The sequence below is a fragment of the Rickettsia sibirica 246 genome, assembly GCF_000166935.1.
Taxonomy (GTDB): domain Bacteria; phylum Pseudomonadota; class Alphaproteobacteria; order Rickettsiales; family Rickettsiaceae; genus Rickettsia; species Rickettsia rickettsii.
In genome coordinates, this window is the sequence record NZ_AABW01000001.1 from 1162843 (window position 1) to 1220179 (window position 57337).

Sequence of the window (57337 nt, forward strand, 5' to 3'; positions counted from 1 at the left end):
TTACGTGCTTCTTCCAAATTTCTTATTTCATAAACTATACTCATTTAATTATCTCTTTTAGGTCCTTTAAATGTGAGACGGAAGATATGAAGTCATACGTTAAATTTTCAAATTTAGAGCAGATAATCTTATTAAATCCAAGTTTTACGGCTTCTTTTATTCTTGTTTCTGCTTTTGCGGTTTTTCTTATTTCACCCGATAAGCTTATTTCGCCGAAAAAGACGCTATGTTCGGGTACAGGGTTGCCGGTTGCAGCAGATATTAAGCTCGCTGTTACTGCTAAATCAGAAGCAGGATCGGCAATTTTAAGTCCCCCCGCAATGCTTAAATATACCTCATAATTAGCAAGATTCAGTCCTATCCTACTACTAAGCACGGCAAGTATCATTGATAACCTATTAGCATCCCAGCCCACCGCAGAGCGTCTAGGAGTTACCATATTTGAGGGTACTATAAGGGCTTGTACTTCCATAAGTAACGGTCTTGAACCTTCGATTCCTGCAAAAATAGACGTACCTATAACGTTCTGTTCTCGCTGCATTAAAAATAGTTCAGACGGGTTTGTTACTTCAATAAGCCCGCTGCCGCTCATCTCAAATACTCCTATTTCACCCACACCGCCAAAACGATTTTTATATGAGCGTAAAATACGGAAATGATTATTATGATCTCCCTCAAAATATAGCACGGTATCAACTAAATGTTCAAGTATCTTAGGACCTGCTAGTTGTCCGTCTTTAGTGACGTGACAGCTTAATAAAATAATTATATTGTTTTGCTTAGCATAATTGACAAGCTCATTTGCACATGTACGAATTTGCGAAACAGTGCCTGGAGGCGATGATAATTCTTTTGTGGTAATTGTTTGAATAGAATCAATCACTATTAAATCAATATTATTTTTATTAGCTTCTATACTCGCAATAATATCTTCCAAATTAGTAGCTGCTAAAATATCAGTATTATAGTTAGTGAGGTTTAGCCTTATGGCCCTTAATTTTATTTGGTCTAACGATTCTTCGCCTGTTATATATAAGCAATTCATCTTTGGTGCAAAGTTACTTGCTGCTAGCTGTAGTAACAAAGTAGATTTGCCTATACCAGGGTCTCCTCCTATTAATATAGCAGAACCAAGCACTAAACCGCCGCCTAGTACTCTATTGAATTCACCTATAGGGGTAGGGATGCGTAACTGCTCGGTTACATGCCCTGAAAGCTTATCGAAGTCTTGCTTACTACCGACTTTAACAATTGCTTGATTTGTACTTATTATCTCTTCGACAATACTACCCCATACACCGCAATCAAAGCACTGCCCTGACCATTTAGGACTAATATTTCCACAGTTAGAACATATGTAATGTTTTTTGGTCATGTTTGTTTTTTAATGTCTTGTTACGCGGTTCTATGTCATTCCCACGAAAGCGGGAATCCAGAAAAAATAACCTTAATACAGGTACAAAATTACATACTATTAATAAAATAAAAATATAAAAACAAGTTTTTATATTTTATATGTGTTACTGGATTCCCGCATTCGCGGGAATGACGGTAAAGCTCAAAACCAACAGCTTACTCTTACCATATAGTTTTTCACATATAATTTCAATATTTTCATCTAAAATATAATCATCTGTTTTAGCCATCTCAATAACTATAATAGCACCGTCTTTGAGCCAATTATTTTTTATCAGCAGTTTCATTACTTTAGGCACTATATTTTTATGATAAGGGGGGTCTATAAAGACAAGATCAAATGATTTATTAGACATCTTCCCAAACTTCGCTTCTAGAGGTAATTTAGACGTCGATCCGGTACTCGCATCCTCACGTACTAGTGTGTACGCTGCGGTGCTGTGTTCCGTGTCTCCTTTAGATCCCTCTCTATAAGCTGGTTTAAAAAGATGTCTAGTAGCTTTCGGTAGATTTAAAGCATTAATATTAACGAAATTAACATTATTTTCAATGTTTAGAGATTTAGCAAACCCTTCTGCTATTTTTAATGAGGATGTATCAATATCAATTAAGGTAGCAAAACCTGCTCCTCTTGATAGGCTCTCAAAAGCAAGGCTACCGCTACCGGCAAATAAATCGAGAATGTGAGTATTTTCGTTAAATAATTTATTACCGATAAACTCACCGGAGGTTAATATACTAAATATTGCCTCTTTGAGCTTACCGGTGGAAGGTCGATATTTGATATTTTTAGCGGTAGGTATAATTTGGTTTCTATATTTACCGGATATTATTTTTAACACTTATTTAGTTATATACTTCTTTTATTGAGCGTGATTTTTTTTCGTCTTTTATTTTTTTGGCAAATCCTTTGCCTTTAGTGTTAGGCTTAAATTTTGCTGCGAATGTATTAGATTTTGCTTGTTGTTGTTCTACAGTTTTATCTTTCTTTTCTTTGATTTCTACTTTTGGCGTTGCCTGGTTTAAATTATTTTGTGTTTGTTTTAAAAGATCTTGTTCTTTCGCTTTATCAATATTATTATTTACATTATTTAAATTTTCTTCCCTTTCTTTAGATTTTTCTGTCTCAGCTTTTTGTCTTGCTTGTTGTTTTGCTGTTACTAATTCATCAATATTTTTAGGAGGCGGTGAGATATATTTATCTATACTACTAGTTAAGTTTTCAAATGACTTCTGAAGATTGCGTAAAGGTTTTTGAGTGAGTTTATAAGTTCCGGTAGCGACTAGCCCTCCGGCCAAAATACCTGCTCCTAGAATGACAGCTTTAGTAGTAAGGGCCATGCCGGTGACCAATAACACAGGCATTGCTACGAAAGGTGCAGCTGCTACTGTAAGACCGGCTACTACGGCAAATCCTACTAAAAATTTTTTACTTGCTAAAAAATTTGTTACGCGGCTAATTCCTGATGTAGTACTTTTAGCAAGTTTTGTACAAAGCTGTCCTACTCCGGTTTTCAGAAACCAACCGCTTTTCTCTCTTGCATGAATTTTATCTTGTAATTTAGCATGTTCGTTAACATTGACAGATGTTGTTTTACCGTCTTTATCTTGATGATCTAAATTCCCTTTAGCCTCACCTTTAGTATCATGCATCTTTGTAGCATCGTTGATTTTTGCTTTATCAAAATCTGCTCCTTCTTTATTAATTCCAGCTAGATTTGCTGCTTTTAGATTTGCTTGTTTTAGATTTGCTTCTTTAAATATAGCCTCGGCTGCTTCCACTGCTTGCATATCGGCATTTTCCAACACTGCTTTAGTGAAATTGGCTTTAGTAAGATCGGCACGCTGCATAATTGCATTTTTAAAGTTAGCTTCCTTAGCATTAATATTTTTAGCAATAGCATCCGAAATATTTAATCCCTCGGCTTCTGCTTTTTCTAAAGTAGCATTACTTAACTTAGCAAATTGTGCAGTTGCATTAGTAAGCGTAGCGTTTGTAAGATCGGCATATTCAAGATTTGCTTTATCAAGCTGTGCTTTTGTTAAATCAGCGTTCTTCAGTTTAACACGCTGCATTATAGCTTCTCTTAAGTCAGCTTCTTTTAAAGATAGTATATTTTCAAATTCAGCATCGCTAAAATAGGCATTTCTTGCAGTTAGGCCTTGCATGTTACATTGCTCTTTAAATTTTGCTTCTAATGCATGTGTTTTATTCATAAAAACATTTTCAAGATTAGTAGAAACGATATTTGCTTGATCTAGAAGTGCATTATTTAAAACTACCCCCTGCATTTGAACTCTTTGCATATCTGCATAGGCAAGCGATATACCGGTAAGATTAGAATTTGTCCATTCTGAATCTTTAATAATTAACTTTTCGGCATCGGCATTAACCATCATAACCGCATTAAATTTGCTATTTGTTACCTCTACTTCAGATAAATCTACTTTAGGCATGTAAGCTCTCGACATATCACTATTTTCAATTTTGCTCTTTTTAAGATCAGCAAAAAGAAATCCTGCGTTACGAGCCGTAACATTTTGAAAAACGGCATTTTGTAAATTAGCTCCTTCAAAATTAGTAAAATCTAAATTACAATTTGAGATTTTGACATTCTCTAAGTTGGCTGAAGCAAATAATGTATTCTTCAGGTTAAGATTAGTAAGAGTTTTACCTGATAAATTAATCGCTGAAAGATCAGGCACTATATTTAAATCTTCTGAAAGATTTTTTTGCTTTCTAACAAATTCGGTAAGAGATAATTTTGTATTGGATTGTTTTGCTGCTTCAGCTAAATATAGATCAAATTCGACAGAAGTTAATTTTATATATTCTTTCGGTATATCTCGTTCTGTGGCAGTCGAACCTATAATATATGATGGGTCTAGTGTTATTTGTATTTCTTCGTCTTTTAACTGCTCAAAAATACCATCTAAACCCTTACCGCAGAACATTCTAAGATTATCTAAAGCATATACTTCAGTTTCTAATTTGTTTACTTCATGCTGTAACTTGTTGATTTTTTCTAGTGCGTTTTGTCGGTTTCTAGCAATAGTTTCTGCACTATTCCAAAAAGCATTTAAAAAATTGTTAGCAATCCCAGGATTATCTAAATTTTGCTTTAGAGTTTCTAATTCTTCTTGCTTAGTTTTTAGTTCTTTTGATTTGATGTCCCATAAAGTTTTTTCGTCTTCTCCAGCCAAAATATATTTCTTTGTTTTTGTAGCTTCATCTATAACTATTTCTTTGATATGTTCTTTTTCTAAATCTTTATCTATATATTGATTTAATCTTTCAAGATCTGAAAAAGATAGTTTTATATCTCGTATTTTATCTTTGAGATTGGGGATTTTATAGTTATCATAATCTTTATAATTAAAATCTGTATAATGAAGATTTGCTCCTCTAAAGTCGGTACCGATAAATGTACAATCATTAAATTTTACATTTGTTAAATCTGAATCACATAATATGGTATTTGTTAAGTCACAATTATTAAATACGGCATCTGTTAGTATTGTACCTTGGAAATTAGCATTGGTTAAATCTGCGTTAATTTCCATATTTGCTAAACTAGTAATGATAATGTTATCATTATCTTCAGCGAAATATTTATTTTTGATAAAATCATTTAGCGAGACACTAGGGGTATCTTTTATATAACCAAGGTAATCGTTTAGGTCTTTTTCTGCACATTTATATATATTAAGATTTGTCATATGTATTCTATATGATTAGTTAAAATGTATTAATAATAATACATTACTAATTATTTTCCAGTATTTTATTATTTATTTCTTTATAATCTCCGGGTTTTAGATTATCTATTGTAAAACTACCATATTGAATCCTAATTAATTTGTTAACTTTTAGTCCACAATACTCGAATATTCTTCTAATTTCACGATTTTTTCCTTCAAATAAAACTACTTCAAACCAACAATTAGTTTTATTTTGCTTAAGTAATTTTATCGAATGAGGGTTATAAAATATCCCGTCAATTTCTAAATTTTTATAATTGCTTTTTAGTAGAATATCAGACTTCCCATACGCCCTAACATGATATACTCGCTTTAACCTACTTGAGGGGAGCTCAAACTGACGAGCTAAATCACCGCTATTAGTTAGTAATAATAAACCTTCGCTATTTAAATCCAGCCTACCTATTGAAATAACACGAGGTAAACCGGTTAGCTGTTCAAACACTGTTTTACGAGATAAAGGATCTTTATGAGTGGTAATTAAACCAACAGGTTTGTAATAAATCCAAAGCCTTGGTTTATGTATATTATTGATTAATGTGCCTGATACTTCAATTTGATTACTAATATCAACATTTGTAGTTGGTGATAAAATTGTAATGCCGTCTACTTTTACCTGTCCTTCAACTATCAGCTTTTCAGCATCACGCCTAGAACAAACTCCTGCATTACTAATTATTTTAGCTAATCTATGCATTTTTAAATATAGTAATTTTCAATAGACCTCTTCCCAAGCGTCGTTTCTAGAGATAATTTATACGTCGATTCGGTACTCGCATCTTCACGTATTTCTATATATGCTGTGGTGCTGTGTCCCGTGTCTCCGTTAAATTCCTCTCTATAAGTTGGTTTGGGAAGAGGTCTAATAAGAATATATAAAAATACCCTTAAAAAGCAATATTAATAATTTTACATAAATTATTAATATAATTATACTATACCGCTACATATGTTTTAACAAAATTATACGAATGTTAATTTTACTTATCAAAACTTTTTATTCTTTAAAATTCTTATCGTCTTTTTTTAGCTGATTTTCTTTTTAACAAAAATTAAGTCCTTTGCTTTAATCTAAACTTCATTAAATTATGCAAAAACTTATTGGTTCAATCCTGTTAATTTCAGGTACTTGTATAGGTAGCGGTATGATAGCACTACCCATGGTATTAGCAAAATTAGGTTATAATACCTAGTATAATATTGATGTTTGTAATTTGGTTTATAATGTATTATACTTCTTTAATTAACCTAGAGCTTAATCTTCAAGTGGGTAAAGGCTTAACACTTGGGCATTGGGAAAATATTTTTCAGGACATACTGCTCAAATCATCGGTACTGTAAGCCTTAAGCTCCTTTCATATGCTTTACTTGCAGTATTTATATACGGAGGCTCTTCAATATTACAGAAGTTATTAGCTTTAAATATAAGTATAACTTATATAGGAGCATGGTGTATTATTACCTCTAAAAGAAATATCTATATGGGGTATATAGTCACTCCGGTAGTTTTTACTTCATTTAGTTTCCAAGTAATCTTCCATACCTTAACTAATTATTGTAACAAAAATGCTAAAGACGGCATTTTTATTTGGAAGCTTAATTCCTGCAATAGTATATATAATTTGGACTTGTAGTATTCTTATTGTAGTACATCATAATAATCCAACATTTTATCAACAAATGATTACCAGTAATGTAGAAGTCGGAGATTTAAGGAATTAAGTAATATAGCAAAATGGCCGTTCGTACAATTATTAGTTTGGATAATTTCAACTCTATCGTTACATCAATACTCGGAGTAGGAGTAGGGTTATGTGATTCCCTTAAAACTATGTTTATGAATCCGATACCGAATGTAGTAATGCGTAATATGACCGCTTCTATCGTTACTATATTACCAGTTTATATTGTAGCAGTAGTACCTAATGCTTTTATTATAATTTTAGGATTTGCTGGTATGATTCTCGTAATTATTGCAATTTTATTACCGGTTTATCTGTTATATAAAGTAAAGATAAATAATTTATTATCTTGAATTACAAAAACAATATCTAATTATTATATGTGTAATTGTTGAAATGCTTATAATGGGCTATGAACTTGTTAATATAGTAACTAAATAATAAGGTTATTTATTATTAAATATACTAATAATATTGAAAAATAGGAATTTTGTAAATATAAATATTATGATAATAGGAAATAATATAGAAACAATCAAACATGTAAGAAATAATGGGCAAATATCCGTGGGGAAGAAATATGTAGGAAAACAGATACAAGTTTTAACATCAAGTGACGGTACTATAATAATAAAGCCCGGTAAGTTCATTCCTTATAATGAGATGTGGCTTTATAGGAACAATAATAATGAGGTGTTTGATAAAGCAATAGGATAGACAGAAAAAAATAAAAGATAAACATCATCATTGCGAGGAAGGTACGAAGTAACTGACGACAATGACGATTTGGTATCCACGCAATAATGACGTAAAACAATTCTGATTTAATTAGAGTTAAAAGTTCTTGTCTCCAAATTACCAAATTTAGAAAATTGACTATCATAATAAAGCGGAACATTTCCAACTGGTCCGTTACGATGTTTTGCAACAATTATATCGGCAATATTATATACTTTGTTGAGTTTATCTAACCATGCGGCATGTTTAGCATCGCCTGCTGCCGGTTCTTTTCTAGTTAAATAATATTCTTCACGATAAATAAACATTACTATATCAGCATCCTGTTCTATAGTTCCCGATTCTCGAAGATCGGATAGCATAGGTTTTTTGTCCTCACGTAGTTCTACCGCTCTTGAAAGCTGAGATAACGCAATAACCGGAATATTTAACTCTTTTGCTATTGCTTTTAAACCTTGGGTTATTTCTGAAATCTCGCTAACTCTATTTTCGGATTTACTTACTCCTCTAATTAATTGTAAATAATCAATAAATAATATACCGAGATTATGCTTGCGTTTCATTCTTCTAGCTCTTGTTCTTATAGCGGAAATAGATAGAGCAGGGGTATCATCGATAAAAAATTGTAATTCCGATAAAGTATTTGCTTCCTTGCGAAGACGGTTATATTTTTCTTCACCTAGAATCCCCGTACGAAGAGAAGTAGAATCAATTTCTGCACACATTGAAAGTAGACGTGTGGTTAGCTGTTCTGAGGACATTTCTAAAGAGAAAAAACCTACTGACTGAATTTCTTGATTATCTCTAATATTTTTAAGACGCATATTATTACAGGCATTAAGTGCAAGATTTATAGCAAATGCCGTTTTACCCATAGACGGACGTCCTGCAAGAATTATAAGATCGGAATTATGAAAGCCGCATAATTTATTATCTAGATCAATCAAACCGGTAGATATACCGATTATATGATCATTATTTTTCATAGCCCTATTAATACTAGCTAGTGATTCTGAAATAGATATACCGATTTTGGTAAAACTTTTTTCATTCAAGCCTTCGCTAGCTAAATCGTAAAGTTTAGCTTCGGCATGTTCAATCTGTTCCTTTGCTTCAACTTCTAATGAAGAATTATAGGCATTATTTACTACTTCTTCACCGATATTTATTAAATTACGCTTTATTGCTAAATCATATATTATTTTACCATAATCAAGCGGATTTATTACCATCATTGACATAGTTATCAATTTTGCTAAATACTCCGCTCCTTCTACTTCTTGAAATAGTTCATCTTGAGTTAACATACTACGTAAAGTAATAGGTGTAGCTGTCAGCCCTTTTTCAGTAATTTTCTCAATTGCCTTATAGATTTTTTGATGAATAGGTTCAAAAAAATGTTCATCACGTAAAAATTCCGATACGTAATTTAGTAATTCGTTATTGGTTAAAATTGCCCCAAGTAGCATTTGCTCTGCTTGAACATTTGAAGGTAAAACCCTTGGTATAGGTAAATTATCTTCGTTATCAGCTAATATATTTGTTTCGTTATTTATTTTATTACGTGCCATTGTTGTTTGTTAAATTATTATATGGTTTGAAAAAAGAAGCCCTTTATGTCATTCCCACGAGGTATTGTTGCGTGGATACCGAGTCGTCATTGCAAGCAGCCGTAGGCTGCGTGGTGATAAAAAAATTCTGTAAATCAGAATTTTTACTGGATTGCTTCGTCAATTACTTATGTAATTTCCTCGGAATGACGTTAAAACCGATCCACACAACAAAGCCCAAAACAGAACATTTTACATTATTCATTCTTTGCTTCATTTCTACGTTCAGCGATTAATTTATCTACTAAACTTTCTTCCGGTGAAAAATATTTATTAATGATATTACAGGCTTTTTTAAATGCAAGTTTTAATAGTAAAGTTGATACTTTATTGCTCATAACTATCCCAGCGTTTAATTAAATTAGTTTCGATATCGAAAAAATCTAAAACTCTAGTAATAGAATGATTCACTATATCATCTATACTTACAGGGTTATTATAAAAAGCCGGCACGGGCGGCGATATAATGCCGCCGTAACTCGCTACTTTTAACATATTTTCTAAATGTCCGATATGCAAAGGAGTTTCACGGGTCATTACAATAAGTTTCCTTCTGTCTTTAAGTACAACACCTGCCGCTCTACTAATTAAATTATCTTCCATTGAGTGAGCAAGACTTGCTAAGGTCTTCATACTACAAGGGGCTATTATCATGCCTGAAGTTTTAAAAGAACCGCTTGAAATAGTAGCACCTAAATCTTTATCGTCATAATAATAATTAGCCAGTAGTTTAACTTTCTCTATAGAATATTTAGTTTCGAGCTTTATAGTAAGAGCTGCTCCCTCTGAAATAACCAAATGAGTTTCGATATTTTGTTGCTTTAGTACTTCAAGCAAACGAATACCGTATATTGCTCCTGAAGCTCCAGAAATTGCTATAACAATTTTTGTTTCTGTATTCATCTAGGTTTCTATAATTTATCAGTTTAGTATATAATAAAAAAAAAATTATAAAATACATTATATATGCGAATAGCAAAAATATTATTACCGGTAGCAAAATTATTTCCGCTAGATTATTTAATACCTGAAGATTTAGAGCTAAACATAGGTGATCTTGTTGTAGTGCCTTTTAGAAATAAGGAATTAACCGGCATAGTATGGGAGCTTGTTTCAAATTCCGAGGCAAAAAAAATAAAAACTATTAGAGTGAAAGTACCGTTAAACTTAAATATTACTTCAGAAGTTTTAGAATTAATTAAATGGATGAGTAGCTACTATATGTCAGAGCTTGGGAGCATAGCCAAGTTAGTATTACCTATGGATATTGCTGAAAAACCGATTAAAGTTAAGGAGCAGAAAGTCAATAATAACTTTGTGCTACCTGATTTGTCGGAAGAGCAGAAACAAGCAGTAACAATTTTAAATGAAAGTAATAAGCCAACACTTGTTAAAGGTGTTACGGGATCAGGTAAAACAGAAATATATTTTCATCTAATAGCAGATTACTTAGCAAAAGGCAAACAAGTGCTTGTTATGTTGCCTGAAATTGCTTTAAGTACACAAATTATTAATCGTTTTATAGAGCGATTCGGTTTTGAGCCTATCATATGGAACTCAAGCGTTACCAAAGCTCACAAGAAAATGATTTTAAGAGGTATATTAAGCGATAAAGTTAAAGTAGTAATTGGGGCTAGAAGTAGTTTGTTTTTACCTTTTAAAAATCTCGGTTTAATAGTTATAGATGAGGAACATGACGATTCCTATAAACAAGATGACGGTATATTATATAATGCTAGGGATACGGCTATCGTAAGAGGTACATTTGATAAAGCACAAATTGTTTTGTGTTCGGCAACACCGTCTATTGAAACGATACATAATATAGAAATTGGTAAATATCAATTGGTTACATTGGTTAATAGATACAAAAATGTCGATTTGCCAAATATAGAAATAATCGACATGACTAAAGAAAAGCTATCTAAGAATTCCTATTTATCCAAGCTTCTTATAGAAGCTATCAAAGGTAATTTAGATAATAAAAAGCAAGTCTTATTATTTCTTAATAGGCGTGGTTATGCTCCGCTCATGTTATGCAAAGCTTGCGGTCACAGATTGACCTGTAAATTCTGCTCTGCTTGGATGGTAGTACATAAAGCGACTAAAAAACTTGAATGTCACCATTGCGGTTATCAAAGTAAAATTTTTAGTTCTTGTCCTGAATGTCTAGAGGATGAAACATTAACTATCTGTGGTCCAGGTATAGAGAGAATAGAGGAAGAAGCAAAAGCACTTTTTCCTGAGAGTAAAATTGCGGTGATAAGTAAAGATCATGCTAAAAGTCCGGAAAAAATAGCACAGCTTCTACATCAAATGGAAAATTTAGAAATTGATATTTTAATAGGCACACAAATAATAACAAAAGGTTATCACTTTCCGAATCTTACTTTAGTTGGAGTAATAGATGCCGATCTTGGAAGCAATAATGCCGATCTTAGAGCATCTGAGCGAACTTTTCAGCTACTACATCAGGTAGGTGGTAGAGCGGGTAGAGGAGATAGTAAAGGTGTAGTATATTTACAAAGCTATTATCCTGATAATACAATTTTTAGTTATGTTAAAGCCGGTGATGAAGATAGTTTTTTTGCAAATGAACTTGAAATAAGAAAATCAGCAGATATGCCGCCATTTTCCAAAACAGCATCGATAATTTTGTCAGGTTCCAGTGAGGCTAAAATTCTAGAAATTGCTAGGGATATGGTCGGAATTGCACCAAAAGCAAACGTGAAAATTTTAGGACCGGCAAGCTCATTAATGTCAAAGCTCGCTGGTAAATATCGTTACCGAATACTTATTATAGCCGATAAGAAATTTAATTTGCAGAAATATTTAAAATTTTGGCTAAGCCTTATAAAAATTCCTTCTTTTTGTCATCTAAAAATAGATATCGATCCTAAAAGTTTTGATTAGCTTCTATATCTTTCTCCTTGATTCTTCGACGGTGGAACATTAGATGAATGAGGAGAAGGATTGGTAAGAGATTTTTGTATTTCTGCTATAGCTTTTTTAGTATTTTGAGTAGAATTTGTATAGCATCTTTATAAAAAGCAGCTTTAGCTTTATCTCCAGTAAAAGAATATTTTATAAAATTACCAATATTTTTCCCAATAGGATTATTATCCATTTTTGTAGTTTCTTCACACCATTTACCTACCTCTTACAGTTTTGCTTCAACTTTAGCTATAGCAGCTGGATTATGTTTATTATCATCATAAATCTGAATAATATTATTTACTTTTTCTTTAAATTCAATGTGTTTTCTACTTTGTTTCAAATGAGCTATTATATCATCATTGTTTACTAATTCTCTCAGATTATCAATTATATCAGATAGTGTAGGTGGTTCAGGTAATTTATAATGTTGATTGATTAATTTATCTTTGTGTGGATGATTCTTGATTAGATCATCTTCTATAAAAGAAACAAACTCTTTTTGAGGTACTCCTACTTAGTTTTATTAGCTGTCCTAATGATTGTTCATAAGCTTTAATAGTAACATCAAGACGCTTCCCTGCCATAGAACCGCTTAATGCTATATAGTGGCTAAATTCCGGAATCAAAGCATCTTTAGTATCAATATTATGATCTTTAAAAAATTGCTTTATTTTCTCTTTTACGGTTAAATTGGATTGTTTTTTAGGTGTTGTTTCCGGTACTTTTGTTTGTTCCGGAGCCGGTTTTGAAAAAATAATAGGCTTTTGGGTTTCAACTTGCGGAGATGGGGCGTCAACAAATATATCAAGTGCTTGGGAATGTGTAGTTAAGTCAGTCTGTTTTTTATGTGCTTCGTTCCATGCCTTTATTTGCTCAGAAGTGGGTTTTGGAGGAACAGCCGGTTTTGTATTTTTTGGTGGGTTATTTGACATATTTTTTGATTTTTTGCCCACTCTTGTATTCTATCTTTGACTGATTTTGGAATATTATCTTGTGCCATATTAAGCTCCTATGTTTATTTACATAATTAAACAGCTTGCTTAAATTTTTTATAAATTGCAAGTAAAATTTCTTTTTGTAATGCAATATTTTTACTATAAGATAGTTAGGTTATATATTTTATATATTAGAATCCAAGTTATTAACTAAAATGAGATATGAATTTTATGTACCCCCATATTAGACTTAGAAGAAATAGAAAAGCTTTTTGGCTTAGAGAGTTAATATCCGAAAGTAATTTATCGGTTAGTGATTTAGTGTTGCCTTTATTTGTTGTTGAAGGACATAATGAAAGGCAAGAAATTAAAACTATGCCTGGTATATATCGTTTATCGATTGATCAAATAGTAGAAACGGCAAAAGAAGCAGCAGAGCTGGGTATTAATGTTATTGCATTATTTCCGAGTATTGATCAAAGTCTAAAAAGTGAAAATGCCGATGAGGCTTATAATTTAGATAATTTAATATGTAGAACTATTAGAAGCATCAAAAACGCTAATATCGATATTGGTATAATATGCGATGTAGCACTTGATCCTTATACTACACATGGTCATGATGGTATTGTGCATCATGGGGACGTTGATAATGATAGATCAGTAAGAGCTTTGTGTAATCAGGCATTAGTGCTAGCAAAAGCTGGAGTAGATATTGTTGCACCTTCCGATATGATGGATGGAAGAATCAGGGCTATAAGGGAATATCTTGACAAAGAGGGATTTATAAATGTTGGAATTCTTGCTTATGCCGCTAAATATGCTTCAAGTTTTTACGGTCCGTTTCGCGATGCTGTTAAGAGTAATAAAAAGAATTATTTAGATAAATCAAGCTATCAAATGGATGTACGTAATATTAAGGAAGCAATGCTTGAGATTGAGCATGATATAGCAGAGGGAGCCGATATGGTAATGGTGAAGCCTGGTATGCCGTTTTTGGATGTTATTCGTGAAGCGGCAAATAATTTAAATGCTAAAATTTTTGCATATCAGGTTAGTGGAGAATATGCAATGTTAAAATTTGCAGCAGAAGCAGGGGCAATGGATTGGGAGAGAGCTTTGATGGAGTCATTAATTAGTTTTAAACGTGCCGGTGCCACAGGTATATTTACCTATGCAGCTCTTGAAGTAGCTGAAATATTAAAGAACAATAAAATTAAGTAGAAGTGTAAATCATTATAAAGAGGCGAAGATGACGCAAAATAAGCAATCAGTATTTAAAGGTTGGAATTTTTTAAAGCCTAAAGAAGGCGGAGCTAATGAGGTAGGAGAGTATGGCGGAGTATATCAAAGCTTAGACGGTAAAATTACGGCGATGATAAAAAAAGAGGCTTCAAGCTCAAAAAATATAGCCGAGTTTTTAGGATCTCAAATTTTTGAAGCTATAAGTCCTGGAAATGGAGCAAAGGTTAATTTAATTGCTCCTGATGATTTTAATAAATCTAAAGCCGTTGATTTGCAAATATATGTCAAATCTGAATTTTTTGAGAATTATAGTAGTGATATGTATGTGGACATGGATAAACATATGTCTGCTAAAACTAAACCGAGTTCTTGGTTTAGAAAGGATGGCGGTAGACCACTTTTTATGGGGACTAGAAATAAAGTATTTAGAACCTTAGAAAATGCTTTTAAGGAAATTAAGTATCAGAACTTTGAAAACATTATGCCGGCAAGTTTATTGATCGGCGATTTTGATATACATGTTGGAAATATAGGAGTTATCAGAGATCAAAAAAATCCAAAAACTTTACCTAAATTAGTAAGAATTGATTTTGCTGGTAGTTTTGATAATTTAACAAATAATATATATCCGCATTCAAGAGCCAAACATTTGCCTGGATTCGGTCCCACTAACCATTTTAGAGAATTTCCTTCTAATTTAAGAACAAAAAATCCTAATTTTGCCGATAGCTTACTTGCAGTTTCTAAAATTGATTTAAGCAAAACTATTGATAAAAGTTTTGATGCATTAACTAAATATTATAGTAATGAAGCAATTGCAGAATTTGCAAAACAAGCGATGCCAAAGCAATTTAATAATAAACAATCTAAAGAAATAACGCCTGAAGAAATTAAGGCTAGTTTAATAGATATAATGAAAAAAAGGCAAGAATCCTTAAAGGAATACGGCTTAGAAATTAAAGTAAATAGTTTAATTTCTAAAAAATATAGTTTTCCTTATTACGAAGTGAAAGAGCAAGGATTAAAAACATTAATGAAAGAGTATCCTGATTATTTTGCGAAAATTCTTAATTATGAAGAAAGAAAAAAAGGAGGACAAAAACTTAAATTAAGAAATAAAATTACTACTAATGTTGCAAGAATTTTAGAAATACTTAGTATTAGAGATAGTGCGAAAAAACATTTAATAAAGACAATAAAAAGTTTAAATGAAGATATTAAAGATGAAAGAAATTTAGCTGGTTCTTCTTCTTCTGATAAAATAAAGAAAGAACCAAAACAAAAATTGGTAAAGACAAATATATATGCAAACAGAGAATATGTAGATGCTCTAGAAAAATTTAAGAAAGAAGTTGGAACGGATGATATTGTTAGTGTTACTCCAAGTCAATTAGGTCTAGCTAAAAAAGCTAAACAAAAAGACCAAGATTTACTAAAATTAGATGAAGAAAATCTAAAACATATAAAGAATCTAAAAGAAAAGATTATGAAGCCTACTCAAACTACTGTAGTTAGTGTTGTTAATAAAAAGTCTACACCGGCTAAAACGAGATAATAAATGAACCAAGCAACAAGAAGCCTACAACTAAGTAATTAATCAGTAAAAGCCCATATTGCATCGGCAGCTTAATTATCTTAATCTTTTTAGAAAAATACATGGCTTTTACTACTTTAAGATAATAAAACGCAGCAACTACGCTGGTAAAAATACCACAATAAGCTAATGCGAATTCTTCTTGATTAATTGCTTGGTAAAAAAGGTAATATTTACCGAAAAATCCTGTAAGAGGAGGGATTCCAATCATTGAAAACATAACTATGCTAATTACGGCAGCTATAGTTTTATGATACTCTGCAATTCCTTGTATAGTTTTAAAACTAGCTTTATCGACGTCTTTACCGAGCAGTATAATTAAGCAAGTAAAAAATCCTATACTCCCTACCGCATATATTAGAATATATAGCAGAGCTCCTTTATATCCTTCTTGATTATGCAGAAGAACGCCGATTAATACATAACCGATATTTAAAATAGTACTATAAGCCATTAATCTTTTTAGAGAAGTTTGACGAATGGCTCCAAAAGCTCCAAACAGCATAGATAATATAGCAATTATCTTTATTAAATTATAATTAATAGGATAGTAATTACCTATAATTAATTTGCTGATATTTAATAAAACAATAACCATACCTATTTTTGAGGCAGCGTTGAAATAAGTAACCGAAGTAATCGGTGATCCTTCATATACGTCAGGGACCCAAAAATGGAGTGGAACACTTGAGAGTTTAAAGAAAATACTACTTAAAAATAGTATAATACCGATTATTAAACCAAGATTCATTCCGGAATTATCATTGAGTTTATATAAGATATCCTCAAATTGTAGGCTTCCGCCGAATCCGTATATAAAAGAAATACCGAATAATGATAAACAACTAACTAAACTACCTAAGATAAAATATTTTAAAGCACCTTCCGATGATTTCATATCATTTAATTTGAATCCTGCAAGTGCGTATGAAGTTAAAGCGGTAAGCTCCATACCGCAGAATAATAATAGAAAATTCCGTGATGAAATTGCAACAAAAATACCTACAACCGATAATAACATTAAAGTAATAAATTCAAACTTTAATTCATCAGCAACAAGAATAGAGTAATCACGGTATATAATCATGGAGATAATAGTGAATAGTAGCACTATGCTTTTACTAATACCGATATTTATTCCGGTAGCAAATGAGTACCATACTCCTTCATAACTTGAGTACTTAAAGGTAAGAAAAATTGATAATATGCATAGTAAAATAATGATATTAGAAATAATTCTATTTTTATTTGGGATCATTACGGCAAAAAACTGCCCTAAAAGTGTTATTAAAGTTAAAGTTATTTCAGGAAGTAGCAGTAGCATATAAAACTAACATTATTTATGGAAATATAAATATTAGTAAATAAATCATTTTTTATCAACAAACTTATATATAATATTGCACTTTAATACTACCTCTAATTAAAATTATTTTCTTCGTAAAATTATATTATACAAAAAAAAGCCTAAACATGATGAGATTGTACGTAGTGCATTTGAAAACCCTATAGTTGCTAAAGCCCTTTACAGCTTAGTTCTAATAATCCTTCTTTGTTCTTATTCTTTAGCAGGCTTCGTATACTGTGCAAATATATTATTACCGGCTATTAAAATTCCTATGGCTAATATTTCATAACTATAAGTGCTAATTTTGTTGAGTGTATAATGTCTTATACATTAATAATTAATAGTTGCAATAAATAAAAAAATAAATTATTTTGGTTAATCAATTTTAAATTGCTTAAATAAAATTAAATTCTTAAACTCACACCTATAATTGTTTTAATCTAATTAGGTTTTCTAATAAAAATATACTTTCTACCATTAAGTAAAAATATGAAGCCTTCTACTTCAAAATCATTAACTGACAAGTTAAGAACCTTATATAGTTCTCACGATACTTTACCAAAGCTAATAGAAGATACGAAAAAAAAGCTCAGTCTTTAGATGAATATTAAGTAAAATTACAGTTAAAGCCATAGATACGGAAAAATAAGAGAGCTGTTTAATAAAAATTATCAAGTTCAAGAAGAAAAAATTGATAATATAGTTAAGTCATAAATGAAGAACATAAGTTTGAGATACTTCGCAGAAATCTACCTAATAAAAGTGAATCAGCAATAAAAAATATAATTGAGCACGTAAACAGAATAAAAGCAGATGTCGGTAAAGTACTGTTACTCGGTAGTGCAGGAATAGGTAAAACCACGTTAATGCATTATATATCTTATAAATGGGGAAAAGGGGAGTTATGGAGTGATAAGTTTGATTATGTTTTTAGAGTTAAAAGAATTATTAAATGAAAGTTAGAAAGACGGTTATAGTGGGTATTTTGATATTAATAATTTATCTCAAAGTAAGCTTAATTGTTTTATCCATTATTGTTTAGGCAGTAGTGAAAGTACCTTAAGTGTTAAGGAAATAATGGATATCCAAAATAAAGATAAGATGTTGTTATTACTTGACGGGTATGATGAGGTAGCACATCTAAATACTCAAGATGTAAAAAGTTAATAGATAAAATATTAGAATATCAAAACGTAATAATGAGTTCTAGACCTAATGTGGTTGTAGAAGCAATGCGTAAAACAGGTTTGCGCGGAAAGTAGACAATACAGGACAGGCTGGGATAGTGAGGGAATAGAGCAATATGTACATAAAAATTTTGAGTATGATAAAGAGCTAGGAGTGCAATTAAAAAGCTTTTTGGATACTCATAGCCAAATAAAAGAAATATGTGAAGTTCCTATCAATACTGCATTAATATGTTTGGTTTGGAGTGATCAAGATATAAGGGATCAGTTTCACAAAAACAGCGATGAAGATTTGAATATAAGTCGTTTATATAGTGAAGTAATAAACTGGCTTAATAAGAGGCATATAGAAAAAAACAAAATATAAAAATAAAACTGAAGCTAATGATATAGATGAAGTTATAGAACAAGGATGATTAAAAAGCAAAGGAAGTAATTATCAATTTATTCACTTAACTATTCAAGAATTTTTAGCCGCATGTTATTTAAAAAATCAGTTAACAGATAATAAGATGCAAAAATAAGGTTGAAAACCAGTAATTTTAAATTACTAGATGCCGGGGCAAATAAAAGATTAGATGCCTATGAAATTAAGATAGATAGCCACAATAAAACACTATAGTGGAACAATGCAAAAAGCAGAAATTTTTAGAGAAATTGAAAGTTTAGTACAAGAAAGCCCATTATTATACGATTACTGTAATGCATTTTATTGGAATATAAAAATATCATAAATGTTTGCTGTATTGCTGAAACTAAAATATTTTAAAATAATATTAATGAGCAAGAGGGTATAATAAAAATATTAGTAAAAGGTATAGATTTAATAACGCAAAGTTTCTTAATAGATATATTAACAGATGTGGCTTGCAGTATAGTAGCAGCAAGGCATGAGAGAAAGCATGGAAATAAAGTAATTAGTATAAACGATATTATTCGCAATAAAATTGGAATGGAAGATTTAGACTATAACTTAAAGAAAATAGTTATTATTAAAACACAAGAACGTAGAAACGAAATAATAAATCTCTCAAAAACACCTATATCAAATTCTGATTCTACTAGATTTCAAGCTAATATAAAAGAATTAGGTAATGTAGTTAAAGAATTTAGGCTTTCTAAAACTATAGAAAGACATGATCAGGATAATATAGCTGTGCAACTAGCTTTAAAGGATTCTATTTTATTTATTGAATCTTTATATACAAACCGTGATGATATATTGAATGAAAAAAACGATTTTTACGTGCAGGATGAAAAGGGTGAAAATAGTAATATTGTCTAATGTTAATCTCTTCTGACACCTAATAAATGTAAAATCAGATAAGCAGCAATTGCCACTCTCCTAAGAATGTATCTATTAAAATACGTCTTTTTGCTTCTTTTTCAGTTTGTTTTTGCTGTTTTATAGATTTCTTACAATTATCACATGAACAACTAGAGTTATTGTTATGATTACATATAGGACCCAATAGAGCAAAACTCGTTTCTCCATAAACATAGCTATAATAATTTCTACTCTTTAGCTTAATAACTCAATTTGTATCTCGGTAGTATTTACAGAATAATTTATGATGCGTAACAAGCGGAAATAAACTAACTAAACTATTGGGAGATACATTAACATTAAATTCTTCTAATAAATTAGCTATTTTCTCATGGTTATAATAACGTTTTATTAAATCTTTGATTTGTTCTTCTGTTAAATGTGATAAATCTTTATGCGCCATAATAATATAAATTAATTGATTCTTAGGTATATACTTGTAACTTATAAAATTACAGCTGTAATAAAAAAACAATATAAATATACAACTATTTTTATTATAAAAGTAAAAATAGAAATTAAAAGACTATCAATATGAGGTAATTAGTAAACGATAAGCTTTGTAAAAAGCTTTTAGACTTTATAAATGTAATAACAAATGCATATGAAACTTTTAAATACTCGACAGTGGAAACCTTGATTACTATTTGGCTTTCCGGTTCGATAAACTACAAAAATTGGCTAACTGTCCAGACTAGAGCGTGGTAAGTTAGTATTACAGAAACAAGATATTTTTGTTTAGGTAAAGTTGATGGTAATATTTTAACAGTCCGTTTTACATTCCGAGATAATCATATAAGAATTTTTAGAGCAGGATACTGGTGCAAAGGTAAGAGAATTTATGAGCAAGAGAATAAAATACACTGATGGGGAAATAGGGGAAGTAAAAATAGTAAAAGATTTCTTGCCGCACCCTAGAGAACTTTTATTAAAAGATGATTCAGTAAAAGTAACCATTTCTTTAAGTAAAGAGAGCGTAGAACTTTTTAAATCAGAAGCAGCAACTGCACATGTTCCTTTACTAGATAAATATACTAAGTATTATAAAGAAAATAAACGAGCATAACATACTCTTCTGCTTTTAAGAATTGCTCTTTGTTATCTGCATGAATTCACGTACTCACTTATTAAGTATAAACTGTACACACTCACCATTTGATAACAAATTCAATTCTTGAAATCATACGAGTATACCATAAACTGAGCTGGCGGAGAGAGGGGGATTCGAACCCCCGACACGTTGCCGTGAACACGCTTTCCAGGCGTGCGCCTTAAACCACTCGGCCATCTCTCCCAAATTTTTAGCATTGCCTGTATGGCTTCCTATGTCATTCTCACAAGGTATTGATGTTGTTGCATAGAGTAAAAAGCCTACTCGATATCATCCCGGCGGAAGCGAGGATCCCAAAAAATAAACCTATAAAAACAAGTTTTTTATAGGTTTTACTGGATTCCCGGTTTCTCGCCGGAATGACATAAAACAATCTATGCCACAAAACCCTTAGTCGCTTGCAATGACGACTCGGGTATCCATACGACAAAGCTAAGACTTATTCTGAGAAAAAATATTATTAGCTTCTTCTAGCTCATTTTTAGTATTAACACCAACAATTAAATCATGATCAGTAGATAATAAATATGAAACTTTTTCACCGTGATTTTTACATATTTTTACTATTTCAGTTAAATAAACTTCCTTATGACCGTTAGTATTAGTAGCAAATAAAGGTAAGTATTTATTTAAAATTTCGCTACTGAAAGCCATAATACCTGAATTACAAAGCTTTATGTTTTTCTCTTCTGCGCTTGCATTTTTATGTTCGATTATCTCTAAAAATTCACCATTTTTATCAGTAGCTATTCTCCCATATTGAACCGGATTTGCTCTCTCAAAGCTTAAAGTCACTAATGCAGAATTAGTAAGGCTTAAATAAGCTATTAATTCATGCATAAGTTTTGGAGTAATAAGAGGATGATCAGCGTATAAAACTAATATTGTTTTATTTTTATTAATTAAATCTATTGCTGCATAAGTAGCATGAGCTGTGCCTTTAGGTTCTTCTTGCAGTACAAAGCGACACATATTTGCATAGGGCGTTAAATGTTTTTTAAGTTCTTCTGAATAAACTATAATTACATCATTTGTAACGTTAAGCGAATTCTTTAATACCGTTTCAAGCATTGGAACTCCACCGACTTTATGCATTACTTTCGGTAAATCGGACTCCATTCTAGTACCTTTACCGGCTGCTAAAATAATTATTTGATAATTTGCATCGTTATAAGTCATGGTTCTCCTTGTATTATTTCGTAAACATCATCAGATAACTCATAATTCCCAAAAACTCTTTGCACATCATCGCTTTCTTCTAAAACTTCCAAAAGCTTTAGTAATTTTTCGGCTTTTTCCTTATCATCTATAATTATTGTATTTAATGGGATCCAGCCTATATACGAATCTTCAGGTATGCCGTATTTGCCAGTTAAAAATTCTAGAACTTTAGAGAAATTTTCAATATCCGTATAGATTGTATGGGTGGTATCATCGGATATAATATCATGCCCTCCGGCTTCTATGACTGCCTCTAAAACATCTTCATTAGATGCTATATTTATTGGATACTGAATAACTCCGCAATGGTTGAATAAATAATTGACACTACCGGTTTCGCCTAAACTCCCACCATATTTAGTAAAACTAGAGCGTATTTCTGCAGCAGTGCGGTTTTTATTATCGGTTAAAGCTTCAACTATTATAGCAATACCATTCGGTGCATAACCTTCATATCTAATTTCCGTATAATTTTCGTTATTAGAAGAATCATTAGCACTATTAATAGCTTTATCTATTCTTTCTTTAGGGAGATTTTGACTACGTGCAGCGGTTAAAGCATTTCTAAGACGTGGATTATTTTCAGGGTTATTAGAAGAACCGGTTTTAGCTGCAGTAACTATTTCACGAATTAATTTAGTGAAAACTTTTGCTCTTTTTTTATCTTGAGCCCCTTTACGATGCTGAATATTTTTGAACTTTGAATGACCGGCCATATTTATTTTTTTTCTTTCAAAAGTAGTATTATATACTCTGAAGTAAAATGAAAAGTAATATACGAAGATCAACTGGAAAAAGAGCAAGGAGTCTGCAAACCGAGGAGCGGAGCATATAATAAACACTCAGCATCCGAGGACTTACAAAGACGACGTAGCTAATTTTTCAAGTTCATCGAGTATATTTTTTTTCTCCAAAAACGATTAATTAACCTTGTTTTGCTTTAAATCTTTTATTCTTTTTATTTATTACAAAAATTTTGCCTCTTCTTTTAACGATCTGACAATCTTTATCACGTTTTTTTAACGATTTTAATGAGCTAACAACTTTCATAAAATATACTTTTACATTTAATTTGGATTGATAATAAACATTTTTATTTAATCAGTCAATTAGGTTCTGTATTCTTGTAATAGAATAATCATAATTATGGCCATTTTTAGTTGCAAATTATAAGATTTTTTTGAAATATGAATAACTATTTCTGCAAAAATCTTATTAATTTTTGCTAAAAAATATCTCAAAATTATAATCATTAATCAAAAGTGTACAGGACCTAACAATTTAAAGTATTTAAAAAATACCATACTCAAGAAACTATAAATGAAATCAAGCAAAATGGAAGAGAATGGAGTTTAAACAAACCATATTATGATGAATTTCTTGTTGAATTACCGAAATTAGTTCAAAAATTTGATCTATCTGAAATAATTACAAAAGTAGATTATAGATTATCCAGGTAAACATGTATACATATTTAATGCAGTAGGGGAGCCAGCATCATATGCTCAATTTGCTAAATGGGCTGAGAATGCTATTAAAGATGAGCAGCAAGGTGAAAATGAAAAAGCTAATAATCAATGGAAAGCTATAAAAGCAGTATTAGAGCATGCTAAAACATCAGGTATAGATTATTGTAGTTTAATAAGAGGCTGGGAAAATAATAAAGGGGCAGCACAAGGCGCTCAGATACTGAAACTTCTTTTAAACAAAGTGAAACAAAATATTGACTTAAGTATAGATGAACTGAAGATAGCTAAAATCATAATAGACGAAGCAGATAAAGGAGAATACGGCTTATACGCTATTCCAAATAATTATAAAAATAATGAAAATGCAAAACATGCAGCTAACGAACATAAAAAATGGTATGAAAGCGTAATTAAAGATGATGATTTTTCAATGTTAAGCTTTAAGCTATAGTGTGGATACAAGCTCTATATTGCAAGAAAAAGATCTAATTGATCTATCTGAGGATGATTCTACTATATCTCCAGAAATGTCAAAGGAACAAAATAATCTTAACGATCAACAACTTGCAGCTTTGGTTCATCAAGCAACTGCTCACGCTAACAGAGAGGAAATACCACATATACAACCTTCTACTAGTTCTAATAGAGGAGAGAGCGGTACAGAAGATACTATTTTAGGTATGCTAAGGATTTAGTAACATTAATTAATGCCGGAGTTCAAGTTTTAGATGGGACTACTAATCCTCAAGATGCTCAAGGTAGCACTGCTGAAGACTTTGTAACACAAGTAAGTCATCTTTTACAAGCGACAGGAGGCGATATTAATAATTTGTTGGATATGGTACCCGATATATTAGGTAATCCTCAAAACACTAATGATGCTGTTTGGGATTTATATTAAATCCTTACCTCTTAAATTCTATAACTTCCCTTGCTTCATAAGATAAGTTATGGTAGGTTAGTTTATCTTATTATAACTCAAGTTATTTTAGCGTTGTCGGTATGGTTTGGGAATTATGCCAAAATTGTTATTGCGAGCGACTGAAAGGAGCGTGGCAATCCAGCAAAACAATAAAAAAATTCTGTAAATCAGAATTTTTTACTGGACTGCTTCGTCAATTACTCCGTAATTTTCCTCTCAATGACGTTAAAACCATACTACTCCTATTATTATCCTTTATCCTCTTCTCTAAGCCGGCTATTGCCGATCCTGAAATAGCTGAATCCTTTAAATGTTCAAAACTTTTTCCTTACTTTGAAAAAAAATTTAATATCCCATCTAATACGTTACATTCAATAGCTTTAAAAGAATCGGGAAAAAAACATACAACCCGTAAAATTAGAGTAGTATGGCCTTGGACAGTAAATGTTGAAGGAAAAGGCTATTATTTTAACACAAAAAGAGAAGCCGTAAGTTTTGTTAGAGTAGAGCTTATAAAAGGGCGAGAGAGTATTGATGTCGGATGCATGCAGATTAACTTAAGGCATCATTTAGGGGCTTTTAATTCCCTTGAACAGGCATTTGATCCAAATAATAACATTCGTTACGGTGCAGAATTTTTGCGTTCAAAATATGATCAGCTAGGGAGCTGGCACAAGGCGATAGCTCATTATCATTCGGCTACACATTCTTTAGGGTTTAAATATAAACAAGATGTAGTTAAAATAGCAAGTAATATGGCTCTTTATAAAGCATCCTTACATAGTTATCTAAATAATAATGAAGGGGCTTTAGAAGATACAATTCCAGTAAATAATAACAAAGTTCAAAAAAAATCACTTTTTAGTGGTAATAAAAGATACAGAAGTAGTATTATGATACAGGTTCCTGCTAAAATTAATTAATTCTATGAATATTAAATTAATTACATGTTTTTTAATATTAGTAAGTGCGGTAAAAGTAAATGCCGATTTTAACAATATTCAAGGTAATTTTGAATATCAGGAAGAGCAATTAATAATAGAATTACCTTGGAGCGATTGTACCGAAATTCATAAATTATTAGAGGAAAAATTATCTTTTTCAGAACAACAAATAAAAAAAGAAAATAAAATTCGTGAGAAATATAAACAATTTTATTTAAAACATAATAATCCTACTAATTTTTCTATGCAATTTCTTGAGAAAAAATCTGAGACTAATGGAGTAGAAACTTTAATATCAGGTTTTTTAAAATTTTGTGAAGATAATTTTCAAACTAGTAAAAGTAAATCTAATTCCCTAAATTATTATATTAAAAAACAACAAGACCAATGGTTTAATGGTATAAGAAATGAGAATTACAAAATATATTATAGAAAAAAATACGAAGATAATATCTTTAGAAATAATTAATTAAGGCAACTATATATCTTGTATAACCTAAATTGTTTCGATAATTTTATATAAAATTGTGTTAGTATAGTTAAGTATTAGATTTTAAAAGTGTTGTTGATTTATTCGCAACATTACCTACTGAACAAAAGTGCATAATTATTTTACTGATATACGTTGGGCTAACGGAGCTTATTGTCTGTATTGCGGCAACCAAAAGATTTTTCATTATGCGGATGGAACGAATCACAAATGTTAGGCATGTAAAAAGCGTTTTAGTATCAAAGTTGGCACAATTTTTGAAAATAGTCAGATTTCTTTAAAGAAATGGTTTACAGCAGTTTTGCAAGTTACTACGCAAAAAAAAGTTTATCATCGTTACAGCTTTCAAGAGATATTAATGTTACCCAAACAACTGCATGGTTTATGCTTCATAGTATTAGAGAAGTGACGAAACTAGAAAGTTTTAGTATTTCTTTAAAAAGCACTGTAGAAATAGATGAGACGTATATTGGTGGTAAAGAAAAGAACAAACATCAAAATAAAAAAACTAAAAGTACACAAGGTTGCAGCACAAAGACAAAAACCGTTGTAATCGGCATGATAGAGAGAAACGGTAACGCTAAGGCTCAAGTTATAACAAAGGTTAATTCAAAGACCATAGAAAAAATTGCAATAAATAATATTCTAATAGGGTCAACTATTTTATCTGATGAATGGGGAGCTTGCAAGGTATTAGAAAAGTTATATAATCATGAATATATAAATCACGACTTAGGTAAATATATAAGAGAGTCTGTGTCCACAAACACGATAGAAAGCTTTTGGGCGTTGTTTAAGCGTGGTATAATCGGACTCTCTTATTCTATTAGAAAAAAACACATAGAGAGATATTTAAACGAGTTTGTATTTAGGTGCAACCATAAAAACTATAATGTAAGCAATATGTTTAATGCCATACTTTTAAATACAGGTAATTATTTATTTTATAAAGCCTTGGTAGGTCGGTATGAAACTCAAAGTAGTTAAAAACGGAGAATTATCTTTTAACGAGGTTTTAGCAATGATAGGTCAAGCTCCGTTAAAAATTAATTCTCCAGAGATTGCAGAAGACAAAATCCCTAAACCATTTATAAAATGGGTAGGGGAAAAAGAAGCCTTATCAAAGAGTGGTGCTGACGCTTACCTGCTAGTACAATAATCATTATGAGCCTTTAGGAGGAGCACTTTTTTTTGCACTCGTTCCAGACAAAGCTATTATATCAGATATAAACTTAGATTTCATACAAGGCAGTTAAGGATGAAGCTCGAGCATTAATTGAGCTGTTAGCTAAGCATAAAGCTAATCACTCTCAAGATTATTACTATGCTGTTAGAAAGAACGCAAATAGTGATAACCCTATTGAGATAGCAACACGTTTCATATACCTTAACAAGACTTGTTATAATGGTCTTTATAGAGTAAATAGCAAAGGAGAGTGCAACGTCCCGATGGGAGCTTATATGAATCCTAATATTCTTGATAAGGATAACATACTTGTGTGTAGTAAAGCTTTACAAAATGCTGAAATAATATATCAGGATTTCAGCAATATTTCGCCTAAGCCTAAAGATTTCGTTTATATAGACCCGCCATATCAACCTATTAATAATACTTCATTTACAAAATATACAAAGCTTGGCTTTACAGAGGTAGATCAGGTTAAGCTTTATGAAAAATGCATAGCATTAAATAAGAAAGGTGTATATTTTATTTCAAATTCAGATAGCGATTTTATATTATATCATCCAGAACGTCACCCTAATTGCCTAGTTATAGAATCTAAGTGGCAACAATCAGGAGGATCGGTTGATGCAAAATATACTTATCTTGTGCTAAACATAAAAACACAAGGAATTTATGATACTATAATAATAATTGATGGTGATGGATATAAAAAAGAAGCCTTGAAATGTTTCAAGGATCAAGTTGGCAGTAATTTAATAGAAGTGTTTAGTATGTCTGAATTTACATCTTGGGTAAATAAAAAGAAAATATAGATTATACAAGTATATAATTCCCTTAATTTATTTCAGTACTTGATGCATATATTATTTAATTTATATTAACTGTTAATATACAGGGTTATTTATGTTAAAGAAATTTATATTAGTATTGTTGTGTATAAGTAGTTATAAATCTCTAGGAGAATCTAATAAGACCGAGAACAATGTTTCAGCGATAGAAAGAAAAAAAGTTTCTAGTAATGATAAACAACTAAAACCTGTCTACTTAGAGCATTTTGATCTAACTTCGGATTTAAATCCTACAGAAAAAAGCCTGTTGAGTTTAGAACCTTTATCACCTAATAATAACAATACGAAACCTATAATTGTAGATATTCAGGAGAATTTTGAAGGGCTAGATAGAGTTAAAGGGGATGATATTCGCACTGCAAGACAGAGAGAACTTGTTCAAAATAGTTTGCTAGGAGATTTTTTAGGGGGTTTTATTTCTCGACCGCCACCAACAATTTTAGGAGAGAAAATTCAAGATAGGAGAGGATTATATATTCAACAGACTAAAGCTAAAAAATCACCGAAATAATGCAGTAGAGGCGATAAGTAACAGCTTATTTATCAAGCATGCAGCTAATGATATAATAAGTCGATTAGGGATGATTGATAAGGATTTTTCGGATATTCTAGAAATATCGGCTAAATGCGGTTATCTTACGAGCTTACTAACAAATGCTTATCGAAGTGCCGATATTACCGTAACAGATATGTCGCCTTTATTGCTTGATTCTTTTGAGCATAATCATAAATTATTGATCGATGATGAAGATTTAGCATTGCCAAAAGACTCTTTTGATTTAATTATTTATTCATTAGGGTTACACTGGATAAATGATGTACAACGCTTTTTATCTAATATAAGAATATTTTTAAAGTCTGACGGTATTTTTATCGGTAATTTTGTCGGAGGAAATAGCTTAAAGAATTTACGTAAATCCTTAATAGATGCCGAAATAGCAAGTGATTTTAAACACTCTCCTCATATTGCTCCTTTTATTCATTTTGATCATGTTCCGATTTTATTTTCGCAAGCAAGATTTGCCGAAGTAATTGTTGACTATGAAAATATAGAGCTAAAATTTGATAATCCTTTAGCTTTAATGAGAGAAATAAAAAATATAGGTGAGGCAAATTCACTAAATGCTAGTCATAATTATGCTATTTCTAAAAAGATGTTTTCTTTACTACAAAATTATACAAACGGCTTTGAAGATAATATTAATTTAATTAGTTTTATTGCTTCACCACATAAGAATAGTATAAGATTAAAGTTGTTATAAAGGTGATAGTGGTGTATTTTAGTAGTATTACATCATTGCGAGGAAATTATGTAAGTAATTGACAAAGCAATCTCAGGATATTTGACAAGATTGCCACGCAGCCTATGGCTGCTTGCAATGACGATCCAACAATTTATTAAGGTCAAACAAATATGCAAGAATTTGATTTAGTGGTAATAGGTAGCGGTCCAGCCGGTTATACAGGCAGTATTAGGGCTGCTCAACTTGGTATGAAAGTAGCGTGTATTGAGAAAAGCGATACTCTTGGCGGCACTTGTTTAAATATAGGATGCATACCATCGAAAGTTTTACTGAATTCTTCCGAAAAATATGAAGCAGCTCTAAAACATTTTGAGAATATAGGTATTATTGCGGATGTAAAACTAGACTTACAAAAAATGCTAGCTAATAAAGATAAAGTAGTTCTTGATCTCACACAAGGTATAGAAAGTCTCTTTGCCAAAAACAAAGTTACTAGGATAAAAGGTGAAGCTAAAATTAGCTCTAGTAATATCGTTGAAGTAAATAAAGAGCAAATTAAAGCCAAAAATATCCTAATTACTACAGGTTCCAGCGTCATAGAAATACCGAATATCAAAATAGACGAAGAATTTATTGTTTCATCTACCGGTGCTTTGAAACTTTCTAAAGTACCTGAGAACTTAATAGTAGTTGGCGGAGGGTATATAGGCTTAGAACTTGGTTCAGTTTGGCGTCGTTTGGGAGCTAAAGTAACGGTTATTGAGTATGCACCGAGCATTGTACCTATGCTTGATAAAGAAATTGCTACACAATTTATGAAACTACAGCAAAAACAAGGTATAGAGTTTAAACTGAATACTAAAGTGCTATCTGCTGAAGTAAAGTCAGGAAAAGTAAATCTGACAATAGAGGAGGACGGTAAGAGTTCAGTAGTAACAAGCAATGTTGTGTTGATGGCGGTAGGCAGAAAAGCCTATACGCAAAATCTAGGGCTTGAGTCTGTCGGTATTATTACGGATAAGCAAGGTAGCATTGAGATTAATGACCGGTTCCAAACAGCAATTTCAAATATTTATGCAGTCGGTGATGTGGTAAAAGGAGCTATGCTTGCTCATAAAGCCGAGGAAGAGGCTGTAGCTGCCGTAGAAATTATGGCAGGGCAGGCAGGACATGTTAACTATAACTTAATTCCAAGCGTAATATATACTTATCCTGAAGTAGCAAGCGTCGGTGAAACGGAAGAACAGCTAAAAGAAAAAGGCATTAATTATAAAGTCGGTAAGTTTCCGTTTTTAGCAAATAGTAGAGCAAGAGCAATCGGTAGTACGGAAGGTATGGTTAAGATCCTTGCCGATAGTAAAACCGATAGGGTTTTAGGAGCTCATATTATAGGAGCTGATGCAGGTACATTAATTGCCGCGCTTACGGCTTATATGGAATTCGGAGCAGCTTCAGAAGATATAGCAAGAACCTGCCACGCTCACCCAACTTTAAGCGAGGCTATAAAAGAGGCAGCACTTAGTGTAGATAAGAGGACTATTAATATGTGATATATTTCTACGTCATTGCAAGGAAAAACTGTAAGTTTTGACGAAGCAATCTCAAGCGTCCTGCTTTATGAGATTGCCATGCTCCTTGCAGTCGCGGCGTTGTTGCATGGCTTGAAAAACCAGTTCGGTGTTATACCGTGGCTTGACCACGGTATCCAGTAAAACCACTCAAAATACTAATAATATTAGTATTTTTAACTAGATCCCACGAACAAGTCGTGAGATGACAGAGATGAAGCGAGCCATACCACAAGGCCTTCAGTCGCTCGCAATGACGAATTTAAGGGTATTTATGACCAAACAAGAGCTGCGTCTTTATTTCAAAGAATTTTTAATACAAAACCAAGATAAGATTAATTCCGATTTAGTCAAAAACTCTCTAATCAATAAAATTAGCCGGTTATTACAGGAGTTAAAAGTAAAGACAGTAGGACTTTACTTTCCTCTAAAATACGAAATTAACTTACTTGAAATAACAAACTTACATCCTGAAATAAGATTCTTCCTACCGAAAATCATAAAAAATGAGATAAAATATTGTTCTTATCATTATAACGATCAATTGGTTTTAGGGGCTTTTAAAACCTATGAACCTATAAATAATGATTTTTTTATTCCTGAGTTAGTTATTATCCCAGGACTTGCGTTTAGTAAGGAGGGTTATAGACTTGGATACGGCCAAGGACATTTTGACCGATATCTTAATAATAACCGAAATATATTAACCGCCGGAGTTTGTTTAAAAGAACAATTAATAGATAATTTTTTGATTGAATCTCATGATCGTAAGCTTAAATTTATGATTTCGGTATAATAACCTTAACTTTTTATTGTATAAAATATTAATTTATATATTATTATAAAAATCAACTTAGGGTAAAATGGTTGATATAATAAAAAAATTGTCGTATTGATCGGTGTACCTTTTGCTTTTTTTGCACAAGCAGTTGGAGATTGGCTAGAAACAGGACAAATATCCGGCGATACTCAGACTGGAGATATTTGCTTTCAATTAGCATTAGTAGGAGTAGGGACACTTATCATAGCCCAGGCATTTAGTAACTTGCCTGATTATGTATACAACGAATATGTCAAAGTAGTACAAGATAGTGAGATACAAGTTACATTAGTTGGCTAATTTTTTTCTATTCATAATAGGCTACAAGTTATTTGATTTATAGCTTTTTTCTTATAAGTTATTACACAAACTTATTATTTCATCTTTATATTTTTGTTTATGTAAATATTTGCTTTTTAAATTTAGATTTTTAAAATCCTTGTGATTCAATGGCGGGTATTTACTAAGCTTTATTAAATCTTCATCTAAAATAAAATGCTTACGAGGAATATTTATAGTTTGTGCATTCTCTTCACGATAAGCTGCAAGCATTTGAATTTTGTGATTAAAACTCTTATCATCACTTCCATATTTTATTTTTTTCCAAGCATCTTTCGGCTCAACCTTATAATTTCTAACATCTAATAAAGCACTAAGAGTAGTTTGATATTTATTAGTTAAATTATTTCTAACAATTATATTATTTATTTCTTTATATATCTTATACAAATACTCCACGTCTAACATTGCATAATTTAACATATCACTAGTAATAGGGCGTTTTAGCCAGTTAGATTTTTGGTGGGTTTTATCGATAGTAATACCGATTAGCTTATAGCAAAGGTCATCATAGCTTAGCTGTTTACCGAATCCGCAAATATTTGCTGCAATTTGTATATCAAAAACATTAGCAGGTAGTGTTTTAAATAAATTATAGAAAATCTCTAAATCTTCACGAGGAGCATGAAATATTTTAGTAATATTATTATCTGCAAGCAGCTTATTAAAAATATTCAGATCTAAATTGCTTAATGCATCAATTATTCCGCAATATTCTTCTGCTTTAACTTGAATTATACTAAGCTGAGCATAATAAGTATAGCGACGCTCAAATTCCGTATCTATGCTTAAGCATGCCTTATTTGCTAACCGGTTACAAAATTCTTCTAATGTTTTTTGATTATCGATAATTTGCATAGAAGCTATTTATAAAGCTCCGATAATTTTTAAGAAAAGATTAGTATGAGATAACGACAGAACCACTTCAAGACCGATTAAAATAATAATAATCCACTCAAGTTTGGTGGAATGTTTATAATTAAGATCGTTTGAAAGAATGTTTAAAAGCTCGTGAATCATATTAAGACGATGATTCATTATATTTTGCCGTATTTCTATGTCTTGAAACTCTGCTGTCATGAGATATAGAGGCTCATAACTCGGACGACGCCAAAAAAATTCTGGAGTATCGAATATATCGCTATGCAAACTGATTGAATAACGCTCGTTAAATAATATACCTATTTGCTGTAATATCTCCTTTTTAGAAAGCGATACGCTACCGGTTCTAGCTAGTTCCTGTTGTATAGGGGTTGTCTGAACAATCAAGTTACTAACAGATTGCTCAAGAACGCTAAGTTTAACCGATTGTGCAAGAGCATGGGAAATAGAAAGTTTAACAAAAACTGATTTATCTGCTAAGATTATTTTATTTTTTTCTTCATCAATAAATGTTTTCTTGACTTCCGTATTATATTCAAAATAAATATAATCGGATACCGGCTCTTTAAGCTTATTTACTGCTACTAAATCAGTATCGCTTAAAACTATTTTTTCTTGAATTTCATCGCCGCCCCAAATAGTTACACAACCAAACGGAAAGAAAAATATTTCTATAAAATCAGAATCTTTATTTATCTCTTTCCGAATATATAAAACATCATCAAAATGTTGAGGTTCAAGACCAATCTTTTTTAAATTAGTAACTAGATCACTCATCTTATATTCGGAAGAAGTACAGTAAGATGAACATCTCATGATTATTACGTTTAATTTATATAAATTTAGAGTATAGTAGTTAGGAACCTATAAAGTCAATAATATTATAATTATGTATGAAATATTAAGTAATAGAGACGTTATCAAAATAATAGGTTTCGATTCCGTAAAGTTCCTACAAAATCTCATTACTAACGATATTTGTAAGAGTATAGTCAATTCAGTTGAATTCGGATACAAGGAGCGAGGAGCGAAGCCTATAATAATAGGCGAGACGACGAGTAACGCAGTAGGCGAGTCCAAATCAATTGACTATAATTATTGCTATACTTATTTGCTTAATAATCAAGGAAGATATTTATTTGATTTTTTCGTGTATGTTCATAACCCTGAGGAAATTTACCTTGATATTGATAAAAGTAATAAAGCTGCTTTGATAGAGTATTTAAACTTCTATAAATTTCGCTCAAAAATACAAGTAATAGATTGTAGTAACGAATATAAAGTTATCTACTCACTTCAAAAATTAGATATAGACTCGCTAATTACGGTTCGTGATCCTCGTTATGCTAAGCTTGGTTTCCGTTCAATAAATAAGCTCGATGTCATACCGCTGTGCGGTATCCAGACAATAATTAAAAAAGACTGGACCCCGTGGTCAAGCCACAGGGTGACAGAGGGGGAATCGCCCCCCTCAACAACATCTCCCTGCGAAAACGGGAATCCAATATATCTAGAAGATAAATATAATTTTGCAATAATAGATGGTGTGGAAGATTTAATCACAGATAAATCTATTCCAAATATGTATGGTGCTGAGGAGTTAAATGCAATTAGTTTTGATAAAGGTTGTTATGTCGGGCAGGAAGTGATTTCAAGGGCTAAATATCAAGGAGTTATAAGAAGAAAGATATATAAAATTACAGCAGATGAAGATTTATCTTCATTAGTTAAAGATGAAGAAATACTCGCAGATAACAATAAAATCGGCGTAATATGCTCAAGTTATCACAATAAAGCAATTGCCTTAATCAGAGAAGAAAAATATCTTGCCGATAAAGAAGCTGATGTTACCGTTAAAGGGATTAAAATCAACTTATCTCTCGCACCTTGGTATTAAATAATAGTTAATTTTTTAATAATTACTTGACATTTATCAAGTTTTCATGTATTATTATAATTATAAATAGACACAAAAGACACAAACCATATTTCATGGTATTTTTTATAAAAAATTAATATAAATTGGAGACTTTTATGTATACACCTTTTCAATTATTAACTTCAGGAAACATACAATTAATACCGGCTATATTAAACAGAACTAATGTTAACAACAAACTTAATATTTTTGAAGCTCTTTGTAGTTTAATACCTCAACAATAAGATCAGAATGTTAAAAATGTTTTAGAAAATATTGCTGTACAGATATTAAACAAAATGATCCTTATCCCTGACAATAATTGGGATAAGAAAGATACAAACGGTAATGCTATACTTGAATGGGGTATTTGGAGTAATAGCTCCAATGTTATTGATGTATTTCATCATAACCCTGCACTTATGGCAAAATTTGTTTCAACTGAGAAAGCACAAATTCATAATTTTTTCTGTGTTGCTATGGAGTCGCATATTTCTGATGATTTCCGTAAGACACAAATTGAAAAATTTACACAATTAGGTTTAGATATTAATGATCTTGGTCAAGATAATCATATTGTTTTATATTCTACAATAAATATCAGCTTATTACTAATAATCCGAGTAATCAAAATATAAGTTTATTTCAAACTCAAATGGATAAATATTATAAAATAATTGAGAATCTAGTTAAATTTGGTGTTAATCCTTCGCTTGAAGCAAATAATATATTAAATTTATTAGCTACCGGTACTTTTACAAATACAAAATACAATATCTAAAATGTCTGATAACGGTCATAAATATTTAGCTCAAGCAGGTTTTAAAACTTTAATAATGAATGTAAAGGAATTAGTAGAAAAAACATTAGGAAATTGTAACCTTGAAAATTCTACCGACGGTAATAATATGATTGCTACGCTTGGTAATATAATATGGTCTATTAAACAAGATATTGCAAAAGCACCCGGTCAAGAAAAAACATTGTTAATCAACAATTTTAAAGAACTGAAATCTTTAGCTGAGCCTATAATAGAAAAAATAGTAAAACAGCAAGGATTTAATCCTAACATTATGAATCAATTGAATTCTAATGCAATAGCATGGTTCGGTGAATTTGGAGCCGAATTCTTAGAAACATGCATAAAAATACGCATACAAAACCTGATGTAAATTTCTATGATAAGAGTGGTAAAACACCACTTGATTGGTATAGCGATTATAACGCTACTAAAATCGTAGAAACTTTAATAAAAAATGGCGGTAATGTATCTTCAGTGTACTTAAGATGCAGCTACTCCTAGCCATAGATTTTTTTTAAACAATTCAAAAGTATAATGCTAGCAACTCAAAACTGTCAACTCTAAAAGCATTATTAAATAAAGAAAACAAGCCACCGTTTGATCCAAGTATCAAGATGGTAGGTAATAAACACTGCAGCAGATGTATGAGAAGAGAAAAAAACAGCTATAGTTGATGACAATGATTGTCATAATGTACTTGATGAGTACACAACTTGGTATAATAACGATTATACTGTAGCATCATTAGGTTAGGGCAGTAGAAAGTTTAATCTTTATGAATAAAAATGAGTCTTGTATGTCATTCCTAGCTAAAAGCGGCCTTATTGCATGGCTCGTTTATGTTCATGCCCGCAGAAGCAGGAATTTCAGCATAAAGCGAGCTTTAAAAAAATCTTTTAAAAAGTTTTGAAGTACTGGATTCCCGCCTACGCGGGAATGACATCGAGTCTTATGACACCCATGTGTATTCGTAGGAATGACATACTTTTTTAACTCCACAAAAATATTGTTTGTTTCTTTTTTTATCTTTATTATTATTTGCATAGAAAATCCCTATAACTTAACTCTATGCCAAATATAGATCTCCTTATTTTTACTAGCTTTTTAGCGATTAATTTGCTAGTTGGACTTCTAAATATCACAAATATAAAAAATATTTGCGAATATGCGATAGGAACAAGGAATTTTTCTACAGGTACAATAGTCGCAACTCTTATTGCTACTTGGATCGGTACTAGTACTTTTTTAATCGATAATTCAAGAATATATACGGACGGATTATTGTACTTATTACCTAGTATATTCGGTAGCGTTGTTAGTTGGTTATTAATTGGTGACTTTATAGCTCCTCGTTTTGAGAATTTTTTGGGTAGCTTATCGGCAGCAGAAATAATAGGGGAGGCGTATGGTAACAAAGTTCGTATTCTTACGTCGATAGTTAGTATATTAATGTCTATAGGTAGGATTGCCATGCAATTCCACGTAGCAAGTTTAATATTACAGCTATTCTTTAACATTTCAAATTTTTACATAGATTTATGTATTGCCACTGTAATAATAAGTTATTCTGCTTTTGGCGGTGTAAAATCGGTTACTTTTACCGAAGCCGTACAGTTTTTTACTTATAGTGCAATTATTCCAGTAATAGGAATTGTCGTATGGAATGTTTTTAGCGATCCGCATATAGTTATAGACTCAAATGTACAAACTCGTTTTACTGATTTACAAGGATTGTTTCACTATACTAGTCCTAAATTTTGGATTTCTTTAAATATTTTTATATATTTTGTGATTCCGTCACTTGGTCCTTCAATTTTTCAAAGAATATTGATGGCAGAAGACACAAGGCAAATATCACGAACATTTTTTATTTCGGCAGTTATTTGTCTTTTTTTATCCGTTTTATTCATTTGGATTGCAATATTATTATTGTCTCAAGATCCGGTAGTTAACACCAATGAATTGTTTTTACGGGTCATTAAAAGTTATATAGGATTTAAGGGGTTAATAGTCGGCGTTATTATGGCAATGATAATCGCAAGTACACACTCTTATATTAACGTTGCAGTGGTAACTTTTACTAATGACATAATTAAAAAAGCTTCATTAAATTATAATTATATAACCGCAATTACTATAGGATTAATAGGTTTTATTATATCGCTCTACATTAAAGATTTAATAAATCTATTTTTATTATTGACTAGCATCTATTTACCGCTAATCACTTTGCCGTTAATTTTGTTAATATACGGTTTTAAATCAAGTGCCAAAAGTGTTGTTATCGGTATGATTACTGCAATATTAACTATTATATTGTGGCAAATATTTTCTTCAAGAGCAGTTCTAGGTATTTATCCGATACTACCCGCAACTATTGTAAATTTACTCTTTTTCCTTGGAAGCCATGATATTTTAAAGCAACCCGGAGGGTTTAGTTCTTTAAAAGAGCCGCTAACCGTTAAAATAATCAGGCAAGAGAGAGAAAAAAAAGGTTTGACTTTATTTCGTGATCTTAAGAATTTTAACATCTTTAAATATTGGGAAAGTACCCTACCAAATCAAGAAATTACTTATAGTTATGTCGGTATATTTATTTTAATATCGATGTTCTCATCTTTATATATCACATTAGGTAGCAGAATAATGAACCATTTGGAGATATATAATATTATTTACCATACCACACTTATAACTGCTGCAATATTAATTACTTATCCTTTATGGTCTTTAAAGTTTCAAAAGAATTATATTATATCTTTATCTAGGTTTGTGGCTACTTTCGTTATATTAATATTTTTCGGTAGTTTACTTGTTATATCAAGTAGTTTTGATCAACTGCAATTAATGTGATAATTAACTTACTTATAAATTTAATGAAGATCAGCGTCGCAATGCAGTAGAGATTATAGCTAAAAGCTCTATTAAATTAAATAGCTTGATAAATAATATTCTAGATTTTTCAAAATTATCCAGTCTTAATTATGCACTCAATAAAAAAGATATAAACTTAAGCGAATTGCTACATGAAAGGATTAAAATATGTAAGAAATTATATCTAAACGGCAAAATCTTAAATTTTGTATCTGATATTGAAAAGAATATAATTATTATATTCTTTTCAATTTTAACTGTGATCCTCATTATATTAAACACACATTCGATAATCTAATAATAAATGCTATCAGCTATTGTAGTGAGGGAATAATAAAAATTGATCTACACATGCAAGAAAATAATATCTTGTTTTATAGTATAAAAGACGATGGAATAGGAGTACTGAAAGAGGAATTGCAGAGTATATTCGGTGTATTTGTCGTAAGTTCTAAAACACGTACGGTAGGAGGTAGAGGAGTAGGACTTGCATTATGTAAGAAAGTAATAGAACTGCACGCCGGAAAAATTTGGGCAGAAAACGATAAACAGGGAAAGACTACTTTTATTTTTACGATGCCTTTGTAATTGAAAATGTCATTCCGTTGATCACAGGAATACAGTACTGTTTGCTGTTATACCGTGTTCCGCCACGGTATCCAAAAAACAACTTATAACACGCATTTTTTAACATTTTTACCGGATACCGTGGCAGGGCCACGGTATGACATTATTATGAAAAAAATTATTTTTAATAAACAACGAGATTTTATATCAATTATAGCACCGGCGTCAAGCTGTCTAGATGCACAAGATAAATTAAAGGAAGCTATTAAAATACTAGCGTTGCGTGGTTTTAAAACTTTAGTAGATGATAAGATTTTTTCAGGTGATGCATTGCCTTTTTTCGCTGCTTCTAAAGAGGAAAGGTTGAGAATGTTTAAAGCAGCTATGGAAAATGAACAGGTTAAAATAATTTGGGCTTTTCGTGGCGGATATGGATGCAGTGAATTTGTAGAAGATTGTTTTAATATAGAACAAAAAGGGGATAAAGTCCTGATAGGCTATAGCGATATTACCGTTTTGCATTTATTACTAAATAACCATTATAATATCCCAACTATTCACGGTTCAGTGTTAACTTCGTTACTACCGCCTACTAATCAGGATATTATGCCTATAATAAATGTTCTTAAAGGAGAAAAGAGTGAAATACAACTTATACCTATAAAGAAAATTAGTGAGGAAAATATAACAGGTACAATAACAGTCGGGAATTTAACGGTTTTAACTAAATTGATTAGTACTGGTTTGCAAATTCATTCTCATTCCTATGCTTCTTTATGTCATTCCCGCAGAAGTGGGAATCCAGAAAAAATAATACTGGATCCCCGTTTTCACGGGGATGACAATAAAATTCTATTGCTTGAAGACGTTAATGAAAAAGCCTATGCCGTACATCGTAATCTAGTTCAATTAAAAAATACCGGTATATTTGAATGCATAAAGGCAATAATCTTTGGTGATTTTACTAAAGGGGATGAGTTTGTAGAACAAGCTATAAAAAGTTTTTGTTTAAATCATATTCAAAATATTGGAACTTATAAAGCAGCAGGCATAGGGCATGGAGAAGTAAATCATCCAGTTATTATGAATCATGAAGTAATTATAAACAGTAATGTTTTAAGTTTTACTAGCCCTTTTGAAATAATAGAAAACAAATGACAAATTCTATCAGAATAGGTACAAGAAAAAGTCCACTTGCTTTAATACACACTAATTTAGTTATTCAGCAAATCAAACAATTTTTTCCTGATATCAATTGTGAAATAGTGCCGATTATTACTAGCGGGGATTTAATCCAAAATAAACCATTATACGATATAGGCGGTAAAGCTTTATTTTTAAAGGAAATAGAGCAAGCCTTGCTTGATAAAAAAATTGACTTAGCTGTTCATTCTTTAAAAGATGTACCGGGTAGAATACCTGAACCGCTAGTAATAGCTGCTGTTTTAGAGCGTGAAGACCCCAGAGATGTTTTTGTTTGTCTAAAATATAAATCTATAGAAGAGCTGCCGCAAAATGCCGTAATAGGTAGCTCAGCAGTACGAAGAAAAGCATTTATCCAAAAAATAAGACCGGATTTAAAGGTAACGGTTTTTAGAGGGAATGTTGATTCAAGAATAAAAAAGCTAATGACCGGCGAAGTTGACGCAACAATTTTAGCATATACAGGTCTTAAAAGGTTAGAGGTGTTTAATCCGGAGTATTGCCATTTGATAGAGTATTCACAGATGTTACCGTGTATAGGGCAGGGAGTCATTGCAGTTGAGATTAGAAAAGATGATAATGCTATGCTTGAGATATGCAACCAAATTAATCATCTTCCCACTTTTGAACTCATAAAACCCGAAAGAGCATTTTTAGAGTATCTAGATGCTAATTGCCGCACCCCGATTGCTGCTTATTCACAATATCTAGATGCAAATCCTAGACATCTTTCCAAACTCGCTTATAGGGAGGTATTTGAAGGAAACGCAGAAGCACTTGCCACCGCAGCGTACAAAAGCAATCGCACAGATGCGAGTACCGGATTGACGTACAAATTACCCCTAGAAGTAGAGTTTGGGAAGGTGTCTAATATACAAACCAATTTTATGCTCGGTAACCTTGACGGCAGTAAAATAACTTTCCATACCGAAACTACCAATATAAAAACTTCAACAGAAGCAGGCATAAAAGCCGCTAAAATGATGTTGGAAGCTATCTGTAAATAAATTTTAATCGATAATTTAATTCTTTTTTGCTGCAAATTATAAGATGTTTTTGAGATATGAATAACACCCTATCAAAAATCTTATCAATTTTTGCTAAAAAAGCTCTTTACTTGCTAATTACAATTTATTTACAGATAACCTCTTAAATCAACTAGATAAATAGCTATTTAGGGAATATACTCCTAAAATATCTAAATTTGCAAGATATTATCATGACAATACAAAGATTTTTAGACTTAGAATTACCAAAAGGACAGTCCTGTTTTTTGTGGGGAGCACGTAAAACTGGTAAGTCAACATATCTGAAACAACGTTTTCCGGATATATATAGATTTATTACAAGCTGATATCTATAAAGTTTACTTTCAAAATCCTGAACGTTTAAGAGAAGAGTTTAAGTCAAAAGACGGCATCTCAACTATTATTATTGATGAGGTGCAAAAAATTCCCTTACTGTTAGATAAGGTTCATTATTTAATAGAATCTAATAAATCTTTACAATTGATCCTTTGCTGCTCCAGTACTAGGCGCTTAAAATCAACAGGTAGCAATTTACTGGGCAGAAGAGCTTGGAGATATATGTTTTTGCTGCTCTATGATATTCTGAGATAAAAGAGCTTGATTGGCATAAAATTTTTAATCATGGACTAATACCTGATCATTATATTGCATCAAAAAAGATTCATAAATATCTTGCGTCCTATTTATATGACTATATTTTACCTGAAGTACAGTTTGTGAAGCAAATTTAAGAAAACGCGAAGCACTTGCAAGGTTTCTAGAGATTATAGGCATTTCAAACGATGAGATGATAAATTATAGTAATATAGCAAGAGATTGCGGTGTTGATGCAAAAACCGTTAGAACATATCTTGAAATATTAGAAGATATGTATTTAGGATATCATCTTTATCCGTATAGATCACTTAGCAAAAGGCAAATTATTACGGAAATGCCTAAATTTTACCTTTTCGATACCGCACTTAGCAAATTACCTAAGGAAATATGAATATCAGGAAATAACAGGGTTTGATGCTGGTAAATCTTTTGAGCATTATGTATTCTTAGAATTAATAGCTTATAAATATTTAAACAACAAAAGAGATGAATTATTTTATTGGCGTACTAAAGAAGGATATGAGGTTGATTTTATATTTCAAAATAATGATGCATTTGAAGTTAAAATTGCTTCTTCTATACAAAAAAATCATTTAGAAGATCTATTAGAATTTAGTAAAGATAGTGATTTTAAATTACATATATGGACATTTAGTATAGAGCTAAGTATTATTAAATAAAATTAATATTGGTTAGCATAACGTAAGCTTTTATGAAGCTCAAAAAGCTTTTCTAGATATCAAAAGGATAATCCTTCAAGATGTAGACCATAGTGTTACAGAAAAAAGATATTTTTGTTTAGGTAAAGTTGATGGTAATATTTAACAGTCCGTTTTATGTTCCGAGGTAATCATATAAGAATTTTTGGAGCAGGATACTGGCGTAAAGGTAAGAGAATTTATGAGCAAGAGATAAAATACACTGATGGGGAAATAGGGGAAGTAAAAATAGTAAAAGATTTTTTACCACATCCTAGAGAACTGTTATTCAAAGATGATTCAGTAAAAGTAACCATTTCTTTAAGTAAAGAGAGCGTAGAATTTTTTAAATCAGAAGCAGCAACTGCACATGTGCCTTATCAAAAAATGATTAGGATTTTACTAGATAAATATACTAAGCACTATAAAGCAAATAAAAGGGTATAATACTATAAACTAAGTTGGCGGATAGGGTGGGATTCGAACCCACGGTACGGTTGCCCGTACGCCAGTTTTCAAGACTAGTGCCTTAAACCACTCGGCCACCTATCCAAGAAGATTCATACCAAATAATCTTATATATTTCAAGGGAAATCTTGCAATATATGAATCTAAATTACAAATCCGAATTGTTCTTTTACTTCATTAACCGTTTCAGAAGCTCTAATTCTTGCTTTTTCTGCTCCTTTGTGCAGTATTTTTAATAAATATTCTTTATCATTCATTAATTCTAAATATTTATCACGTATTGGTTGTAGATTTGTAATAATAATTTCTGCCAAATCTTCTTTAAATTTTGCGAAACCTTGGTTTTGATACTTACCGATTATTTTGTCCAAGCTTTCTTCGGATAAACTGCTATAAATATCTAATAAATTACTAATTTCCGGTCTTGTTTCTTGATCATAGCTAACAAAACTTAAATGATCGGTTTTGGCTTTTTTTATTTTTTGATGAATAAGATCGTTATCGTCTTTTAAATTGATACGGGAAAAATCCGAAATATCAGATTTACTCATTTTCTTTAATCCATCCCGTAAGCTCATGATTCTTGTGCCTGTTTCACTAATTAACACCTCAGGAACTTTTAGAATTTCTGTGTTAAATTTTCTATTTATTACCCCTGCAATATCTCTTGTTAGCTCTAAATGCTGTTTCTGATCCTCACCTACAGGCACTATATCGGCTTTATATATTAAGATATCCGCTGCCATAAGTACCGGATAGGAAAATAACCCAAGACAAGCCTTTTCTTGATCGCTACCTGCTTTATCTTTAAATTGCGTCATGCGCTTTAACCATCCAAGCGGTGTAACGCAATTTAGTAGCCAAGCAAGTTCAGTATGCTCTTTCACCATACTTTGGGCAAAAATCGTTACTTTGTCGGGGTTAAGCCCTGCTGCTAAATAAACAGCAAGCACCTCCATAATTGAATTGTTAAGTTCTGATGGCTTAATATCAACCGTGATAGCATGCAAATCTGCTAAGAAGAAAAAACAATTATATTCTTCCTGCATTTTAACCCAGTTTTTAATTGCACCAAGATAGTTACCGAGATGTAAAGAACCGGTTGCTTGCACACCGGAAAGAACAGTTTTTTTCATTTAATACCTTTTTATTTTACTCATTGTAAAATTATGTTATAAATACCATTTTAATTAATATAATTATCTTAATAATTATGCTGTGGCGTTTAAGAATTTTATCATTTTACGGATTATTATCGTTATTTACATTTATTTTTTTTCTTATATGTTACATACCAGTAACATTTTTCAATGTCAACTATCACATAAGATATAGAATTGCCATTATCTTTTCTTATGCTTTTGTGTGGCTTGCAAAAATTTGTTGCGGTTTAAAATATGAAGTAGAGGGGCTTGAGAAATTACCGAAGACTATTGCAATCGTCGTGTCTAATCACCAATCCTTTTGGGATCAAATGTTTATGCAACTGATTATTCCTAAACATTCTTGGGTATTAAAGCGTGAATTATTTAATATACCCCTGCTTGGTTGGGGACTTCGGATGGTTAAACCTATTGCGGTTGACCGTGGTACTAATAGCTCGGTTGCTCAGATTTTAAGAGAAGGTCAGGAAAAAATAAAAGAAGGATTATGGTTAATAATATTTCCGGAATCAACTAAAGTTCCGCCTGATAGAACGGTAAAATTTAAACCAAGTGCCGTAAAGCTTGCTTCAATTACTAAAGTTCCAATTGTGATGATAGCTCATAATGCCGGTTTATTTTGGCCTAGAGGTTTTTGGTTTAAGCAACCTGGAACTATAAAGATAAAGATTATAGGTGTAATAGAAAAAGAAGAAATAGAGCAAACAGACGTACGTATACTTAATGACAAGGTTGAGCAAATTATTAACAGTGAAAAGCAAAAATTATTAAATTAATATTAGGTTTTAAAAATAATTAGTATTATCATAAAATTACAACTTAGTTTTTATGGAGGTATTTATGGTAAGGACAACAGCGTTAAAATTAATTGCGGTTATCGATAGTAAGCAAATGATGCTTTACGACGCTCAAGGAGTTAAAATTACTACTAATACACCTTTAAAATTATCTTTGGATTTAGAGGAGCATCACCACCATAGAGAAAAAAGACAAAGCCTTTACCAAAATAAATCTACACCGGCTTCGTTGTTTGAGCCGCATACTTCGCTAAAAGATATAGCACATAAAGAAGCAGCAAGGAGCGTTATTAAACATTTAGAGAAAGTAACTACTGCTGATCAAGCTAAATATAAGGAATTGATTATTGTAGCAGAACCGCAAATGCTTGGATGTGTTAGACAAGAACTTAAAAACGGTCTAAAAAAGATGATTACTAAAGAAATTGCTAAGGATTTAGTGCAACATAGCGTAGATGCAGTGGAGCGAGCAGTATTTTCTTAGATAATCTTTCTATGTCATTCCCGCGAAACCGGGAATCCAGTAAAACCTATACAAAACTTGTTTTTTTAGGTTTATTTTGTCAATAATCTGTAATTTTTATACTAGTATTAAGGTGATCCTTTCTAGACGCCCACTTTCGCGGGAATGACATAGAAGTCGTACAACAAGGTTTTTAGTCGTTTGTAATGATGATACAAATTAGGTGCCTAACTTATTAAATATTTCTTTTGTATTATTTGCGATAGTTAAACCAATTTGCTTATCTGTATTCTCAAAAGTTTTTATAGTCTTTTCATTAGGAATCTTAATATGTGGTTTGAAAGGCAAACCGCCGCTATTTATACATTGAGTTAGAAAAATATCCTCATGGCTTCTGACATAGTCATCCCCATTTGCTTAAATATTTCTGCTGCTTCAAGTTTTATATCTGCTGAAACGCGTAATCTAATATCTACTGTATTCATAATATAGCTCCATTCAGTTATCATTATCCGCTATAGTCAAATGATTTGAATTCACTTACATCGTCTCGCGTCGCTCTCCGATTATCTATAGGCTGCGCTTCTCGCTCTTTGTAATTACATCCAACTGATTTGACTACATTTTAGTATATATGGCGGCATGCGTCAATACACTCATATTTTAATTCAGAATAGTTGCACTAATAAGAAAAAGTGGTAAAATATCATATCGAACAAATTAAATATTATGAATAATTATGCCACAAATTTATTTTAACGGTCCGGAAGGACGAATTGAAGGAAGATATGCAAAAGCTACCGCGCCTAACGCCCCTATTGCATTAGTTCTTCATCCTCATCCTTTATATGAGGGTAATATGAATAATAAAGTAGTTTATAATGCCTATAAGATTTTAGCAGATAACGGTTATACCGTCTTACGTATTAATTTTAGAGGAGTAGGGGGATCACAAGGTAAATTTGATAACGGAGTCGGTGAAGTGGTTGATGCGGGGGCAGCTCTCGATTGGTTACAGCAGAATAACCCAAATGCTCAGTCTAATCTGATATTAGGATTTTCTTTCGGAGCATGGATAGCTATGCAACTTGTAATGCGACGTCCGGAAATAAATCATTTTATTGCTATTTCACCGCCGGTTAATACAATTCATAAATATGACTTCTCATTCCTCTCACCTTGTCCTATTCCAGGGTTTATATTACAGGGAGATAATGATAGTATAGTATCGGCAGATGATGTAAAAGACCTAGCAAATAGATTATCTAAGCAACAATCCCATATTAAAGTTGATTATAAAATTATCAATGGAGCTGACCATTTCTTTCGTTATAAAACTGAAGAATTTTCTAAAGCAATAAATGCTTATTTAATAACAATTCAATCTAATTATCATCACCATAATAATAATGTAAATGAAGAAATTAGTAAGCACCAAAAGAAATTATTTTTATATTAGTTTTTGTTGTATGGTTCGGCTTATCCGTCATTGTGAGCAGGCGTTGTTGCAGGTACCAAGTCGTCGTGGCAAGGAAATTGCGTAGCAATTGACGAAGCAATCCAGTAAAAATTCTGATTTACAGAATTTTTTTATCACCACGCAGCCTACGGCTGCTTGCAATGACGACTCGGTATCCACGCAACAATACCTCGTGGGAATAACATAAAAGAATCCATATCACAATGTCTACAATTCTAAATAAGCTTCTATTGCTAAAATTAATATTTCATCTTTTTTAGCATCTAACTCTTGAGTTAATTCTTCATAAATTTGCCTATCTGATAGAGAAGTAATTTTTTTAAATAGCTGTACTAATTTTAAAGAAGGGATAATACGAAAAGCATCTTTTAATATTTTGATCTTTTTATTAGCATTAAGCTTATTATTTAAATTAAAGTAAAATTCTAGTAATTCGTCGTTATAAAAATTTAAATCTATAGCCGTTGCCAAATAATCTATAGCATTAGCCGTATTATTACTTTCTACTTCTTGCTTCGCTGCTAATAAATAATACTCAGCAATTTCCGGCATAGACTCATATTTATGAAATTTTGCGAGCTTATTCGTTATAAAAATAAATTTTGTCCATAGAGAAAGTCTAGCATAACAACGCATTAAAGTAATTAAATTGTCAATATCAAGTGCATTGAAATTATAAGCCTTTGTTGCGTAATTTTCTGCTTGCTCATAAAAAGATTTATCATAATAAAGTTTTGCTAGATTTTTGCTACCGTAACAAACAAATTCTTTAGATGTAATAAGTTTTTGAAAATAGGCAATTTTTCTATCTACATCTTCTTCAGTTACGGCTAAGATTAAATTATGGAATTCTTGTGAATCTTTTAGATCTTCAGAAGATAAATTTTTGCGAGCAATAGAAGCAGATTTAGCTTTATTATTCATAATATATTCGGCAAAAGCTAAAATTAAAGCATATCTATCATGATTAATTTTTCGTTTACTAAAAATATTATGTATTTTAGATGGTAAATCGATAATTAATATTAGAAATCTAATGACAATAAAACAAGAAATTAGTAATAAAAGGCCTAAAATAAGACTAAAGAACAAGGTAGTCTCTATATTATAATCATATAAATTAATAAAAACTTTTGAATCAAACCTCTCTATAAAAGTAAACCCGAAATAAAGCAGTAAAAAAGTAGCACATATTAATAATAACCTAAACATCTTTATTTACAAACTCCTGCATAAATTTTTCTGAATAAAGACAATCGATTAGATAGTTTAAGTTCTCTAAAATTAGAGGTTTATCTTGTTCTTTTATCATCATAGTAGAAGGTTTTTTTTCAATTTTGATAAACTTCTCCAGCCACTTATGGTTGGTAGGAAAAATTACTTCCGTACTACTTGATTTAGAAAAAAGATAATTATTATATGCTTCTAAGTTATTTAAAATATTCCTTATATCTTGAGGCAGCAGGCGGGATTTTACTATTCTTAGTTCTTTACTATAATCCTTATCTTGCATGAAATTATATACTAATAGATTTACATTTAATAAGTAATTAATATAGTCAAGTGATACCCATACGCCTACCTCATCACTCGTCGCTCTCCTATTAGTTATAGGCTTCTTCGCTCCTTGTCCCTTGTATCCGAATGAAGCTGAATTGACTACAGTTTCTAATTTTGGTTCTACTAAATTAGTCGGTGCTTCAGGAAACTTTAAAGAACTTACGTAATTTAAAAGCGACTTGGTAGATAGTAGAGGAGCTGCTTCCTTTTCTTTCAGGGTAGTATTTTCTTTATTTTCTACTGCTTGATCAGGAATTTGGCTTAAATCCTTATTTTCACTTTTAAAAAGTTTTAAAATATTGGATCTATTATGATAAAGAGTAAAAGAAGATAAGACAAATATTACTATTGCTATAAAAAAGATGTTTTTGCTTTTAAATAAACTATCGAATTTGTGCATTTTCAGATAATAACTTGATTATATCGTTAAGGTTTTGAGCATCACAATAAACCACATTTTTTATAAAAGGTCTAACTATATTTGCAACTTTCAAACTTATGGCTACAACTAAACTATCTTGTAAGTACTCTAGTAAATTATTTTGCAGTAATAATTTTACTAAAGTCCTAGCACTATTTTGAGAATAAAGTAATATAAAATCAATATTATTTGTAAATTCTTTTATAATAGATACGGGCAGCTCATTCAAATATTCTACATTATAAATGATATGTCTAGCTATTTTGCTAGGTAAATCTTGAGTAATTTCATTTGAAGATAAATATATAGTCTGCTCATATAAATCAGGAGGAAAATGCTTAATCAAATCTTCCACGTTTTTAGCAGTATACATTACTTTCTTGCCTAATAATCGTTTTGACTTACTACCTACTACCCAAATATCTTGTTTTAAGTTATGACCGGTTAAGATACTTGCTGCATATTTACTAGTTATTATTATATTTGAGTAATTATCTAAAATATCGATATTAAAATCTAAAGTTTTATATTTAATTAAAGGACAATGAATATCACGTAAATCTAAATTATATTTACTTATTTCCTTTATAGTTTCATTATTTTCTTCAATATGTCTAGTTAATAAAACCGATTTCATACAACATTTGTACTCCAATATAAAAAGCAACTGCCCAAATAATAATAGCAGCTATTTTATTAATTATAGTTAAAATCGTACTACTTTTATTTAGCTTTCTAATATTATAACCTGCAACTGCTAAAGAAAAAAACCATATCCAAGATATAAGTATGCAAGTTAAGGTAAATATAATTTTTGCAATACCGCTATACTTTAAAGCACTAATACCTATTACTATAATCGTATCCATAATTGCATGCGGATTTAATATTGACACCGATATAGCAAATAAAATTTGTTTTTGAGCTGAAAAAGCCCCGGAATTCATTGTAAGATCAATAGGCGGCTGATTCCAAGTATTATATCCCATATAAATTAAGAAAATAAATCCAACAATAAATATAGATAATTTTAACCAAGAAATTTCAAGAATTAACAAAGATATCCCAAGAACTGCCATACATATAAGTATAGTATCACATATTGAGGCTGCAATTATGCTAGGTAAAGCCTTGCTAAACTTTGGCTGTGTTGCTCCTTGATTGAATATAAAAATATTCTGTACTCCGAGCGGCACTATTAAACCGAGAGCTAAAACGATGCCATGTAAAAAAGCACTTAATATATCATTATTCATTTAAATAGCCATTTTATATACTAGAGCTATGCTCCAAATTGTTACTGCTCCCATTTTATTAATTATTTTTAATATTATAGCATTTTTATTTAATTTTCTAATATTATAACCAATTATTGCCAATGATAAAAACTATATACAAATAAACATGTAAATAATTTTAATGTCATTTCCTTGATATTTGTAAAAACCAATATTTAATATACTCATTATATATGGGTTTAATATAGATAATATTGATATCACAATATAGAAACTAAACTTTGTTTCCACATAGAAATAGGCTAAGGTTCTATTGTTAAATTAAAATATGATTGATTCCAAGTATTATATTCCATACAGATTAGAAAAATAAATCCAATTATGAAAAAAGGTATTGCTATATACCAAATCATAAAAATAAAGAAGAAATCATGATTGAAAACGATTATATGTATAAGTATATTATAACATATCGAAGTAACAATTACACTAGGTAGAGCTTTTTTGAAGCTACGATATTTTGCACTTTGATTTAATATAAAAATACTTGGTATAATGGAAGAAATAGCAAAATACGGTATTAAAAATATTATACTTAATATATATCATTCATTATTGTAATTTAGTTTTTATTTTTAATAATATTAATAAAGACGGAATAGTTATAATAGTAGTAAATAAAAAGAAATTTTGCCAACCGAAATTTACTACCATATAGCCTGAAATTATAGGAAAAATTGAGCGCGAAATCCCCATCATCGATGAAAGAAAAGAATATTGAGTAGCTCGAAATTTACCTTGACAGAGTGCAGAAATAAAAGCGATATAAGCAGTCATTGTCATACCACCGGTAATACTTGCTATTCCTATCGTAATAAATAATAATAAAGAATTTTTACCGTTTATTTCAAGAAAAATAAATAAAATATGTCCTAAAGCATGAATAATACCAAATAAAAATATACTATTTAATATATTTTTATGTTTCATAATAACCCCGCCGACAAGTCCACCGATTATAGCTCCTACAACTCCACAAAACTTTCCAACGCTTGCTATTTCAAAAGCATCATACTCAAGATGAAGCAAAAACGGATTAATCATAACATTAATTAAGTTATCCGGTAACCTATATAATACTAGGAAAATTAATATAAGAATAATGAAATAAACAGAACCTATAGGTTTTAACGCATTATATATAAAATTTATTATGTTTTTTTTATTTTGATTATTTTTTATATCATTCTTGATTATCTGTATATGTATGTTCTCGTTTAAATAACAATACTTAATTCCTACAATCAATAAAATTAAATAAATAAATACTAAACCGGCAAAGATTTTATATATTTCATTAAATGTTAAATAAATAGATAAATAAATAGCTCCAGAACCGGCTAAAAGCATACCGATCCGATAACCGAATATGTATATTCCTGAAGTAAACCCAAGCGATTCTTTAGGTACTATTTCCGTTCTTAAAGCACTTAATATAGTATCTTGTGCAGCACTAAAAAAAGAAATAATTAAAGCCGTGAAAGCAAATAATAATAGATTAGTACTAGGATCTAGAAAGCTGAAAATATATATAAGAAATATCAATGCACTACTAGTTAAGCAAATCCAAGATAATCTATGACCGAATATTTTGTTTAAATATTTAATTTGCACTGCATCAAAAATCGGTGCTAACAAGAAATTAATAGAGTAGGGAAGCGTTATGAATGATAATATACCGATTGTTTGCAGTGCTATACCTTCTTTAGCAAGCCAATAATTTAAAGTATTACCGGTAATCATTAGATTAAAACCGCTAATAAGCCCAAACAACCAAATAATACATAAACGAGAGTTATTTAACATGAATTTATAGACTTCTTGCTCTTTTTGAAGTTGATCGAGTATATATGCCTTTAGCTCTAAGTTCCTATAAGCTTAATATGCAAAAATGTGAGTCTTCTGTTTATTTGCGGCATGTAATGTAATCATGTTATTTTAATTTCTCAATATCTTTCTTATCTAATTTTGTTATTGTCATAATAGTTTCTAAAGAAAGCCCTTCTTTTTTCATTTCTTTAGCCATAGTAATTTTCTCTTTTTTTCTACCTTCTTCAATACCTGCTTGTTTCCAGCTATGAGCTAAGCTATTCATAAGGTTTCCTCCTAATGCAGGGTTTAAATGCGATTTAAGTATTTTTTCTATTTCTATTTTATCATTGTCCCTAATCTGATTCAAGGTGTAGAGGACAAAATTAGCTCTATATAATCTATACCGATATTAACTTTAATAAATTCTGGTAAAAGATCAGCTACTTCTTTCCATCTCTTTAATAAATCTCGTTTGTGGATATGTTTTAAAAAAAACTGCAAGATTCCAGACCAAGCTTTTTCTTTTAATTTTTCATCAGAAATATTTTGAACATTAATTAACTGATAATCATTAATCCATATGTATTTTTTACAAGTTCACTGTTTTCAAATAACTCCCATAGATTAGTCATAAAGTGACAAAAGAATGTAAGAGAAATATAGCTCATTAGTCAAAATGTGATGTTTCTTTTCCTAACCAAGATTTATTAAATCTTATCGATGAGATGGAACTGTTTTACATATTTTGAGACTCAAAGCCCTTATTTTTCTTATTTCATTTTACACTATGCAGGACCTAAGCCATGGACTACCGATAAGCAGGAATTATGGAAGACAAATCGGGACAAATTAGATAAGATCACAAAATATTACTGGCGATATAAAGAAATAATACCTTGGAGTAGTATAAATTAATGATTTTAATTGACTTTAGCACTTAAGAGATTTAAAAGTTAACTTTAATATGTAAGGTTACAATAAAAATGTTACCGCCTAAAATTTTCTTTGAAAAAGTTAAAGAAATAATGTGGCCTATAGAAAGGAAAGAATTAAAGCTATTTATACCTATGGCTTTAATGATGTTATGTATCCTTTTTAATTTTGGGGCTTTAAGATCTATCAAAGATAGTTTAGTAGTACCCTCTATGGGGGCTGAAATTATTAGCTTCTTAAAATTATGGTTAGTATTACCCTCGTGCGTAATTTTTACCGTACTTTATGTTAAACTTAGTAATAACTTAAATTTTGAATATATTTTCTACATTATAGTCGGCAGTTTTTTACTATTTTTCTTATTATTTGCCTATATTATTTATCCAAATCAAGATATTTATCATCCTAATGATGAAATGATAAATAAATTAATTGCTTCATACCCTAATTTTAAATGGTTTATTAAAATAGGTAGTCAATGGAGTTATGCACTGATGTATATTTTCGCGGAATTATGGAGTGCAGTAGTCATAAACTTAATGTTTTGGCAGTTTGCCAATCACATTTTTGATACTTCTAAAGCTAAAAGATTCTATCCCGTTCTTGGAATGGTCGGTAATATCGGTCTTATAATAGCAGGCAGCGTACTTGTCTTTTGCTCAAGCGGGCAGGACGTCATTGATTCAGAATTATTACCGGATTCTTTTAATTCATCTGCCGGAAATGCTATAATGCTTCAGCCAATCATGTCAATTATTGTTACTGCAGGAATAATTGCTATGCTTCTATTTAGAATAATAAATAGATTTATTTTAACAGATTCCATAAATGTTTTAGATGCAAAAAAAGTTACAGCTAAAATGAAAACAAAACTTTCGGTAATTGAAAGTATCAAATTAGTAATTCACTCAAAATATATAGGTCGTATTGCCTTATTAATAATCTGTTATGGATTATTAATAAATATAGTTGAAGGACCTTGGAAAGCAAAAATAAAAGAATTACATCCAAACACTATAGACTATGTTAACTTTATGGGCAGGTTTAATATTTGGATGGGGATATCATGCGTTACTTTCATGATAATAGGCAGTAATATTCTTAGAAGACTCGGTTGGCTCATTTCGGCATTATTAACTCCTATTATGTTGTCTATTACCGGCTTGATGTTTTTTATCTTTATAATTTTTATTGAAGAAATAGGAGAATGTTTCGGTGATTTCAATCTTCTATATGCAGCGATTATTGTTGGAGCAATTCAGAACATACTGAGTAAATCGTCCAAATATTCATTATTCGATTCAACAAAAGAAATGGCGTATATTCCTTTATCTTTAGAGCTTAGAACTAAGGGAAAAGCTGCCGTAGAGGTAATAGGTACTAAATTCGGTAAATCGCTTGGAGCATTTATACAGTCTTTGATATTTATTATTATTCCGACTGCTACCTTTGATTCTATTATAATATATTTATTAGTAACTTTTATAGTTATGATGAGTTTATGGATTTGGAACGTTATAAAATTGAATAAGGAATATGTAGAGCTGTGTAAGTAAAGGTCATTGCAAGCGGGCATTGTTGCGTGGATACCACCCAGTCATTGGGAGCAGTCGTAGACTGCGTGGCAATCTCATGAAATAATAACAAACTCCTGAGATTGTTTCGTCAAAATTTTCAATTTTTCCTTGCAATGACGCAAAAACTTATCCATACAACAACAGAAAATCACACTATAATACCGATTTAAAGATGAAAAAAATTCTTAAAATAATATTATTTATAACTATCTTTATTATACTCGCATATAGTGGGTTGTGGTTTACTATTATGTTCTCTTTATCACACTCTATAAATCAAAAATATGCCGGTACCAACCTCAATATAGAAGAGGTTGATAATAATCCTAATCAGCAATATCTTATTAAGTTTTCTAAAGTTCAGCCATATGGTTTTCCTTTCAAATTAGGTATTTCAGTAATTAATTGGCAAGAAGAGAGTATTAATAGAGTAACTGAATTTACCACACCGATAAATATCGGTTATGATTTACTTAAGCAGAAATTATTTATACATTTTTCCGGAGAAGCATTCGGAAAATTTAAGCCGGTTCAAAGAGGCTTTGGAGTAAGATTTTATAATGAGAACTGTATATTATCAACAAAAATACCGTTAAATTTTAAATTATTTGAAATAGTACGATTTAAAAAAGATTTATTTGAAGTTATAAATTTAATAGAAAATATTAAATTTACTTCCGGTAAAACAAAAATTTTTGACTTAGTCGATAATCAAAAATTATATGAAGAAGATCATACTATACTTACTATGTTATTTGACAAAAGTAAGTATTATACAAGTAAACAGGATTTCCTTAATAACATACCGCAAAAATTAGCAATTTATTATGAAACCGAAATAGTACAAAGTAACCTTGAAGATAGAATAATACCTGCCGGCTTATTATTATATAGACCCGCTTGGAATAATAATTTCAAATTTTCCGGTAATTTCTTGATTAGTACTAGTAGTGTGCATTTTAAAGATATTGCTAAAGATTTAACAATTGAAGTTACTAATGCAAAAATCAATAGTAATAACTTTGAAAATAATATTAATTTATTATATAAAGGTAAGTTAAACGATTTCGGCAATAATAATATTGATCTTTTGGTAGATTCGCAATTTAAGCTAAAACCTGGTTTTATAATAGGTTCATTAGAATTTATAAAGAAATATTACGATAAGCAAACCTATTTATTTAAACTTTCTGATAATAAGCTATATAAAGATTTTAATAATGAACTAAGCTATATTTTAAATAATAATAAACAATATAATTTTAGTATTTTTGAAGATAGGGAATATAATTTTAATTTAAATATTAATTTAGTAACTGAATTAAACAAATTAACTAGAGCACAGATAAATGCTTTAAGTCTCTATTCAAACGCATCGGGATTTAATATAACAAATGAAACTATAGTAAATGCTCTTAAAGATTCTTACAGTAAAGGTACGATAATAATTAATAATTACTCTAGAATAATAGATGTTTTAAGTGCATATATATACGGAGTAGGGGATTTTAAAGATTTTTCGGAAGAGAGTAAGGAAGTATACGGGAATGCTTTGAAATCATTTTTAAAAACTATTTCTGATCACCCGAATTCATCTAATTTAATTGATGCTAGCATTGAGTATGTGTTTGATTTGTCCGATTTAAACAAAGCTAAAATAGGTAATATAGATGATATAAATAAACTTATACCTTTATATTATTTATCTTTATATCAAGCAGCAGTAAAAAAAGTGCAACCCGGTGAAAATGTAAAAGAAAAAATTATGGAGTTAATTCCTAATGTTAATCAAAAAATATTAGAGGAATGTATACTCGATGAACTGCGTTAATCATCATTGCAAGCAACTGAAAGGAGTGTGGCAATCTCAGGGTTTTGGTATGAGATTGCTGAGTCAAAATGTTCAATTCTTTCTTGCAATGACAGAACAACCTATAAAAATACCAACCATGAATATTATAGTAAAAATACAGCAAGATTTAAAAGATGAAGTAACTAAGTTAAACAATTTAATCATTAGCTGTTTAAAAAGTGATGAAGAGTTAATAGAAAAGGTCGGTAAATATTTACTAGAAGCAGGAGGTAAAAGAATTCGTCCGCTTTTAACTATAATAACTGCTAAAATGTTTGATTATAAAGGCGATAATCATATAAAGCTCGCAAGTGCCGTTGAATTCATTCACACCGCCACATTGCTTCATGATGATGTGGTAGACGACAGCACTTTAAGAAGATTCAAACCTACGGCTAACGTTATTTGGGGCAGTAAAACAAGTATTTTAGTGGGTGATTTCCTCTTTAGTCAGTCTTTTAAGTTAATGGTAGCTTCCGGCTCTATTAAAGCTATGAATGTTCTAGCTAAAGCTTCAGCAATTATTTCCGAAGGGGAGGTAGTACAGCTAGTGAAGTTAAATGAACGACGTATTATAACTATAGACGAATATCAGCAAATAGTTAAATCTAAAACCGCCGAACTATTTGGAACTGCTTGTGCAGTTGGAGCTATTATAGCAGGGCAGGTAGACCATATTTCTAAAGATATGCAGGACTTTGGGAAATTACTCGGTACGATATTTCAGGTTATAGATGACTTGCTTGATTATTTGGGTAATGATAAACAGGTAGGCAAAAATATTGGCGATGATTTCTTAGAAGGAAAAGTTACGTTACCGCTGATTTTTTTATATAATAAGTTAGCGCAAGATAAGCAGCTTTGGCTTGAAAATATAATTAAATGTGATAAGCGTACTAAAGATGACTTTGTAAAAATACATGACTTAATGGTAAAGCATGAAATTTACAATGAAATAGTTAATTATTTGAGTAACTTAGAAAATGCAGCAAGTAAGTTAT

At 30.8% G+C, this 57337-nt stretch carries 68 protein-coding genes, 2 tRNA genes and 2 pseudogenes (2 of these 72 running past the window's edge); 42 read left to right on the plus strand and 30 right to left on the minus strand.

Going from position 1 to position 57337, the window contains the following annotated elements; all coding sequences use genetic code 11:
• From RSIB_RS00405 to RSIB_RS00385, 5 genes are all read right to left on the minus strand, one after another.
• On the minus strand, positions 1–44 hold the beginning of the coding sequence (locus RSIB_RS00405) for a hypothetical protein (RefSeq protein WP_004998178.1). It extends 271 nt beyond the left edge of the window; the window shows 44 of its 315 coding nt (coding positions 1–44); its start codon is at positions 42–44; its stop codon lies beyond the left edge, outside the window.
• The gene (radA, locus tag RSIB_RS00400) at positions 41–1375 is read right to left on the minus strand and encodes a DNA repair protein RadA (protein WP_004998181.1); all 1335 of its coding nucleotides are present in this window, start codon (positions 1373–1375) and stop codon (positions 41–43) included. The genes RSIB_RS00405 and radA overlap by 4 nt, the downstream gene beginning before the upstream one ends.
• Before the next feature lie 145 nt (positions 1376–1520).
• On the minus strand, positions 1521–2258 hold the full coding sequence (locus tag RSIB_RS00395) for an RsmD family RNA methyltransferase (protein WP_004998182.1): 738 nt from the start codon (positions 2256–2258) through the stop codon (positions 1521–1523).
• Between the two features lie 4 nt (positions 2259–2262).
• A complete protein-coding gene (locus tag RSIB_RS00390) occupies positions 2263–5136 on the minus strand; it encodes a pentapeptide repeat-containing protein (protein WP_004998183.1) in 2874 nt (957 codons plus the stop codon).
• A 46-nt stretch (positions 5137–5182) separates the two neighbouring features.
• The gene (locus RSIB_RS00385) at positions 5183–5875 is read right to left on the minus strand and encodes a pseudouridine synthase (protein WP_004998185.1); all 693 of its coding nucleotides are present in this window, start codon (positions 5873–5875) and stop codon (positions 5183–5185) included.
• Positions 5876–6266: 391 nt separating this feature from the next.
• Here RSIB_RS00385 and RSIB_RS10025 point away from each other — a divergent pair, with 391 nt between their 5' ends.
• The 4 genes from RSIB_RS10025 (at position 6267) to RSIB_RS00380 (ending at position 7577) form a co-directional block, all read left to right on the plus strand.
• Positions 6267–6371: an aromatic amino acid transport family protein gene (locus RSIB_RS10025; RefSeq protein ID WP_012150982.1), complete on the plus strand. Its 105-nt coding sequence runs from the start codon at positions 6267–6269 to the stop codon at positions 6369–6371.
• Positions 6372–6470: 99 nt separating this feature from the next.
• The gene (locus RSIB_RS08885) at positions 6471–6812 is read left to right on the plus strand and encodes an SLC5/6 family protein (RefSeq protein WP_016728250.1); all 342 of its coding nucleotides are present in this window, start codon (positions 6471–6473) and stop codon (positions 6810–6812) included.
• Between the two features lie 101 nt (positions 6813–6913).
• A complete protein-coding gene (locus RSIB_RS06640; RefSeq protein WP_004998188.1) occupies positions 6914–7213 on the plus strand; it encodes an aromatic amino acid transport family protein in 300 nt (99 codons plus the stop codon).
• Between the two features lie 154 nt (positions 7214–7367).
• On the plus strand, positions 7368–7577 hold the full coding sequence (locus RSIB_RS00380; protein ID WP_004998191.1) for a hypothetical protein: 210 nt from the start codon (positions 7368–7370) through the stop codon (positions 7575–7577).
• Between the two features lie 107 nt (positions 7578–7684).
• On the opposite strand, the gene RSIB_RS00375 is transcribed toward RSIB_RS00380, so the two are convergent.
• From RSIB_RS00375 to RSIB_RS00370, 3 genes are all read right to left on the minus strand, one after another.
• Positions 7685–9169, minus strand: a complete 1485-nt coding sequence (locus RSIB_RS00375; RefSeq protein ID WP_004998193.1) for a replicative DNA helicase — start codon at positions 9167–9169, stop codon at positions 7685–7687.
• 236 nt (positions 9170–9405) lie between these two features.
• Complete coding sequence (locus RSIB_RS09275; RefSeq protein ID WP_014273580.1) at positions 9406–9546, minus strand: hypothetical protein; 141 nt, start codon at positions 9544–9546, stop codon at positions 9406–9408.
• A complete protein-coding gene (locus tag RSIB_RS00370; RefSeq protein ID WP_004998195.1) occupies positions 9536–10111 on the minus strand; it encodes a UbiX family flavin prenyltransferase in 576 nt (191 codons plus the stop codon). Before RSIB_RS00370 ends, RSIB_RS09275 begins: the two co-directional genes overlap by 11 nt.
• Positions 10112–10174: 63 nt before the next feature.
• Here RSIB_RS00370 and RSIB_RS00365 point away from each other — a divergent pair, with 63 nt between their 5' ends.
• Positions 10175–12121, plus strand: coding sequence for a primosomal protein N' (locus tag RSIB_RS00365; protein ID WP_004998197.1), 1947 nt, complete (start codon positions 10175–10177; stop codon positions 12119–12121).
• Positions 12122–12206: 85 nt separating this feature from the next.
• Here the strand turns inward: RSIB_RS00365 and RSIB_RS10285 are convergent, their stop codons facing one another.
• Both RSIB_RS10285 and RSIB_RS09475 read right to left on the minus strand, forming a co-directional pair.
• The gene (locus RSIB_RS10285; protein WP_272942525.1) at positions 12207–12335 is read right to left on the minus strand and encodes a hypothetical protein; all 129 of its coding nucleotides are present in this window, start codon (positions 12333–12335) and stop codon (positions 12207–12209) included.
• A 280-nt stretch (positions 12336–12615) separates the two neighbouring features.
• Positions 12616–13077, minus strand: coding sequence for a hypothetical protein (locus RSIB_RS09475; RefSeq protein ID WP_004998204.1), 462 nt, complete (start codon positions 13075–13077; stop codon positions 12616–12618).
• 234 nt (positions 13078–13311) lie between these two features.
• Here RSIB_RS09475 and hemB point away from each other — a divergent pair, with 234 nt between their 5' ends.
• Together hemB and RSIB_RS00350 are read left to right on the plus strand one after the other, a co-directional pair.
• Positions 13312–14304, plus strand: coding sequence for a porphobilinogen synthase (gene hemB, locus RSIB_RS00355; RefSeq protein ID WP_004998206.1), 993 nt, complete (start codon positions 13312–13314; stop codon positions 14302–14304).
• A 28-nt stretch (positions 14305–14332) separates the two neighbouring features.
• Positions 14333–15880: a hypothetical protein gene (locus tag RSIB_RS00350; RefSeq protein ID WP_004998208.1), complete on the plus strand. Its 1548-nt coding sequence runs from the start codon at positions 14333–14335 to the stop codon at positions 15878–15880.
• On the opposite strand, the gene nuoN is transcribed toward RSIB_RS00350, so the two are convergent.
• Positions 15867–17243, minus strand: a complete 1377-nt coding sequence (gene nuoN / locus RSIB_RS00345) for an NADH-quinone oxidoreductase subunit NuoN (RefSeq protein WP_004998211.1) — start codon at positions 17241–17243, stop codon at positions 15867–15869. The two genes, RSIB_RS00350 and nuoN, sit on opposite strands and share 14 nt — an antisense overlap.
• Positions 17244–18133: 890 nt before the next feature.
• On the opposite strand from nuoN, the gene RSIB_RS10030 reads away from it, so the two are divergent.
• The 3 genes from RSIB_RS10030 to RSIB_RS00340 all read left to right on the plus strand — a co-directional run bounded on the left by RSIB_RS10030 (position 18134) and on the right by RSIB_RS00340 (position 19739).
• Positions 18134–18223, plus strand: coding sequence for an NTPase (locus tag RSIB_RS10030; RefSeq protein WP_231567149.1), 90 nt, complete (start codon positions 18134–18136; stop codon positions 18221–18223).
• A 385-nt stretch (positions 18224–18608) separates the two neighbouring features.
• On the plus strand, positions 18609–18821 hold the full coding sequence (locus RSIB_RS10035; protein ID WP_244261511.1) for an N-acetylglucosamine kinase: 213 nt from the start codon (positions 18609–18611) through the stop codon (positions 18819–18821).
• A gap of 495 nt (positions 18822–19316) precedes the next feature.
• Positions 19317–19739, plus strand: coding sequence for a hypothetical protein (locus RSIB_RS00340; protein WP_004998214.1), 423 nt, complete (start codon positions 19317–19319; stop codon positions 19737–19739).
• A 250-nt stretch (positions 19740–19989) separates the two neighbouring features.
• Here RSIB_RS00340 and RSIB_RS06660 read toward each other — a convergent pair whose 3' ends face one another.
• Positions 19990–20184 carry a hypothetical protein gene (locus RSIB_RS06660; protein WP_016728257.1) on the minus strand — a complete coding sequence of 65 codons (195 nt, stop codon included), beginning with the start codon at positions 20182–20184 and terminating at the stop codon, positions 19990–19992.
• A 438-nt stretch (positions 20185–20622) separates the two neighbouring features.
• On the opposite strand from RSIB_RS06660, the gene RSIB_RS10040 reads away from it, so the two are divergent.
• Entirely contained in the window at positions 20623–20847 is a 225-nt protein-coding gene (locus RSIB_RS10040; RefSeq protein WP_004998215.1) for a hypothetical protein, read from the plus strand.
• Between the two features lie 140 nt (positions 20848–20987).
• Here RSIB_RS10040 and RSIB_RS06665 read toward each other — a convergent pair.
• The 4 genes from RSIB_RS06665 to ykgO form a co-directional block, all read right to left on the minus strand.
• Positions 20988–21075 (minus strand) — tRNA-Ser (locus RSIB_RS06665).
• A gap of 249 nt (positions 21076–21324) precedes the next feature.
• Positions 21325–22071 carry a sugar phosphate nucleotidyltransferase gene (locus RSIB_RS00330; RefSeq protein ID WP_004998219.1) on the minus strand — a complete coding sequence of 249 codons (747 nt, stop codon included), beginning with the start codon at positions 22069–22071 and terminating at the stop codon, positions 21325–21327.
• Complete coding sequence (locus RSIB_RS00325; protein ID WP_004998223.1) at positions 22068–22829, minus strand: YebC/PmpR family DNA-binding transcriptional regulator; 762 nt, start codon at positions 22827–22829, stop codon at positions 22068–22070. Before RSIB_RS00325 ends, RSIB_RS00330 begins: the two co-directional genes overlap by 4 nt.
• Positions 22830–23037: 208 nt before the next feature.
• Complete coding sequence (ykgO, locus tag RSIB_RS00320) at positions 23038–23163, minus strand: type B 50S ribosomal protein L36 (RefSeq protein WP_004998227.1); 126 nt, start codon at positions 23161–23163, stop codon at positions 23038–23040.
• 660 nt (positions 23164–23823) lie between these two features.
• On the opposite strand from ykgO, the gene RSIB_RS00315 reads away from it, so the two are divergent.
• The 12 genes from RSIB_RS00315 to RSIB_RS00265 all read left to right on the plus strand — a co-directional run bounded on the left by RSIB_RS00315 (position 23824) and on the right by RSIB_RS00265 (position 31904).
• On the plus strand, positions 23824–24033 hold the full coding sequence (locus RSIB_RS00315; protein WP_004998229.1) for a hypothetical protein: 210 nt from the start codon (positions 23824–23826) through the stop codon (positions 24031–24033).
• Position 24034: 1 nt separating this feature from the next.
• The gene (locus RSIB_RS10045; protein WP_004998231.1) at positions 24035–24277 is read left to right on the plus strand and encodes a hypothetical protein; all 243 of its coding nucleotides are present in this window, start codon (positions 24035–24037) and stop codon (positions 24275–24277) included.
• A 307-nt stretch (positions 24278–24584) separates the two neighbouring features.
• The gene (locus RSIB_RS00310; protein ID WP_004998233.1) at positions 24585–25427 is read left to right on the plus strand and encodes a lytic transglycosylase domain-containing protein; all 843 of its coding nucleotides are present in this window, start codon (positions 24585–24587) and stop codon (positions 25425–25427) included.
• A 4-nt stretch (positions 25428–25431) separates the two neighbouring features.
• Positions 25432–25917 carry a DUF2532 domain-containing protein gene (locus tag RSIB_RS00305; RefSeq protein WP_004998236.1) on the plus strand — a complete coding sequence of 162 codons (486 nt, stop codon included), beginning with the start codon at positions 25432–25434 and terminating at the stop codon, positions 25915–25917.
• Between the two features lie 306 nt (positions 25918–26223).
• Positions 26224–26925: an IS1595 family transposase gene (locus tag RSIB_RS00300; RefSeq protein WP_004998238.1), complete on the plus strand. Its 702-nt coding sequence runs from the start codon at positions 26224–26226 to the stop codon at positions 26923–26925.
• On the plus strand, positions 26906–27097 hold the full coding sequence (locus tag RSIB_RS07135; RefSeq protein WP_004998240.1) for a hypothetical protein: 192 nt from the start codon (positions 26906–26908) through the stop codon (positions 27095–27097). The genes RSIB_RS00300 and RSIB_RS07135 overlap by 20 nt, the downstream gene beginning before the upstream one ends.
• A gap of 122 nt (positions 27098–27219) precedes the next feature.
• Positions 27220–27936 (plus strand): Dam family site-specific DNA-(adenine-N6)-methyltransferase, encoded by a 717-nt coding sequence (locus RSIB_RS00290; protein ID WP_244261524.1) that lies wholly within the window; start codon positions 27220–27222, stop codon positions 27934–27936.
• Between the two features lie 91 nt (positions 27937–28027).
• Positions 28028–28483, plus strand: a complete 456-nt coding sequence (locus RSIB_RS00285; RefSeq protein WP_004998246.1) for a hypothetical protein — start codon at positions 28028–28030, stop codon at positions 28481–28483.
• 31 nt (positions 28484–28514) lie between these two features.
• The gene (locus tag RSIB_RS00280; protein ID WP_272942529.1) at positions 28515–29234 is read left to right on the plus strand and encodes a methyltransferase domain-containing protein; all 720 of its coding nucleotides are present in this window, start codon (positions 28515–28517) and stop codon (positions 29232–29234) included.
• 152 nt (positions 29235–29386) lie between these two features.
• A complete protein-coding gene (gene lpdA, locus RSIB_RS00275; RefSeq protein WP_004998250.1) occupies positions 29387–30766 on the plus strand; it encodes a dihydrolipoyl dehydrogenase in 1380 nt (459 codons plus the stop codon).
• A gap of 292 nt (positions 30767–31058) precedes the next feature.
• Positions 31059–31580: a 5-formyltetrahydrofolate cyclo-ligase gene (locus RSIB_RS00270; RefSeq protein ID WP_004998253.1), complete on the plus strand. Its 522-nt coding sequence runs from the start codon at positions 31059–31061 to the stop codon at positions 31578–31580.
• Positions 31581–31676: 96 nt separating this feature from the next.
• Entirely contained in the window at positions 31677–31904 is a 228-nt protein-coding gene (locus RSIB_RS00265; RefSeq protein ID WP_004998256.1) for a hypothetical protein, read from the plus strand.
• A 51-nt stretch (positions 31905–31955) separates the two neighbouring features.
• On the opposite strand, the gene RSIB_RS00260 is transcribed toward RSIB_RS00265, so the two are convergent.
• Complete coding sequence (locus RSIB_RS00260; protein ID WP_004998258.1) at positions 31956–32801, minus strand: ribonuclease D; 846 nt, start codon at positions 32799–32801, stop codon at positions 31956–31958.
• A 9-nt stretch (positions 32802–32810) separates the two neighbouring features.
• Positions 32811–33602 carry an RMD1 family protein gene (locus RSIB_RS00255; RefSeq protein WP_004998262.1) on the minus strand — a complete coding sequence of 264 codons (792 nt, stop codon included), beginning with the start codon at positions 33600–33602 and terminating at the stop codon, positions 32811–32813.
• Between the two features lie 112 nt (positions 33603–33714).
• Here RSIB_RS00255 and ygfZ point away from each other — a divergent pair, with 112 nt between their 5' ends.
• From ygfZ to RSIB_RS00210, 12 genes and pseudogenes are all read left to right on the plus strand, one after another.
• Positions 33715–34722 (plus strand): CAF17-like 4Fe-4S cluster assembly/insertion protein YgfZ, encoded by a 1008-nt coding sequence (gene ygfZ / locus RSIB_RS00250; RefSeq protein WP_004998264.1) that lies wholly within the window; start codon positions 33715–33717, stop codon positions 34720–34722.
• A gap of 137 nt (positions 34723–34859) precedes the next feature.
• The gene (locus tag RSIB_RS10290) at positions 34860–34988 is read left to right on the plus strand and encodes a hypothetical protein (protein ID WP_014273554.1); all 129 of its coding nucleotides are present in this window, start codon (positions 34860–34862) and stop codon (positions 34986–34988) included.
• A gap of 54 nt (positions 34989–35042) precedes the next feature.
• On the plus strand, positions 35043–35381 hold the full coding sequence (locus tag RSIB_RS00245) for a hypothetical protein (protein ID WP_004998267.1): 339 nt from the start codon (positions 35043–35045) through the stop codon (positions 35379–35381).
• Between the two features lie 17 nt (positions 35382–35398).
• Complete coding sequence (locus RSIB_RS10295) at positions 35399–35524, plus strand: hypothetical protein (RefSeq protein WP_004998269.1); 126 nt, start codon at positions 35399–35401, stop codon at positions 35522–35524.
• Between the two features lies 1 nt (position 35525).
• A complete protein-coding gene (locus RSIB_RS00240) occupies positions 35526–35915 on the plus strand; it encodes a hypothetical protein (protein WP_004998274.1) in 390 nt (129 codons plus the stop codon).
• Between the two features lie 698 nt (positions 35916–36613).
• Positions 36614–39007 (plus strand): annotated as a pseudogene (locus tag RSIB_RS00235) (sodium:solute symporter family transporter).
• Between the two features lie 147 nt (positions 39008–39154).
• The gene (locus RSIB_RS00225) at positions 39155–40144 is read left to right on the plus strand and encodes an LD-carboxypeptidase (RefSeq protein ID WP_004998282.1); all 990 of its coding nucleotides are present in this window, start codon (positions 39155–39157) and stop codon (positions 40142–40144) included.
• Positions 40141–41196 carry a hydroxymethylbilane synthase gene (gene hemC / locus RSIB_RS00220; protein WP_004998284.1) on the plus strand — a complete coding sequence of 352 codons (1056 nt, stop codon included), beginning with the start codon at positions 40141–40143 and terminating at the stop codon, positions 41194–41196. The genes RSIB_RS00225 and hemC overlap by 4 nt, the downstream gene beginning before the upstream one ends.
• A gap of 348 nt (positions 41197–41544) precedes the next feature.
• Positions 41545–41808 (plus strand): AAA family ATPase, encoded by a 264-nt coding sequence (locus RSIB_RS08425; RefSeq protein ID WP_081420717.1) that lies wholly within the window; start codon positions 41545–41547, stop codon positions 41806–41808.
• Positions 41809–41989: 181 nt separating this feature from the next.
• On the plus strand, positions 41990–42205 hold the full coding sequence (locus RSIB_RS00215; protein ID WP_377184049.1) for a DUF4143 domain-containing protein: 216 nt from the start codon (positions 41990–41992) through the stop codon (positions 42203–42205).
• A gap of 10 nt (positions 42206–42215) precedes the next feature.
• Positions 42216–42494: a DUF4143 domain-containing protein gene (locus tag RSIB_RS08430; protein WP_081440527.1), complete on the plus strand. Its 279-nt coding sequence runs from the start codon at positions 42216–42218 to the stop codon at positions 42492–42494.
• A 156-nt stretch (positions 42495–42650) separates the two neighbouring features.
• Positions 42651–42959 (plus strand): hypothetical protein, encoded by a 309-nt coding sequence (locus RSIB_RS00210; RefSeq protein WP_004998287.1) that lies wholly within the window; start codon positions 42651–42653, stop codon positions 42957–42959.
• Positions 42960–42974: 15 nt separating this feature from the next.
• Here RSIB_RS00210 and RSIB_RS06680 read toward each other — a convergent pair.
• Positions 42975–43064, minus strand: a tRNA-Ser gene (locus RSIB_RS06680).
• Between the two features lie 59 nt (positions 43065–43123).
• Entirely contained in the window at positions 43124–44116 is a 993-nt protein-coding gene (gene trpS, locus RSIB_RS00205) for a tryptophan--tRNA ligase (protein ID WP_004998289.1), read from the minus strand.
• A 77-nt stretch (positions 44117–44193) separates the two neighbouring features.
• On the opposite strand from trpS, the gene RSIB_RS06685 reads away from it, so the two are divergent.
• On the plus strand, positions 44194–44919 hold the full coding sequence (locus RSIB_RS06685; protein WP_010977331.1) for a lysophospholipid acyltransferase family protein: 726 nt from the start codon (positions 44194–44196) through the stop codon (positions 44917–44919).
• A 64-nt stretch (positions 44920–44983) separates the two neighbouring features.
• The gene (locus tag RSIB_RS00200) at positions 44984–45424 is read left to right on the plus strand and encodes a host attachment protein (RefSeq protein ID WP_004998294.1); all 441 of its coding nucleotides are present in this window, start codon (positions 44984–44986) and stop codon (positions 45422–45424) included.
• Between the two features lie 198 nt (positions 45425–45622).
• Here RSIB_RS00200 and RSIB_RS09485 read toward each other — a convergent pair whose 3' ends face one another.
• Together RSIB_RS09485 and RSIB_RS09490 are read right to left on the minus strand one after the other, a co-directional pair.
• A complete protein-coding gene (locus RSIB_RS09485) occupies positions 45623–45751 on the minus strand; it encodes a hypothetical protein (protein ID WP_012262417.1) in 129 nt (42 codons plus the stop codon).
• A 23-nt stretch (positions 45752–45774) separates the two neighbouring features.
• Positions 45775–45888 (minus strand): type II toxin-antitoxin system RelB/DinJ family antitoxin, encoded by a 114-nt coding sequence (locus RSIB_RS09490; RefSeq protein WP_014273549.1) that lies wholly within the window; start codon positions 45886–45888, stop codon positions 45775–45777.
• A gap of 254 nt (positions 45889–46142) precedes the next feature.
• On the opposite strand from RSIB_RS09490, the gene RSIB_RS00195 reads away from it, so the two are divergent.
• The gene (locus RSIB_RS00195) at positions 46143–46862 is read left to right on the plus strand and encodes an alpha/beta hydrolase (protein ID WP_004998295.1); all 720 of its coding nucleotides are present in this window, start codon (positions 46143–46145) and stop codon (positions 46860–46862) included.
• 228 nt (positions 46863–47090) lie between these two features.
• On the opposite strand, the gene RSIB_RS00190 is transcribed toward RSIB_RS00195, so the two are convergent.
• The 8 genes from RSIB_RS00190 to RSIB_RS09500 all read right to left on the minus strand — a co-directional run bounded on the left by RSIB_RS00190 (position 47091) and on the right by RSIB_RS09500 (position 52556).
• Positions 47091–48095, minus strand: coding sequence for a tetratricopeptide repeat protein (locus RSIB_RS00190; protein ID WP_004998297.1), 1005 nt, complete (start codon positions 48093–48095; stop codon positions 47091–47093).
• Entirely contained in the window at positions 48088–48843 is a 756-nt protein-coding gene (locus tag RSIB_RS00185; protein WP_004998300.1) for a palindromic element RPE2 domain-containing protein, read from the minus strand. Before RSIB_RS00185 ends, RSIB_RS00190 begins: the two co-directional genes overlap by 8 nt.
• Positions 48827–49501: a uroporphyrinogen-III synthase gene (locus RSIB_RS00180; RefSeq protein WP_004998301.1), complete on the minus strand. Its 675-nt coding sequence runs from the start codon at positions 49499–49501 to the stop codon at positions 48827–48829. Before RSIB_RS00180 ends, RSIB_RS00185 begins: the two co-directional genes overlap by 17 nt.
• Positions 49479–50120, minus strand: a complete 642-nt coding sequence (locus RSIB_RS00175) for a LysE/ArgO family amino acid transporter (protein ID WP_004998303.1) — start codon at positions 50118–50120, stop codon at positions 49479–49481. Before RSIB_RS00175 ends, RSIB_RS00180 begins: the two co-directional genes overlap by 23 nt.
• Entirely contained in the window at positions 50121–50243 is a 123-nt protein-coding gene (locus RSIB_RS06700) for a hypothetical protein (protein ID WP_012150903.1), read from the minus strand.
• A 471-nt stretch (positions 50244–50714) separates the two neighbouring features.
• On the minus strand, positions 50715–51968 hold the full coding sequence (locus RSIB_RS00170) for an AmpG family muropeptide MFS transporter (protein WP_004998306.1): 1254 nt from the start codon (positions 51966–51968) through the stop codon (positions 50715–50717).
• 127 nt (positions 51969–52095) lie between these two features.
• Positions 52096–52341 carry an RpnC/YadD family protein gene (locus RSIB_RS09495; RefSeq protein ID WP_004998309.1) on the minus strand — a complete coding sequence of 82 codons (246 nt, stop codon included), beginning with the start codon at positions 52339–52341 and terminating at the stop codon, positions 52096–52098.
• Positions 52338–52556, minus strand: coding sequence for an Rpn family recombination-promoting nuclease/putative transposase (locus RSIB_RS09500; RefSeq protein WP_192810437.1), 219 nt, complete (start codon positions 52554–52556; stop codon positions 52338–52340). Before RSIB_RS09500 ends, RSIB_RS09495 begins: the two co-directional genes overlap by 4 nt.
• An 89-nt stretch (positions 52557–52645) precedes the next feature.
• Between RSIB_RS09500 and RSIB_RS10555 the strand changes: the two are divergent.
• The 4 genes and pseudogenes from RSIB_RS10555 to RSIB_RS00150 form a co-directional block, all read left to right on the plus strand.
• A pseudogene (locus tag RSIB_RS10555) lies at positions 52646–52889 on the plus strand (glycosyltransferase family 8 protein); the annotation flags it as partial.
• 68 nt (positions 52890–52957) lie between these two features.
• Positions 52958–54463 (plus strand): nucleotide exchange transporter Tlc3, encoded by a 1506-nt coding sequence (tlc3, locus tag RSIB_RS00160; protein ID WP_004998312.1) that lies wholly within the window; start codon positions 52958–52960, stop codon positions 54461–54463.
• Between the two features lie 193 nt (positions 54464–54656).
• Positions 54657–56315, plus strand: coding sequence for a hypothetical protein (locus RSIB_RS00155; protein ID WP_004998314.1), 1659 nt, complete (start codon positions 54657–54659; stop codon positions 56313–56315).
• Between the two features lie 118 nt (positions 56316–56433).
• Positions 56434–57337, plus strand: the 5' portion of a protein-coding gene (locus RSIB_RS00150; protein ID WP_004998315.1) for a polyprenyl synthetase family protein. It continues 80 nt past the right edge of the window; the window shows 904 of its 984 coding nt (coding positions 1–904); the start codon lies at positions 56434–56436; its stop codon lies beyond the right edge, outside the window.

What these genes read in the sequence shown, in the direction of transcription:
- RSIB_RS10030 (WP_231567149.1), top strand. Translation starts at nt 18,134, where the DNA reads ATGCATTATATATCTTATAAATGGGGAAAAGGGGAGTTATGGAGTGAT.
- RSIB_RS10285 (WP_272942525.1), bottom strand. Translation starts at nt 12,335, where the DNA reads ATGGATAATAATCCTATTGGGAAAAATATTGGTAATTTTATAAAATAT.
- RSIB_RS10295 (WP_004998269.1), top strand. Translation starts at nt 35,399, where the DNA reads ATGGATAAATATTATAAAATAATTGAGAATCTAGTTAAATTTGGTGTT.
- RSIB_RS00365 (WP_004998197.1), top strand. Translation starts at nt 10,175, where the DNA reads ATGCGAATAGCAAAAATATTATTACCGGTAGCAAAATTATTTCCGCTA.
- RSIB_RS00330 (WP_004998219.1), bottom strand. Translation starts at nt 22,071, where the DNA reads ATGACTTATAACGATGCAAATTATCAAATAATTATTTTAGCAGCCGGT.
- RSIB_RS00245 (WP_004998267.1), top strand. Translation starts at nt 35,043, where the DNA reads ATGATCCTTATCCCTGACAATAATTGGGATAAGAAAGATACAAACGGT.
- trpS (WP_004998289.1), bottom strand. Translation starts at nt 44,116, where the DNA reads ATGAAAAAAACTGTTCTTTCCGGTGTGCAAGCAACCGGTTCTTTACAT.
- RSIB_RS00310 (WP_004998233.1), top strand. Translation starts at nt 24,585, where the DNA reads ATGGTTTGGGAATTATGCCAAAATTGTTATTGCGAGCGACTGAAAGGA.
- RSIB_RS00175 (WP_004998303.1), bottom strand. Translation starts at nt 50,120, where the DNA reads ATGAATAATGATATATTAAGTGCTTTTTTACATGGCATCGTTTTAGCT.
- RSIB_RS00225 (WP_004998282.1), top strand. Translation starts at nt 39,155, where the DNA reads ATGAAAAAAATTATTTTTAATAAACAACGAGATTTTATATCAATTATA.
- RSIB_RS00190 (WP_004998297.1), bottom strand. Translation starts at nt 48,095, where the DNA reads ATGTTTAGGTTATTATTAATATGTGCTACTTTTTTACTGCTTTATTTC.
- RSIB_RS00260 (WP_004998258.1), bottom strand. Translation starts at nt 32,801, where the DNA reads ATGCAAATTATCGATAATCAAAAAACATTAGAAGAATTTTGTAACCGG.
- RSIB_RS06685 (WP_010977331.1), top strand. Translation starts at nt 44,194, where the DNA reads ATGCTGTGGCGTTTAAGAATTTTATCATTTTACGGATTATTATCGTTA.
- RSIB_RS00210 (WP_004998287.1), top strand. Translation starts at nt 42,651, where the DNA reads ATGTTCCGAGGTAATCATATAAGAATTTTTGGAGCAGGATACTGGCGT.
- RSIB_RS00255 (WP_004998262.1), bottom strand. Translation starts at nt 33,602, where the DNA reads ATGAGTGATCTAGTTACTAATTTAAAAAAGATTGGTCTTGAACCTCAA.
- hemB (WP_004998206.1), top strand. Translation starts at nt 13,312, where the DNA reads ATGTACCCCCATATTAGACTTAGAAGAAATAGAAAAGCTTTTTGGCTT.
- RSIB_RS10290 (WP_014273554.1), top strand. Translation starts at nt 34,860, where the DNA reads ATGTATACACCTTTTCAATTATTAACTTCAGGAAACATACAATTAATA.
- RSIB_RS00390 (WP_004998183.1), bottom strand. Translation starts at nt 5,136, where the DNA reads ATGACAAATCTTAATATATATAAATGTGCAGAAAAAGACCTAAACGAT.
- lpdA (WP_004998250.1), top strand. Translation starts at nt 29,387, where the DNA reads ATGCAAGAATTTGATTTAGTGGTAATAGGTAGCGGTCCAGCCGGTTAT.
- RSIB_RS09490 (WP_014273549.1), bottom strand. Translation starts at nt 45,888, where the DNA reads ATGAATACAGTAGATATTAGATTACGCGTTTCAGCAGATATAAAACTT.
- RSIB_RS07135 (WP_004998240.1), top strand. Translation starts at nt 26,906, where the DNA reads ATGAAACTCAAAGTAGTTAAAAACGGAGAATTATCTTTTAACGAGGTT.
- RSIB_RS09475 (WP_004998204.1), bottom strand. Translation starts at nt 13,077, where the DNA reads ATGTCAAATAACCCACCAAAAAATACAAAACCGGCTGTTCCTCCAAAA.
- RSIB_RS00370 (WP_004998195.1), bottom strand. Translation starts at nt 10,111, where the DNA reads ATGAATACAGAAACAAAAATTGTTATAGCAATTTCTGGAGCTTCAGGA.
- RSIB_RS00385 (WP_004998185.1), bottom strand. Translation starts at nt 5,875, where the DNA reads ATGCATAGATTAGCTAAAATAATTAGTAATGCAGGAGTTTGTTCTAGG.
- RSIB_RS00200 (WP_004998294.1), top strand. Translation starts at nt 44,984, where the DNA reads ATGGTAAGGACAACAGCGTTAAAATTAATTGCGGTTATCGATAGTAAG.
- RSIB_RS00325 (WP_004998223.1), bottom strand. Translation starts at nt 22,829, where the DNA reads ATGGCCGGTCATTCAAAGTTCAAAAATATTCAGCATCGTAAAGGGGCT.
- RSIB_RS00300 (WP_004998238.1), top strand. Translation starts at nt 26,224, where the DNA reads ATGGTTTACAGCAGTTTTGCAAGTTACTACGCAAAAAAAAGTTTATCA.
- nuoN (WP_004998211.1), bottom strand. Translation starts at nt 17,243, where the DNA reads ATGCTACTGCTACTTCCTGAAATAACTTTAACTTTAATAACACTTTTA.
- RSIB_RS00195 (WP_004998295.1), top strand. Translation starts at nt 46,143, where the DNA reads ATGCCACAAATTTATTTTAACGGTCCGGAAGGACGAATTGAAGGAAGA.
- hemC (WP_004998284.1), top strand. Translation starts at nt 40,141, where the DNA reads ATGACAAATTCTATCAGAATAGGTACAAGAAAAAGTCCACTTGCTTTA.
- RSIB_RS09275 (WP_014273580.1), bottom strand. Translation starts at nt 9,546, where the DNA reads ATGAGCAATAAAGTATCAACTTTACTATTAAAACTTGCATTTAAAAAA.
- tlc3 (WP_004998312.1), top strand. Translation starts at nt 52,958, where the DNA reads ATGTTACCGCCTAAAATTTTCTTTGAAAAAGTTAAAGAAATAATGTGG.
- RSIB_RS00240 (WP_004998274.1), top strand. Translation starts at nt 35,526, where the DNA reads ATGTCTGATAACGGTCATAAATATTTAGCTCAAGCAGGTTTTAAAACT.
- RSIB_RS00380 (WP_004998191.1), top strand. Translation starts at nt 7,368, where the DNA reads ATGATAATAGGAAATAATATAGAAACAATCAAACATGTAAGAAATAAT.
- RSIB_RS00185 (WP_004998300.1), bottom strand. Translation starts at nt 48,843, where the DNA reads ATGCACAAATTCGATAGTTTATTTAAAAGCAAAAACATCTTTTTTATA.
- RSIB_RS06640 (WP_004998188.1), top strand. Translation starts at nt 6,914, where the DNA reads ATGGCCGTTCGTACAATTATTAGTTTGGATAATTTCAACTCTATCGTT.
- RSIB_RS10040 (WP_004998215.1), top strand. Translation starts at nt 20,623, where the DNA reads ATGAGCAAGAGAATAAAATACACTGATGGGGAAATAGGGGAAGTAAAA.
- ygfZ (WP_004998264.1), top strand. Translation starts at nt 33,715, where the DNA reads ATGTATGAAATATTAAGTAATAGAGACGTTATCAAAATAATAGGTTTC.
- RSIB_RS06660 (WP_016728257.1), bottom strand. Translation starts at nt 20,184, where the DNA reads ATGGCGCATAAAGATTTATCACATTTAACAGAAGAACAAATCAAAGAT.
- RSIB_RS00305 (WP_004998236.1), top strand. Translation starts at nt 25,432, where the DNA reads ATGAATATTAAATTAATTACATGTTTTTTAATATTAGTAAGTGCGGTA.
- RSIB_RS00180 (WP_004998301.1), bottom strand. Translation starts at nt 49,501, where the DNA reads ATGAAATCGGTTTTATTAACTAGACATATTGAAGAAAATAATGAAACT.
- RSIB_RS00350 (WP_004998208.1), top strand. Translation starts at nt 14,333, where the DNA reads ATGACGCAAAATAAGCAATCAGTATTTAAAGGTTGGAATTTTTTAAAG.
- RSIB_RS00375 (WP_004998193.1), bottom strand. Translation starts at nt 9,169, where the DNA reads ATGGCACGTAATAAAATAAATAACGAAACAAATATATTAGCTGATAAC.
- radA (WP_004998181.1), bottom strand. Translation starts at nt 1,375, where the DNA reads ATGACCAAAAAACATTACATATGTTCTAACTGTGGAAATATTAGTCCT.
- RSIB_RS00155 (WP_004998314.1), top strand. Translation starts at nt 54,657, where the DNA reads ATGAAAAAAATTCTTAAAATAATATTATTTATAACTATCTTTATTATA.
- RSIB_RS10025 (WP_012150982.1), top strand. Translation starts at nt 6,267, where the DNA reads ATGCAAAAACTTATTGGTTCAATCCTGTTAATTTCAGGTACTTGTATA.
- RSIB_RS00285 (WP_004998246.1), top strand. Translation starts at nt 28,028, where the DNA reads ATGTTAAAGAAATTTATATTAGTATTGTTGTGTATAAGTAGTTATAAA.
- RSIB_RS00170 (WP_004998306.1), bottom strand. Translation starts at nt 51,968, where the DNA reads ATGTTAAATAACTCTCGTTTATGTATTATTTGGTTGTTTGGGCTTATT.
- ykgO (WP_004998227.1), bottom strand. Translation starts at nt 23,163, where the DNA reads ATGAAAGTTGTTAGCTCATTAAAATCGTTAAAAAAACGTGATAAAGAT.
- RSIB_RS00270 (WP_004998253.1), top strand. Translation starts at nt 31,059, where the DNA reads ATGACCAAACAAGAGCTGCGTCTTTATTTCAAAGAATTTTTAATACAA.